The organism is Glaciibacter kafniensis (assembly GCF_039538945.1).
Classification (GTDB): domain Bacteria; phylum Actinomycetota; class Actinomycetes; order Actinomycetales; family Microbacteriaceae; genus Cryobacterium; species Cryobacterium kafniensis.
The window spans coordinates 311,361-365,255 of the sequence record NZ_BAABCN010000007.1 but is presented as its reverse complement, the minus strand read 5'-3'; the positions used below and the strand labels follow the sequence as shown (position 1 = coordinate 365,255).

Genomic DNA, 53,895 nt, shown 5'->3' with positions numbered 1-53,895 from the left:
AACCTCGGCTTCGACGTCACCCTCACACCATCGGAGGCAGCATAAGCCATTTCATTTACCTAATAGACGCTCGCTGGCGCTCGCTCCTCGACCAACGAAATGGTCGGCGCCGCCCGCCCAGCCGAGCGCGGCTACAGCCTCGCCCTGTCGGCGTCGACCTGGTTGATCACGCCGCGAGCGATCGCATCCCAGTCCGAACCCCAGAGGTCGACTTCGTCGTCGTGCGGCAGTTTGCCGCCGTATACCGCCTCATGCTCTGGCCCCTCTTTGGTGATCATCACGATCGTGCCGTAGTCACCTCCGGTCTCGTCGGAGATCTGCCAGAGTTGCGGCTCCAGCAGTTGCACAATGAACTGGCGATTCTTGTGGGCGATCTCGATCCGGTCCGGCAATACGTAGTCAAACATCAGGGTTCCTCTCTGCCTGTGACTGTGACTGTGCCCCGAAGCTGATTCGCACGCAATCAGTGAGCCCCAGAATTCGCCCGGCCGCGCTCCCAGCTTCTTGCCACAACACACTCAATATCCAGGGGATCGTCGCCGCCGCCCTGGAGGATTTATGAGGTGTCCCACCGACTCAGTAACCCTCGTCATGAGCGAACGGAGCGGCGTCGAGATCGACTACTGCCCCGAATGCCGTGGCGTCTGGCTCGACCGAGGCGAGCTCGCAGCGAGCTCTTCGACTAGGCAGTTCGCTGCGCGTCGCGCGTGCGTGTCTCACCGCGCGCGATCACCGAGAATCGCCGTTACTGCCCAGTTGACCCGGTAGAGCGGCGATTCTCGGCGTTAACGGCGATTCTCGACGGATGCCGGTGGTTCCACCTTCTGCGCCAAACGCAATCGAGCCAAACGCGACGCCCCGAATGATTAGCCGAACGCGGCCGCCGGCAAACCGACAAAGGTCGCGATCGCCCGTGCCACAACATGGCGGCCCCGAGCGATGCCGGCTGTGCCGTCTGTGTCTGTGCCATCTGCACCCGTGCCGTTTGCTCCACCGCTTGCTCCACCCGCACCACCCCAGCGCACGAGCGATTGCGCGGTGAAACCGTCGATCAGACCGAGCAGCAACCAGGCCGTCGCGGGCGGATCGTCGATCGTGAACTCCCGTGTGGCGACCCCCGACTCGAGAATCTCGAGCAAGACGCTCTGCCAGGCATCCATCTGCTCACGCACGCTCACGGCCAGCAACTCGTTGCGACGCCCAAGCGTCCAGGCCTCGACCCAGACCACCGTGACGTCGGATCTACTGCCGTCGAGCAGAGTGTCGAGCACCAACCGCAGTTGCTCCCGCGGCGGCATACCCGCCGTCAACTCCACGATCTCGCCGACCTCCGCTGACACGATCGCCGCGAAGGTACGCGCGACGAGCGCATCCATGCTCGGTTCGTAATGCGCGATCAGGGCCGGGGTCACCGCCGCTCGTGCGGCGACGGCGCGCAGAGTGACAGCGGCCAAACCTTCGTCGATCGCCACGGCACGCGCGGCCTCGGTGATCTCGGCACTGCGCTCGGCGGGCGGCTTGCGCGAGCCGCGTGTTCCCTGAGGTCTTGACATGATCCCCACAGTCTAAGTAGCCTCGCTTACATTATTGATCAATTGATCAACAAAAAACGTGGATGCCTCGCGAGGCACGGCACAAAGGAACCCCATGAGCTGGCGCATGCCCCCCGAATCGGCACCCCACGAGCGCACCTGGATGGCGTTTCCGCGCGCCGGCGTCACACTCGGTGACGATGTGGCCTCTGCCGAAGAGGCCTACGCGACCTGGACGGCCGTGGCCCACGCCGTGGCCGAATTCGAGCCGGTGACGATGCTCGTTGACCCGTCGGAGCGCGAGCGTGCCGCGCGGATGCTCGGTGACCAGATCGCCCAGGTCGAGGTGCCGCTCGACGATTTCTGGGTGCGCGACTTCGGTCCCACCTTCGTCGTCGACGACGAGCGCCCCGGCGCACTGGGTGCCGTCGACTGGATCTTCAACGGTTGGGGCGCCCCCGCCTGGTCGACGTGGCAACACGACCGCGAGATCGCACATTTCGTCTCGGCCCAGGTGGGTGCCGAACTGATCAGCTCCGTTCTCGTCAACGAGGGTGGCGCCATCCACGTCGACGGTGCGGGAACCGTTCTCGTGACCGAAACCGTGCAGCTCGACCCGGGCCGCAACCCCTACGCCGACAAGGCACGCGTCGAGGCAGAGCTCGCGCGCACCCTCGGCACCGAGCATGTGGTCTGGCTGCCGCGCGGGCTCACCCGCGACTACGAAGACTTCGGCACTCGCGGGCACGTTGACATGGTCGCCACGATCCCGTCGCCCGGTCGCCTGCTCCTCCACATGCAGCTCAACTCCGCGCATCCCGATTTCGAGGTCACCCGCGACCTCAAGGCGTTTTTGCACACGCAGACGGATGCCGCCGGCCGGCCCTTCGAGATCATCGAACTCCCCGCCCCCGACACGCTGCGCGATGAGGAGGGCTTCGTCGACTGGAGCTACGTGAACCACCTCGTGGTGAACGGCGGCGTCATTGCGTGTGGATACGGCGAGGAGAAGGCCGACGCCCGGGCCGCGGCGATCCTCGCCGAGGCATACCCGGGGCGCAGAATCGTCACGATCGACGCGCGGCCGATCCTCGCTCGCGGTGGCGGCATCCACTGCATCACCCAGCAGCAGCCGGCCGTGGGCGCGTAGCCGTGCACCACGCAACACAGTTCAACGTCGTCGAAGCGTCAATCGCCGACCTCCGCGGCGCTCTTGAGACGGGTCAGGTCACCAGCGAGCAGCTGCTCGCCGCCTACCTCGATCGCATCGCGGCCTATGACCAGGGCGGAATCCGGCTCAACGCGCTCGTCGTGATGAACCCCAACGCGGCGGCCGACGCCCGGACATCAGACGCGCGCCGGGCACGCGGCGAGACGCTCGGCCCGCTCGACGGCATCCCGTACACCGCGAAGGACAGCTATCTGGCGAAGGGCCTCCCCGCCGCCGCCGGGTCGCCGGCCTTCGTCAACCTTGTCGCGCAGCGCGACGCGTTCACGATCGAGCGCCTGCGCGCGGCCGGCGCCGTGCTCATCGGCCTGACCAACATGCCGCCGATGGCCAACGGCGGCATGCAGCGTGGCGTCTATGGCCGGGCCGAAAGTCCGTACAACGCTGAGTATCTGACCAGCGCATTCGGCTCGGGCTCCTCGAATGGATCGGGCACCGCGACCGCGGCCAGCTTCGGAGCGTTCGGCCTCGGCGAGGAAACCTGGTCGAGCGGTCGCGCCCCCGCGTCGAACAACGCGCTCTGCGCCTACACGCCGTCGCGTGGAGTGATTTCGGTGCGCGGCAACTGGCCGCTGGTTCCCACGATGGATGTCGTTGTGCCTCACACTCGCACGATGGCCGACCTGTTCGAGGTGCTTGATGTGGTGGTCGCTGACGACCCCGAAACGCGTGGCGACTTCTGGCGAGCGCAGCCGTGGATCGAGATTCCCGCCGCGTCTGACGTGCGGCCTTCCTCGTATCTCTCGCTCGCCGCATCCGCTGTCGCTGTCACTGCCGGTACCGGTACCGGTACCGATGCCGGTGCCGGTGCCGGTGCCGCTGCCGCCTCGGCACTCAGCGGCAAGCGTCTCGGCCTCCCCCGCATGTATGTGAACGCCGACCCCCTCGCCGGAACCGGCGAGCACCCGGGCATCGGCGGGTCCACCGGCCAGCCCATCGAGACGAGAGCGTCAATCATCGCGCTGTGGGATGCCGCCCGGCGCGACCTCGAGGCCGCCGGCGCCGAGGTCGTGCTCGTCGACTTTCCGGTCGTCTCGAACTATGAGGGCGACCGCCCCGGCGCACCGACCATCTTCACGCGCGGGCTGGTCAGCCCGGAGTACCTGCATCATGAGATCGTCGACCTCTCGGCCTGGGCTTGGGAGGACTTTCTGCAGGCGAACGGCGACCCGGCGCTGCACACGCTTGTCGACGTCGTTGGGGCGACGATCTTTCCGCAACCGGAGGGCGCCCTGCACGACCGCTACAACGGCTTCGAAGACGACATCGCCGACTATCCCACGCAGGTGCGCGAGCACGGCTATGCGCATTTCACCCAGATTCCCGAGTTGGAGGGCGGGCTGCGTGGCCTCGAGGAGACCCGCCGCATCGACCTCGAAGAGTGGATGACTGAGCTCGGTCTCGATGCCGTCATCTTTCCGGCCGTGGCGGATGTCGGCCCCGCCGACATGGACGTCAACGAGGGATCCGCCGCCCGGGGCTGGCGCAACGGCGTCTGGGTGGCGAACGGCAATCTGGTACCGCGGCATCTCGGTATCCCGACGGTCACGGTGCCCATGGGCACGATGGCAGACATCGGGATGCCAGTGGGCCTGACGTTCGCCGGCTGTGCGTACGATGACACAGAGTTGCTCACTCTCGCCGCGGCGTTCGAGGCGACTGGTTCGCGCCGCACCACTCCGCCGCGAACACCGCCGCTCGCGTAGCGCTTCGTCTCCATCTCGTTGATTGAGGAGCGCGCGAGCGTGCGAGCACGCTCTCGAAATCTCGTGAGCTGATCCTCAGACGCACCCCGCGTTCAGAGATCGGCTCGCGTGTTCTCGAGCTTCCGGGCCGCGGCGCGGCATGGTGGTGGACGAATCTGACCATTTCGTTGGTCGAGGAGCGAGCGCCAGCGAGTGTCTCGAGACCTCGCGAGCCGACGTTCAAACGCAACCCGAGTTCAAGGATCGGCTCGCGAGATCTCGAGACGCGTGCTCGCAAGCTCGCGCGCTCCTCGATCAACGAAATGGCCCATATACCTCATAGACGCGGCCGACTCCGTCGGGCGCTCCTCGACCAACGATGGGGCCAGGCAGGGCGAGGGTCTCGCGACGAGCCGACGTGTCATTTCGACCTCGAAACGGCGATCTGAAATACTGGGAATCCCCTGACACCCCTGCGAGGAGCCCCATGAGCACCGAATCTGCAACGACCGCCACACCGATCCGTTCACTCACGGAGAAGGATCGCTTCGGCCGCGCCATCGAACGCCGCGATGGCCTTGATTTCCCGTTTTACAACGGCACTCCGATTGAACTTTCGGCGGGCAAGTGGATCATCGTGTGGGCATCCGTCGCTGTGGGGTTCTTGGCGCTCATTTTCATCCCGCAGCCGAACAACTTCGTTGCGATTCTGCCCCGTGCGCTCTTCGTCGCGATTCCGCTCGCTGTGTTGGCGCTCGTCGCCGGCCGCTGGTGGACCGCGCTGTTTCGCAAGGTGCGTGGCGTCGATGTGCTGAACATGTTCTTCTTCGCCGCGCTCAACATCGTCATCACGTTCGCCGTCGGCGGGCTCGTCGCCGCGCTCTTCACTGTGAGCCCGAACGCCACCATCGCCGACGCCGGCTCGGCCGGTGTCGCCGACACCGTTGCCCTCTACGTCGGAAGCGGCATCCAGCTCGTTGGTGAAGAAGTCTTCACCATCCTGCCGTTTCTCGCCGTGATGTACTTCCTATTTGCGAAGGCCGGTCTGTCACGCAAGACGGCGATCATTCTCGCCTGGGTCGTCTCCTCCCTCTGGTTCGGCGCCGCGCACCTGCCGACCTACGACTGGAACTTCGCGCAGGCATTTCTGATCATCGGCTCGGCCCGCATCGCGCTGACCCTCGCCTTCATCCGCACCAAGAACCTCTGGGTCGCGGCCGGTGCTCACATCATCAACGACTGGGTTTTCATCACTTTCGCGGTGGTGGGCAGCGTCGCTGCCGCCGTCTAACCGGAACCGGTCACTCCCCCGGTCAGGGCTGGCGTTTGCGTGCCGCTCCGGCCTGGCGAGAGACCAGAACACTCGCAACCGAGCCGCCGATTGCGATCACGAGGGCGACGGCCGCGACCGCCAGGTAGCGCATTTCGGATGCGGTGCTGTAGGGAAATGTGTCGGCCCAGTCGAGTCCGAGGCGCACGACAACTGCGCCGATCAGCCACGCCGCCACAATTCCCAGCACAGCGACAATCCGGATGCGGGTGGTGCGAGAGGTCATGCCCTCATTCTGCATCCGTCAAGCCTGTCGATTCGCCGATTCACCGTTGATCGAGCCTGTCGAGACCGCGAGCTGGCCAGCGAGTAACGCCTCTCTACAGAATTCGATCGGCCCGGAGTACCGTCGCTGACACACTCATCGACGACAAGTTCGGAGCACCCATGCCACAGGAAAAGACTCCACAGCTAAAGGATCCGGAGCTCTACGAGACGTTGCGCAAGGATGGCGCATCGAAAGAGAAGGCCGCGAGAATCTCAAACGCCGCAGCGAAAGTGGGGCGTTCAGAGATCGGGCGTCGAGGCGGTACATCGGGTGACTACGAGGACTGGACCGTCGCCGATCTGAAGAAACGAGCCAAAGAACTCGGTCTGAGCGGCTACTCCCGCCTGCGAAAGGGCGAGCTCATCGAGCTGCTTCGCACCCACTGATTCTCGGTCGACGACTCGCGCGGTCTCGCTCGACCACCGAGATGGTCGAGTCTCGAGATTACTCACGCGTCGACAAGCTCGCCCAACGAGACGGGCAGGCCACGGAGGCTGGGCGCGGGGTATCCCGCTGGGCGCGCTCTCTACCCCGCGCCCAGCGGGATACCCCGCGCCGAGACTGAGTCGGGGACGAGCTCGACCACCGGCATCCAAAGAATTTTCAGTCACATGTCGATTTTTCGTGGCGCCGTTCGACCTAGGAGTGAGAAAGTCGAGGAGCGACTTTCCCCAACAAAGGAGAACGAAATGCCAAAGTACATGTTGATCATGCGCGCGACCGATGAATCGTACGCGAAGTTCGCCAACATCGACTTCGCGAAGATGCTAGACGCCATGGGCCAGTTCAACGACGAGCTGATTCGTGCCGGAGTGCTGCTGGCGGCCGAAGGCCTGGATGACGCGAACGAGAGTGTTGTCGTCGATTTCACCGGCGAGACTCCGGTCGTCACCGACGGCCCCTATGGGGAGACGAAGGAGCTGTTCAACGGCTACTACATCCTCGATGTCGCCTCGAAGGAGGAAGCCGTCGAATGGGCGAAACGGGCGCCGTACACGGAGGGCAGCAAGACCGAGATTCGCCGCGTGCCGTCGATCGACGAGTTTCCGCAAGACAATGAGTGGATTCAGAAGGAACGCGCCTGGCGCGAGCAGACCGGGCAGCTCTAGCCAGACGGTGAGCAAAACTGCGGCGAGGGGCGCCGTCGAGGCGGTGTGGCGCATGGAGTCTGCCCGCATCGTCGGCGCCCTCGCCCGCTACACGGGTGACTTCTCGCTGGCTGAAGATCTCGCCCAAGAGGCACTCGCCGAGGCGCTCGTGTCGTGGTCGATCGATGGTGTGCCGGCGCAGCCCACCGGTTGGCTGCTCACCACAGGTCGCCGCCGGGCGATCGACGCCTTTCGGCGGCGGTCCGCACTCGACGAACGCTACGCCCTGCTCGCCCGCGATCTCGACGATCTGCAACCGGGGGCCGACGCCCTGTTCGACCCTCACGCGATCGACGATGACGTGTTGGCGCTCATGTTTATCTCGTGCCATCCGGTGTTGTCGCGGGAGGCCCGAATCGCGTTGACGTTGCGGGTCGTCGGCGGCCTGACCAGCGAGGAGATCGCCAAGGCTTTTCTGGTTCCGGTGCCCACGATCCAGGCCCGCATCACGCGGGCCAAGAAGACGCTGGCTGCCGCGCACGTGCCGTTCGGCGTTCCCGAGTCGCACGAACTGGCCGAGCGCCTCGGCTCGGTGCTTCAGGTCGTTTACCTGATCTTCGCTGAGGGCTCATCCGCCTCAAGCGGTGACGAGTGGATGCGTACGGATCTGGCCGGCGAGGCGCGCCGCCTGGCTCGCGTGCTGGTGCGTCTCAAGCCCGATGCCGAGGTCTTCGGGCTGCTCGCACTGCTGGAACTCACCGCAGCCCGCTTTCCTGCACGACTCGACGCGGCGGGACATCCGGTGCTACTTGAAGACCAGGATCGACGGTTGTGGGACCAGACAGCGATCCGGCGCGGACGCGCAGCTCTGGCCCGAGCCGTCGGCGCCGGCCGTGGGCTGGGATCCTACGGACTGCAGGCATCCATTGCCGAGTGTCACGCCGTCGCACGCTCGGTTGCCGAAACCGACTGGCCGCGAATCGTCATTCTCTACGAAGCCCTCGGGCGCTTGGCTCCGTCGCCCATCATCGACCTCAACCGAGCGGTCGCGGTCGCCATGGCCTCCGGCGCGGCCGACGGCCTCGCCCTGGTCGACTCCATCGCTGCACGCGGCGAACTCACCGGCTCGCACCTTCTCCCGGCGGTGCGCGGCGAGATGCTCATCCGGCTCGACCGACGCGGCGAGGCCCGGTCGGCTTTGCAGCAGGCCGTTGCCCTGTGCGCAAATTCAGCAGAGCGCGCCGAGCTCGAGCGCAAGATCGCCACCCTCGGTGATGAAGTTCGAGACTCCCACTAGTCAGTCGGACGTCACGGTTGCGAGGCCCCGTTGGTTTGCGACGCCCCCGCCGTTGGATGGCCTGCTCAGTTGGCTGCTCCGCGCGCCAGCTGTTCAGCACACCAGGAAGTGATGTCAACGCTCTCGGTGGCGGGAAGGTCGATTGCCGCCGGGTCAATGCCAGAATTCGATGCCATTGTGTGTCCTTTGTTTCAGAGGGATCGTGTGATTCTCTTTTCAACTGAGTGCGTTGCCGGTCGTGAACCAGTGCCCGCCGCTCGCTATCCCCCAGTTGGCTGAGCGGCAGGCACCGTCTATATCCGCACGTACTAGTCGTGCGGAGTCGTGAGGCCGAGGCTCATGCACAATTCCTCGGGCGGTCGTTGGGACGGGAAGACGGCCAGACGTTTGTCTGGGAGCTGACAGGTCACGAGATCGGGCACGGCATAGACGCCGTCGACGCTCTCCCCGTCGGCGAAGGTTCCGACGCTCCAGGAGGCCCCGCACATGTCTTCAGCCAGGCGCACGCGTTCGGCGAGCGGTGTCGGCGTGGTTTCTTTCAGATCGCCGGGCAGGTAGACCGAGGTGCCGTGCACCGAGTTCAGATCTGCCGCACCGTAACAGTCAGTCAGATAGTTGATCTGGCCCTGGGGGGCGGCGGCGATCATGATCGCGCCGGCCGTCATCGCGACGGCGAGAGCACCGGCGACGCCGATTGCAGTGATGCGATGACGCCGTTTTCGCTGCTTATCGGTCACCTCGACTCGAATCAGAAGGTTCTGCTTCATCCGTTCAAATTCGGCGAGGTCCGGCATAACGCTGCGACTCATGGTGTCCTCCTCAGGATGCCAAGTTCACTGCGTAGCCGTGCGCGCAGTCGGAAAAGCCTGTTTCGTACGGCCGCCGAGCTGATCCCCGCCGCAGCCGCGGCCTCGTCGTAGCTGCGTCCTTCTTGCACGCAGAGTTCGAACACCATTCGGTCTGCCGGGGGCAGCGCTGAAACGGCCAGGGCGACGAAGTCACGAAGTTCGGCATTCTCAGCCGCTTGCTCAGGACCGATATGTGTCGCGGGAAGCGAATCATGATCGCCGATGAAGCTGCGCCGCCGTTCGTGTCGGTCGACGGCGCGCTGGCGGTTGCGGATCGTGAACTTGCAGGTGACCAGCAGCCACGGCAGCATCGAATCGCCTTCGATGACCAGCGACGTGCGCCGACGCCAGAGCACCAGAAAGACGTCTTGGCTGACCTCCTCGGCATCCTCGCGCTGCTCAAGGTGCGAAGCCGCGTAGGCGTAGACGACTCGACCGTGACGGTCGTAGATCTCGGCGAAGGCGGATGTGCTCCCTGTCGCCAGGTCGCGAAGAAGAGCACGGTCGATCGACGCGGGCTCGCGGGTGGTGGGTACCACCGAACCATCCGCGATGTTGCTCATACTTAGGTAATGTCCCCTCCGCCGCAATCCTCTCAAGATTGCGCACAGAACTTTGCCTTGACTCCCTTCAGGACCGCCGCCAAGATGAGCGAGTCCGGCAGATGCCGGGCTACATCTATTTCTGGGGGAATGAATGACTACCACGAGCAGCACGAGAGCACGACGATTTGCCGCTTCAGCATTGAGCGTCGCGGCGCTCTCAATCGGGCTCGTCTCTGTTGGCGGGGCAGCGAACGCGACGACATCCGAGCCAACAATCGTCGAGGAGCAGTCGTGCTCATTCGACCTCGGCACGCGGAGCCTTGTCTGCGTCGCGGTCGGCGACGACCTGAACCAGGCAGTGCTCGAGCAGCAGAATCTCGTCGTGGTTACACCGACCGGTGCACTCGGCACGACGGCGACGGCAGCGGCAACTGACACTGCGACAACTGAGACTGCCGCTGTCGCGGTCCCCGTCGGCGCGTTGGCCACGTCCATCCAGGCCCAGCTCTATAGCGACGCGAACTACGGCGGAGCGTACTTTCAGATCACGAATTCCGCCGCCTGCAACGGCAGCACCACCTGGTACTTCGGGCCGTTGTCGAACGTGGGCTGGTCAAGCAAAGTGAGCTCCTTCAAGAGCTTCTCGAACTGCTCGACGAAGGTCTGGCAAGGAAGCAACTACTCCGGGGCGGCCTACGGTTACGCCGTGAATGCATCGAGCCTGGGGGCGATGAACGACCTGGCCAACTCGGTGACAATGAAGTAGCGCCGACTACCTCTACGCGGCATCAGCTGAATCTGGGCGCGGGGTATCCCCGCTGGCGCGAGCTCTAACCCGCGCCAGCCGGGATACACCGCGCCCAGCTGAAATCACAACGGTCAGAAACCGAGGAGACCGCGAGGCCCGCCGTTGTGGCAGCACGGGCATCGCCGCGTAGTCGTTGGCCAAGAAGGCCGCCGACGAGTCGTCGAGAATGCTCAGCCAGTCGTCGTGAAGCGGCGGCGCGCGGGTTCCGGTCATCGTGGAGACGTAGCTCCGATTGCGGTAGCCGATGATGTCGTGCTTCTTGTCCTGCTCCCAGTCCTTGAACAACTCCCCCTGCTTCTCCACATCGAATTCCGGGTAGTCGGTCTCGTCGAGCAGGTCGCGAATGTACGCGGCCTGAAAGTCGATCTCCTCGTACGCCGTCTGCAGCGTTTCTTCTCGGCCGCGCCACTCGTCGATGTCCCGACCACGAGCATATGGTGCCCGTTTCGTTTCTATCCTCTCTGCCGATCACGCCCCTTGTGAGGTGGGCCAATCGGGTGTACGTGTGCATGCGGCCAACTGCTGGCATCGTGACGGACCAGAAATGGGGCAGTACTCCGGGTCGGTACCCGTGCTAGCGTCCGAGTTTGTGAGAGCAATTCTTGAGGACACCGCCAGCAAGCGACTGATCTGGGCCGAGACGGATGATCCGTCGCCGGCTCCCGACGAAGTGGTCATCGACATCGCCGCCACCGCCGTGAATCGCGCCGACCTTGCACAGCGCCAGGGCGTCTATCCGCCGCCGCCCGGCGAATCACCGATTCTCGGGTTGGAGTGCGCCGGGGTCATCAGCGAAATCGGCTCAGGGGTGACCGGCTGGACGGTCGGCGAGCGGGTGTGCGCACTACTCAGCGGCGGCGGCTATGCCGAGCGTGTGGCGGTGCCGGCCACCCAGCTGCTCCCGGTTCCCACCGGAATGTCCTTCGTCGAGGCGGCGGCCTTACCCGAGTCGGTCTGTACTGTCTGGTCGAATCTGGCGATCGGCTTTCACGATCCGCTGCCCGGCGACGTTGCCCTCATCCACGGCGGCGCCAGCGGCCTCGGCACGATGGCCGTGCAGTTGGCCGCTCTCTCCGGCTACATGGTGATCGCGACGGCCGGCTCGGCCGAGCGCGCCCGTGCCACCGAGCAGTGGGGAGCCGTGCGCGGCATCGACTATCGCAGCGACGACTTCGTCGCCGTTGTCGCCGACCTGACCGGCGGCTTCGGCGCAAACGTCATCCTCGATGTGGTCGGCGGCAGCTATCTGCAGCGCAACCTCGACACCCTCGCCGACGACGGCCGTCTCATGATCGTGTCGACGCTGGGTGGGCGTCGGGCCGAACTCGACATCGTGTCGATGATGAGGCGCCGGCTGAGCATCCACGCGACAACGCTGCGCGCTCGGCCCCGCCTCGGTCCGTCATCGAAGGCCGAGGTGGTGGCCAGGGTGAGAGCGGATGTCTGGCCCTGGTTCGAATCCGGCGACGCGCTTGCGATCGTCGGGACGGTGCTGCCGATCACGAGTGTCGAGCAGGCTCACGGGGAGATCGCCGACGGCACGGCCGCGCCGGGCAAGACGGTGCTCGAACTACCATCGCGCTGAGCGTGCATCAGTCCGGCAGACTGCCGGGGCCGATCGAGGCGCCCTCGTCGAGCCGCCGGCCGCCGAGGGCCGTTCCCGCCCACGACAGCACGGTCCAGCCCACGGCGGGACTGCCCTCGAGGGTCACCACTCCGGTGTTTCTGAGCACGTTCCGGGAGGCCATGGCGGCATCCACATTCGAGGAACGTGCAGCCGTCCATGCCCGAATAATCAGCCCGTGCGCAACACAGGCGACCGTTCCGTTCCCGCTCGCGGCAGCCTCGTCGATCACTCGATCGAAGCGCCCGAAGGTCTCGACACCGGTCTCGCCGCCGGGCATACGCCGCTCACCATCCCCCGCCGCCCAGCTGAACGCGACGTCGTGGTACATCTCAATTGAGGCGGCATCCGATTTCATGTCGAGGTCACCGGCGATGACTTCTCGGAGCCCCTCCCTCACGTGAACCGGCAGACCGAGCGATGCGGCGAGCGGGCCGGCCGTGAGCTGAGCGCGAGCCTGCACCGACGCGAACAACGCGCCAATGCCCTCGCCGGCCACGGCCGCCGGGATGGCGGCGGCCTGTTCCAGGCCGAGTTCGGTGAGCCCGGGGCCGGGCACGAGCGTGTCCAGTACTCCGCGAACGTTGGACGGGGTCTGCCCATGTCGAATCAACAGCAAACGCATTCGATGCTCCTTCGCGTCACGAGAGAGGAAATAGAGAGGTGTTCGGGGCTTTTACCGTGGCGCACCGAGGCGGAGGGGAGCCATCACAGTCTCGGCGCGGTTTATCCCCGCTGGCGTGCGCTCTACCCCGCGCCCACCGGGATACACCGCGCCAGCCTCACGCGCCGGGCGCGTCAGCGAAGTGCCGGGCACGTCAGAGCCCCAGCTCGTCGAGCAAAGGCAGCCGCGCGCGCACCGCGGCACGGGCATCGTCAGCGCTCGGCGCGGCCAAGGCCAGCTGCGCGAGTGCCCGGGCTTCGGCCAGCGTGACACTGGAGAGCACTGCGGCGACGGCAGCCAGCGCACGCGCCGTCATCGACAGCGAGGCGACACCGAGGCCGACGAGCACCACGGCGAGCGCCGGATCGGCAGCAGCCTCGCCGCACACACCGACGGGCTTGCCGACCGATTTGCCGCGACCTTCAGCCTGCGCGCCGGCAACGGTCAGACGCACCAACTGCAGCACCGCGGGCTGCCAGGGCGTGTTCAGCCCGGAGAGCGGGCCGAGCTGGCGGTCGGCGGCCATCGCATACTGGGTGAGATCGTTCGTGCCCAGGCTGACGAACTCGACATGACTGAGGATGGCTTCGGCGGTCAGTGCGGCCGACGGAACCTCCACCATCACTCCAGGAGTCTTCAGGCCTGCGGCGGCAGCGAGTGCGGCGAACTGCCCCGCTTCTTCAGCCGTGGAGATCATCGGGGCCATCACCCAGACGTCGGCCGTCGAATCGGCAGCGGCTGCGGCGATGGCGCTGAGCTGGCGTTCCAGCACGCCGCGGGAGGTGCCCACGATGCGGTAGCCGCGCACGCCGAGCGCCGGGTTGGGCTCGGTGGCGTCTGTCACAAACGGCAACGGTTTGTCGGCGCCCGCGTCGAGCGTGCGCACGACGACCTTTTTGCCAGGGAAGGCGTCGAGCACGCCACGGTAGGCGGCGATTTGCTCGGCGACGGTTGGCTCGGTGTCACGCCCGAGAAAGCAGAATTCGGTGCGCAGCAGTCCAACGCCCTGCGCGCCGGCGCCCGCGGCTGCCAGAGCGTCCGCGCTGCCGCCGACGTTGGCCAGCAGCGGAATGCGGTGGCCATCGGCAGTGCGACCATCGCCGTCGAAGACAGCGAGAGTGGCATTGGCGCGCGCCCAGGCATCTGCGGCGGCGATCTCATCCGGCCCGAGATCGACAGTGATGGCTCCGCTCGCCCCGTCGAGGTAGATCAGTGTGCCCCCGGGAAGCTCATCGACACCGGCTGCGGCGACCACGGCCGGCAGCCCCAGGGCGCGGGCGATAATCGCGGTGTGCGACTGCGGGCCTCCCCCGGCGGTCAGCAGCGCGAGAACTTTCGCCGGGTCAAGCGTCGCGGTGTCGGCCGGAGCCAGATCGTCGGCGACGAGAATGAACGGAGTCGCCGATTCCGGAACCCCGGGGGCGGCCACCCCGCGCAACTCGGCGACGATGCGCGCACGCACGTCGAGAACATCCGTCGCCCGCTCGGCCAGATAGCCACCGAGGTTCACCAGCATCTGGGCAACGGATGCCCCCGCCTCCCAGATCGCCCGCTCTGCAGAACGGCCTTGGCTGAGCACGTCCACGGCCGCATCGTGCAGCATCGGGTCGACGGCCATTTGCGCCGTCGCCTCCAGCACCTCACGGGCTTCGCCGTGTGCAGCCAGTGCGCGCGTCGTCAGGTCGGCCTCGACCGCGGCCGCCGCGAGGCGGAGCGCCGAGGCGGCCTGGTCGAGCGTTGTGGAGTCGGCCCGCAATTCGCCGTCGGCCGGCTCTATGAGCGGCTTCGGCATCTGTCGAATCTGCCCGATGATGCGTCCGGGGCTGACGCCTACTCCGCTGAAGTTCTGCATGAAAGGCCTTTGATCTGGTTGCCGGTGATACGTGGTCTGGCTGGGAGTTCAATCGCTGACGCTGAGAATTTCGGCCGCCCGTTCGAGCACGGCGTCGCTTCCTTCACCGGTTGCGGAGAGCAGCACTTCTGCTCCCTGTACGAAGCCCTGCGACATCACCGCGAGCAGGCTCCCGGCGTTGACCGCCGGCATGCCGGGGCTGGCGATGGTGACGCTGAGGCCGGATGCCTTCACCGCGTTGACCAGCTCGAGTGCGGGCCGCGCGTGCAGGCCCTGCTCCCGGTTGATCGTGACGAGGCGTTCGACGCTTACAGCAGTCATGTCGTGCAGACCGCTCACGCCGTCACCGCCGTGGCGCGGAGTGAGTCCACGAGCGCGCGACTCGCCTCGGCGATGTTCGGGCGTGCGAACAGGTCGCTGCCGATGCTGACAGCTGCTGCTCCGGCGGCGAGCCAGTCGCCGGCGTTGTCGAGAGAGATGCCGCCGGTCGCGGTGATTCGAGCGCCGGGCATCACCGAGAGCAACGATTTGAGGTATCCGATGCCACCGATGTTGGCGGGAAAGAGCTTGGCGACGCCGTGCGTCGCAGCGGATCGAATCTCGTTCGGCGTGAAGCCGCCCTCGATGAAGAGCACTCCGGCGCGGTCGGCGACAGCACGCGCTTCAGGCACCGCGAACGGGCTGACCAGGAAGGCCGCCCCAGCGTCGATGGCGCGTTCCGCCGTCTCGCCGTCGGTGACCGTGCCGAGCCCCACCGTAGCGGTGGGTTCAGTGGCAGTCCAATGCCGAAGCACCTCTTCCCAACCCGGAATGGTGGCGGTGAATTCGAAGGTGTGGATACCGCCTTCACCGATCTCTCGAGCCCAGGAATCGGCCTGGTCAACGTTCGCAGCGCGTACCGTCGGCGTCACTTTGCCGGCAACGATACGGGCGATGGTCTCGTCGATCGTGAGAACGCTCATGCGTGTGCCGCCTCAGTCAGAATCTCGTCAAGTCGGTCAAGCAAAATGCTTTCCTCTTTCGTTGTCAGTGGGCGCGGATCGAGGGCGAGTTGCCCGGCCGCTGCCTTGTTGTCGCGGAGATACATCGGCGGGCGGCTCGCGGCGAGTGCCCGAGCGATGAGCGGTGCCGTCGTTCCGGACTCGGCACGCACAGTGAAGACGGCGCGGTAGATTTCGCGCCCGGCGTCGTCTTGCTCCACAATTGCGTCGATCCCCGGGTGAAGCGAGAGACGGGTGGCGATCGCCTGCATCCGTGCGCGTTGCGCTTGGCCCTCCGCCGCAGCATCCGCGTCACTCCCGATGAAGGCGGTGAGGGCCGCGATGAGGCCCATCACCTGTTCCTTGCCGACTTTCATCGGCCGAGCGATCCCGGCGTACTGAGCGCGTGCGGCCGTCATGAGTTCGCGGCTGCCGCAGACAATGCCGGAGGTCGGTCCGCCGATGGCCTTGCCACCGCTGAAGATGACGATGTCGGCGCCCGACTTCGCCCAGCGCTGAAGGTCGTCTTCGGCTGCGGCGTCCAGGATCACCGGGATGCCCCGCTCGTGCGCGACGCGGATCGTCTCGGCGAGCGAGACCATGCCCTTGTGCACGGTGTGGTGCGACTGCACGAACATCACGGCTGCGGTGTCGGGGCCGATCGCGCCCTCAATGTCGGAGACATCCACGCGATTGACCGAGCCGACCTCGACGGCCTGCCCACCCCCGAGCGCGATCATCTGCGTGATCGGTGCTCCGAAGTCCACCGAATGGCCCTTCTGGATGACCACTTCAAACGGCTTGCCGACGCGACCGGGCAACCCCTGAATGAGAGGTTTGCTGGTGCCCGCGATGACGGATGCGACGGCGATGGCCACGCCCGACGACGCGCCGCTTGACACGCAGGCGTCTTCGGTGCCGACGACGTCGGCGATCCAGCGACCGGCTTCAACCATGAGGTCGGCGATCACGACGTGCTCGCGACCGGCGGCTGCCATCGCATCCGTCACCTCACGGGACAGTACGCTGCCGCCGAGCGCGGTCATCTTTCCGCTCGAGTTGATCGCCGGCTCGAGGCCAAGGGTGCCGTAAATGCTCATTGCTGCTGTTCCGTTCTCGGTCATGCGGCGATCACGATGGGGAAGAAGGCGCCAGCGGCCATGGCGCCGAGGATGGCGCCACCCGCGAGCGGCTTTTTCCACCAGTAGAACAGGGCTGCTCCGAGAAGCGAGCCAAGGCCAACGGGGAGCGATGCGCTGCCGGCGGCGAGGATGATGAGTGGGCCGAGATAGCGCCCTGCGGCGTTACCGGCGCCCATCATGACGTCGGCGCCGAAGGTGCTCTGGGCCCCGGTGGAGGCGACTGTCGCTCGGCGGATGGCGAGGATGAGGAAGCCCATCGCGAGACCGATGACCGCTCCTACCGTCAGCGACAGCCAGAAGTTCTCCAGCGGTGCGGTGATGCCGACCGACATCAGCATCGCGGGGATGCCGATCCCGACGCCGGTTTGAATGGACCCACCGATATCCAGGATGCCGACCATCGGACCCTCGATGATGCGGGCCAGCATGAAGCCAGCGCCGAAAGCGGCGGCAGCCCCGTAGCCGTTGCCTTCGAAGCCCTGCTGGAGCAGCGCGCCGATGGCGATGTCGTTGAACAGGCCGGTTCCGTAGACGTAGTACAAGTGCGTACCGGCGAAAACTCCGGCGCAGAGCGCGGCGATGAAGATGGGGAATGCCAGCTCAGAGAGCCAGAATCCACCCTGCCACGGCTGAAGCTTCTGTTTGGGGGTGATTCTCGTGTCGATTGCCATGTTCTATCCCTACTTCGACGTGCCGGTGAGCTGGTGCAGTTCGGCCAACCACCCGGGAACAGTGAGGTTCAGTTGCGTGAGGAACGTGACGTCCACTCCGCGCAGGAAGCCGCTGACGATGAAGAGCAAAGCCACGGCCGCGGTGATCGTTCTGGTGACCTTGGTCCAGCCGAGGTCGTCGACGCCCTTGGCGATGATGATGCCGAGCACGATGCCCGGTACCGCATTGCCGAAGACCATGTGAGCGAGTCCACCGAGCACAGTTCCCCAGGCGCCGGCGCGGCGGCCGGCGTCAATCGCAGCGAGCCAGAAGATCGCGGGCATCACGGGGTTGATCAGCCACGCAGATGCCGGGCCGAGTACTGCACTCGCCACCGACTTGAGTCCCTCGGGAACAGCGGTCGCTGTGGAGTTGAGGAACGTGACAAGCACGGCGCCCACGATCGCGCCCATCCAGGCCATGCGCCGCGGGTTGTGCAGGGTCTCGTCGAGGTTCTTGTTGCGCCAGAGCGAGAGGGCTGCCGCCCAGTGCGGGATGATGCGATGGTCGACATCGCCGGTGAGCGCGCCGGAGCCGACAGCCGTTGCCCAGGCATTGAAGAAGAACCCGAGTCCGAACGAGGCGTGTGCGATGGGGTCGTTCTCGCAGGCGTTGAGTTCCCCCATCGTGCGGAATGCTCCAGCGCCCTGCACCTTGGGTGCGTGGAACATCCGGGCGACGCCCGCTCCCGCGCCGAAGCCGCAGAGGGCTCCGATGATGATGGAGCTGAACGCGATCACAAGCCATTCGTTCATGAGAGTTCCACCTTTCTGTTGTTGTGGGTCATCGCAGCTGGAGGAGGTGTTGGGTGATGCTCAACGACTCCTGCTTGAGGGTGAAATCGACTTCCTCGACGTCGACGGAGCTGACCTCGACAACGACCTGGGCGGTGACTCTGAATTCGATGCGCGTGCGCGGAAAGAGGAAGCCGAGAAACTTCTCCTTCTTGCGAAACTCGACGGCGTTCGACAGGGTGACGTCGATGGGCTGGATGCGAAAGCAGGTGCCAGACACCTTTTCGCGCACGCTCTGGGGAACCTGACGAAACACGTCGCCGATGGCGCGCTCTTTCGTGTCGCCCTTGCCGACGATGCTCGTCGCTATCGTCTCGGTCTTCATGCGCTCGCCTCGTGCTTCTTGATCAGCGCGGTCGCGACCCGAAAGCCGAGGTCCTCGGTGTCGAGAAAGCCGAAGCCGAGAACACGTTTGCCGGTCTGAACGGCCGTCACACCGGCATCCGCCGACCGCATGTTGAACTCGATCTCGTAGCCGTACTTGGACTTCGCGGTGACCGCGCCGGCGCCGCCGCTGCCGCAGAAGCTAATACCGAGGTCGGCACCCTCCGCGTCCATGACATCGCCGACACGCATATCGCCCGCCGGGCCGGGAATCAGGATCGCGGTGACGCCCGCGGCCTCGACGCCCTTGGCAACCTGCTGGCCTTTGCCCAGGCGGTGGCCGATGACGATGGTGAGAGTAGCTGGCCCTGCGGGGCCCTGAGACTGCAGATCTGACATGAGAACTCCTCTGGGTGGATGGTCACGATTGTTCGATGAGTGCAGCGATGTTGCTGGAGTGTGCGTTTTTTAGGGTGCGATTCGAGCGACTTCAAAGTGCATGGCGAAGAGCAGTACCTCTTCATCATGAAATTCGCTGTCATGACGTGCGCAGTACGGAGTCAGCGCGTTGCGCAGCCCCGCCACTGTTTCTTCGGGTATCTCCGGGAAATCGTTCAGATCGATTTCAGGAAGTTTTTCGTGCGCCCGAATCCGCTGCGAGAACGCGAGCGAGTGGGCGGCAAGGGCGAGCCTGCGGTCGTCACTGAGGGAATAGCCAGACTCGATGAGCAGCGACTCGACCGCTACGACGATCTGCGACACGTCTGCACGGTCGGCATCCGTCACCGGCATGCTCGTCGCGAGGGCGTCGAGGGCGGCGTCAGTTGCACTGACTGCGGAGGCAGCGGTGCCTGCGGCGCTCACGAGTGCGCTCCGACCGAGCGAAAGTCTACGCCGGCCCGGATGGCTCCGGCTGGCGAGAGGATGCGAGACCCGGTGCGGGTCGCCCCCTCAGAGTCGGTGAATTCGACGGAACTGGTGTCGATGCGCAGGAGGCTGAGGTCGGCGATACTGCCGACACGCAGCGTGCCGAGCGTTGTGCTCTCACCGAGAACAGCGGCCGCGTTCGCCGTTGCGTAGCCCAGCACTGCGGGGAGGGAAAGCCCGATGGCGAGCAGTTTGCTCAATGTCGTGGCGAGGCTGTGCACCGGGCCGTCGACGTTTCCGTTGTGCAGGTCGGTGCTGGAGAGGTCGGGAGCGAAGCCCGCTTCCAGCGCCCGTTCCAGCGTCTCAAACGAGAAACTCGCACTGCCATGGCCGACGTCGAACAGCACACCGCGGTCGCGAGCCCGGAGGGCGGCCTCTCTGATGCTGGTGCTTCCGCCAAACAGACCGCCGTGCTTTCCGTGGAAGGCGTGGCTGACGACATCTCCTTCGACGAGCAAGTCGATGACGTCGGAGTAGGCGGGCGGCTCGTTTCCGACGTGCACCATCACCGGCAGCGAGAACTCGCTGGCCAGTCGTCGAGCGATGATGAGGGGCTGCACCCCGTTGGCTCCAACCACCGAGGAGCTCATCCGCGCCTTGATGCCGCGAATGGAGCGGTGAGCTTCGTTCTTCAGTAGCCGGTGCAATGCCGGCGTGCCGACATCCGCCAGGCGCATCAGCTCGGTGCGACCGGCGGTGAGGCCGATGTCGGAGACATTGACGAAAGAGAAAACCCGTGTCGCGGCGGGTTCGATGACGTTCGCTCTGAAGTCGTCGAAATCGAGGGCGCCCGTGCTGCCGGCGTCGACGAGGGTGCAGACGGCCTGATCGACACCGATGCGGTCGGCGTCGACGGCCAGGTCGGTGGAACGGCTGAAAATATGGGTGTGCAAGTCGATCAGACCGGGGGTGACGAGCAGCCCGGTGGCATCCACCACGGTGGCCGCCTCGATCGGTTGACCGGCAGCGAAGATACCCGCGATGAGACCGTCGCGAACCGCAATGGTCGCCGCCGTTGGTTCGCCAGTTGCTGCGTGGAGAATCGTGCCTCCCACGATTGACATGTCAAACAGCGGCGCTGTCGGCGGCATCATTCAGGACCTTTCGAAAAAGAGAGCCTCGGCGGCGATCGCCAAAAACTCCATTGAATAAGACGTGCATCTTGTGAAAAGACGTGCATTTTCTCTTGCGTTCCGCAATACTGAATGCCGTTCCACTTGAGATTCCTGAAAACCTATCACACACTTTGAGCGACGAGGACGCACACAAATGAAGACAGTTGATGCATCGCAAAATGCCGTTTCCAAGGCGTTGCGGATGTTGTCCCTGCTGGCCCAGTCGCACGATCCGATGCGTCTCGGCGACATTGCGGACGCCGTTGGCATGCCGAAGTCGAGCGTGCACCGAATCCTCACGATCCTCGTTGAAGAGGGTTACGTGGAGCCGACCGGCGAGGGCTATTACCGGCCGGGCAATGGGCTTCGAGTGCTCGCCGCAGGCATGGAGGGACACAGCGGATCGGGCATCGAGGCCACACTGGGCGGGTTGCAGCGCGCCCTGGAGCACACGGTTTTTCTCGCCGTTCTCAATGGCGACAGCATCATCTACACCCATCGGGTCGATCCCAAGCTCTCGTACCGTCTCGCCCCCGACGTGGGATCGCAGCTCCCGCTCACCCGCTCGGCCGCTGGCAAGGCGATCCTCGCCTACCTGCCAGACAACGAACGCGACGAACTGATCGGCGACGACGAAAACTACGCCGACCTTGTCAGCGAATTGGCCGTGATTCGCGAAAAATCATTCGCCATCGACTATGGCGAGGCCGATTCTTCGCTATGTTCGGTGGCCGCCGCCGTTCTGGACAACAACAGCTACCCCGTCGCAGCGGTCTGCGTCAGCTCCCTCGTGTACGTTCTCGACCCCGCTGGCCTCGCCTCCATGGGTGGGGCCATCATCGAGGCAGCCGACGAAATCTCGCGCCGACTGTGACGGCTCTTCACCCGATCAAGGAGATCTCCATCAACACTCAAGAATCCGGATCCGAATCCACGGGCCTTCTCCTGGCGACGTCCTGCCCCGTGATTCCGATCATCACGATCGACGATGCGAGTCAGGCAGACGCTCTGGCCGACGCCCTCCTCGCCGGAGGAATCGGCTGCGCTGAAATCACACTCCGCACGGATGCCGGCATCCGTGCCATCGAGCGTCTCACCGGCCGCGCCGACATACTCGTCGGGGCTGGCACCGTGGTCAGCGCCGAAGACGTCGACCGAGCTGCGGATGCCGGCGCATCGTTCGTGGTGAGTCCCGGCCTCGGCCTGGATGTTCTCGAGCGGTCACAGGAGCGCGGCCTCGCCGTCATCCCCGGAATCGCAACGGCGAGCGAACTGCAGACCGCGGTGCTACACGGCCTGCGTTTCGTCAAGCTGTTCCCCGCCGCAGCCATCGGGGGCCTCGCCCTGATCGACGCCTTCGGCGGGCCGTTTCCTCAGGTCCGTTTCATGCCGAGCGGCGGCGTGTCGATGGACAACCTCGGTGGTTACCTCGCACACCCCGCCGTATTCGCGGCCGGCTGCAGCTGGGTTGCGACCAGATCTGACATCGCGAACGGCAGGTTCGACCACATCAGTGCGCAGGCATCCGCCGCATCGCGCATCGCCGGTCGTCTGGCGGCAATCCCGGGGTGAGCATGAACCCAGTGAGTCGGTTGAAGAGAGAATCGCAGTCGCTCGCTTCAGACGGCGGCGGCCCCGGATATTTCTAGCGCCCCGCAGCTACCGCCTGGCGAGCGCCACCAGCTCCGACCGCGTCGAGGCTCCCACCTTGCGCAGCAGATTCGACACGTGAAATTTCACCGTGTTCTCGCTGATGCTCAGGCGTTCGGCAATTGACTTGTTGCGCGCCCCCGACACGACGAGCCGAAGCACCTCGCGCTCCCGCGGACTCAACTGCACGGTGTCCTCAAGAAACTCCGACTCCACCGGTGCATCGAGCGGAATCTTGACCGAGAGCGACGACCCCCAGCCGGGCGTCGCCGACACACTGAACTCTCCGTTCAGGGCCGAGACCCGCTCCACGATCGGCCGCAACGAATCGTCGTGAGCCGTCATCTCCCCCGTGCCATCGTCGCGGATGCCGATCAGAAGGTTGAGCCCGTCGCAGTCCCACTGGATGCGCACCCGCCGCGACTCCCCCGCATCGACGATCGCCAGCACCGCACTCCGCACGATCGCCCGCGCCACGTGGGCGACCTCTCCGGGCAGCGCACGGCCGGTCGTGGGCGGCTCCACAAACTGCACATCAAGAGCACCGAAACGCACGAGGGGGCGCAGATCGCTCTGCAGCCGGGCGAATGCTCCGACCACCGGCTCGATCATGCTGCTGCGCTGAACATCTGTCTCCATCCGCAACTCGACCAACGCCGTCGTCGCCGTCTCGATGGCGATTGTGCGCGCAGCCCGGTCATCGACTCGGCCAGAACGCAGGATGGCCAGAATCGACTCCAGGGTCACCGCGTGCCGATCGGCGAGTTCGGCCACCGTGCGGGCGTGATCGAGAAGCATCTTGCGTGAGGCCGGCGACGGGATAGCGCTCGTGGTGTCCATGCAGGCACCCTACCCGACCGTGCAGTCCTACTCGTTCGGGTAGGTCTCCTCGCCCACTGGGCGGGTGCGGAACCGGGCCAAAAGTTCGACGATGGACTCATGACCACACACACGGGTTCGGTAGCGGATGCCCTCGCTCTCGTCGAACTGGAGCTCGGCTCTGCGGTTGCGCGCCTCGCCAGCGACAGCGGCCGAAGCTTGCAGGAGCTCGCCGACGCCATCGCGGGCGCCGACCGCGTTTTCGTCGTCGGGGCCGGTCGATCGGGGCTCGCCCTCAGAATGACCGCCATGCGGCTGATGCATCTCGGCCTCATCGTGCACGTCGTCGGCGACGTCACCACCCCGGCCATCCGCTCCGGCGACCTTCTGCTCGCCGCCAGCGGGTCGGGCACAACCGGGAGCATCGTGCGTGCGGGCCAGTCCGCGGTGGATGTGGGCGCGGTCGTCGCGGCCCTCACCACTGCCGAGTCGTCGCCGCTCGCCGCCCTGGCATCGACCCTCGTCGTCGTGCCGGCCGCCGGAAAGCTCGATCGCTCGGGCACCGCGTCGACGCAATACTCCGGAAGCCTGTTCGAACAGCTCGTCATTGTTATCGGCGATGCCCTATTCCACGCGCTGTGGCAGCGCGGCGGAGCGAGCGCCGACGAGCTCTGGGCCCGGCACGCAAATCTTGAATAACTTTTCACTCACCTGACTTCTCACCCAACTTTTCACCCAACGCACGACGAAGGAACACAATGAAACTGCAGTTCGCCATGGACACCCTGACCACCGAGCATGCGCTCACGCTCGCCGCCGCCGCTGCGCCGTACGTCGACATCCTCGAGCTGGGAACACCGCTCATCAAAAGCGCCGGCCTCTCGGCCGTGACGGCGATCAAGGCCGCCCACCCCGACAAGATCGTGCTCGCAGACCTGAAGACGATGGATGCGGGCGAGCTCGAAGCCGACATCGCATTCACGGCAGGCGCCGATCTGGTCACGGTTCTCGGCTCGGCCGGCAACAGCACCATCGTCGGGGCGGTCAAAGCGGCCACAAAGCACGGCAAGGGCATTGTCGTCGACCTGATCGGCGTTGCCGACAAGGCGACTCGTGCCCAGGAGGTCGTCGCACTCGGTGTCGACTTCGTCGAGATGCATGCCGGTCTCGACGAGCAGGCCGAGGAAGGATTCACCTTCGGAACACTTCTGCGCGATGGCGAGGCGTCCGGCGTGAAGTTCTCGGTCGCCGGTGGCGTCAACGCATCGACAATTGCCTTGGTGCAGCAATCTGGCGCGGCCGTTGCCGTCGCTGGAGGCTCCATCTATGGTGCGCCCGACGTAGGGGCTGCGGCGGCAGAGCTGCGCGCCGCGATCGTCTGAGTTAGCCCGATGTCAACGCGGGAGCGGCCGGTTCGTCTCGGATCGCTCCCGCATTGCCCGTTTCCCCGACCGCGCGACGCCGCGGTGCGAGCTTGAGTTCGCTGATCGCCACGCTGATCACAATCAGCGCGGCGCCCGCGACGGCCAGGCCGGGGAGGCGATCACCGGCGAGGCGCCCGATGATTCCGCCCCAGACCGGCTCGCCCGCATAGATGATCGTGGCGCGCGACGGTGATACTGATTTCTGCGCCCAGTTCATCGTCGCCTGAATCACGCAGCTCGCTGCCCCCATACCGATCGCCGCGGCCAGCCAGACCCAGGAGAAACTGGGGATGGTTTCACCCACGACGGGCATCGCACTGAATCCGAGCACTCCACAGACCAGCAGTTGCACGACGGTGACTCGTCCGAGGTTCACCTTTCCGGCGAACAGGCTGATCAGGATGACCTCTCCGGCGATCGGCAGGGTGCTGACCAACGTTGCGATCTCCCCCGCGCCCAATCCGACCCGCCAAGCGTCGGGGCCCGCGAGAATGATGAGCCCCACGAAGGCAAGGGCAACCCCGACAAACGTCATGATCCCTGGCCTCTTTCGAAAGACCACCCACTGCATCAGTGGCACCAGGGGCACGTAGAGCGCGGTCAGAAAAGCGGATGTGCTGCTGCTGATCGTCTGCAGGCCAAAGGTCTGCAGGCCGTAACCGAAGAAGATCATCACGCCGATTGCGGCGCCGGCGCCGACATCCGCCCAGGTCATCCCTCTCAATGAACGACGGAAGACGACGCACCCGATGAGCCCGGCCACCACGAACCGAAGGCCCACAAAGAACATCGGCCCACTGTGCTGCATGGCGATATGCACCAGAAGAAACGTTCCGCCCCAGATGGCGGTGACCACGACGAGGGCGAGTTCTTGCCTGCTCAGGGAGAAAGAGCGTATTCGGCTCAAGAAGTGCACCATTCTGCACATTCTAGGGTGCAGAATAGTGCACATGAAAAAAGGCGACGAGGCCAGCGTTCTAGAAAACGTGGGAGACAATCTTCGTCGATTGCGTCGCGATACCGGAATGAGCCAGACGACCTTGGCGGAACGGTCGGGGGTGAGTCGCCGAACCATCATCAACCTCGAAGCCGGCGAGGCGAACATCAGCCTGTCGGGGCTTGATCGTCTGGCCACCGCTCTCGACACCACGTTCGTTTCTCTCGTGGCCGCACCGTCGGCCACGCCGACGGCTATTGACGCGGTCGCCTGGCGGGGGCGCACGGCCGAGAGCATCGCGACCCTGTTGGGTTCCGCTCCCGCGTCGCGTGAGGCGCAGCTCTGGTCCTGGTCACTGGCCGCAGGTGATCGGTACGACGCAGAACCCGATGCGGACGGCTGGCACGAGATGATTCTCGTGATCTCGGGGCAACTGCTCATCCAGTTCGAAAACAACGAGCTAGTCCTGAACCCCGGCGACCACTCGACGTACTCCAGCGCGCAGCCCTATGCCTACGCCAATCCCGGAAAGAGCACGACCCGCTTCGCTCGCGCAGTCATCTCGTGACCCACGGTCAGGCGCCGATCGCATGCGCCCCTCCGCCCACACGACGAAGGGGCGCCGACGGTTCAGCGGGCGAGTAGTTCGCGGATTGCGGTGATGATCTCGGTCGGTGCTTCCTCGGCCATGAAATGGCCGGCGGTCAGAGTGCGGTGGTCGAGGTTCGGTGCCCATGCGCGCCACAGGCCTGCGGCGTCGAAGCCGAGCTCGACGCCCCAGTCCTGCTGAATCACAGTGACCGGCATCCCAAGCGTGCGACCACTCGCACGGTCATCCCGATCATGGCTGAGGTCGATGCCGGCGGATGCGCGATAGTCGGCGACGATCGACGGAACGGCTTCACGCGACGCCCGAAGATACTCGGCGCGGTACTCCGCCGGGATCGCGTCGGGGTTCGAGAGCCAATCGTCGATGAAGGAGGCGAAGAAGGTGTCAGCGGTCGCCTGGATCATGGGCTCCGCGACTCCTCGGGGCTGCGCCATGAGATACAGGTGCCAGGCGACCTTCGCGTCGACGCCGTGGAGGATGTCCCACATGTCGAGCGTGGGCAGAACGTCAAGTGAGAGCAGGTGAGTGACCGTGCCGGGGTGATCGAGACCGGCACGAATCGCGACCAATGCCCCCCGGTCGTGACCGGCGAGCGCGAACGATTCGTGGCCCAGCGAACGGGCAACCTCGACGATGTCGGCCGCCATGGTGCGCTTCGAATAGGTGTTTTCTCCGGATTCCTCCGGCTTGTCGCTCGCTCCGTAACCGCGAAGGTCCGGGCAGATCACGGTGTAGTCGTTCACGAGATCTGCCGCGACGTGCCGCCACATCAGGTGCGTCTCGGGAAAGCCGTGCAGCAGCACGATCGCAGGGCCAGAACCGGCGACCGCCACGTTCAACGCAACGCCGTCAGCGACGGGGATCTGATGGTAGTCAAAGCCGGGAAGAGTGAGTGTCATGCGGACTCCTTGAAGTCGAGGTCGGTGAGGTCTCTACGATGCCCCGCGTCGATCAGCGCCCGATCAGCAGCCCGACCGCCGAACTAGAATTGGCAGGTGAGCGAGCCACGGATTCGGGTTCTCGGCCCGGTCGAAGGGGCGATTGAGGCGGTTCCCCTGCGCCTCTCGAAATCGCGGCATCGAGAGTTGCTCGCTCTCCTCACCCTCGCTCACGGCCGGGCAGTATCAACTTCCGAGCTGATCGACGAGCTCTGGGACGAGCCGGCACCCGGTGCCGTCGGCGCAGTACGAACCTTCATCGGCGAGCTGCGCCGCATCCTTGAACCGCATCGCCCGGCACACGCTCCCCCCACTGTGCTCGTCACGGTCGGCGACGGTTATGCCCTGCGCTTGGCGCCGGATGGCGTCGATCTGTGGCGCGCGGAGAGGTCGTTGCGGGAGGCGACCGGTGCATCGCCGGAGACGGCTGCACCACTGATCGCGGCGGCACTCGCGGAGTGGCGAGGGAGCGCTGTGGAGGAGTTCGCCACTCGACCCTGGGCGCAATCGGAACGCACCCGGCTCGCCACGTTGCGCGCAGACGCCGTGGAGCAACTGGCCGACGCCCTCCTCGCGCTCGACCGGGCGAGCGAAGTCATCCCCCTCCTCGAACAGCAGGTCGTCGCATATCCCTGGCGCGAAGGAGGCTGGCGTGTGCTTGCCCTCGCGCTGTACCGCGAGGAGCGGCAAAGCGAGGCTCTCATCGTTCTCGGCCGGGCGCGAAAGTACTTGGCCGACGACCTCGGTCTCGATCCCGGACGGCGGCTGGCCGATTTGGAACGCGGCATCCTCCGGTCAGATTCGGCACTCGACCCACCTCGTCGAAGCAGTTCATTACTGATCGGCACCGCTACCGCGCATTCGCAGACCGGGGCTCGCACCCAGCTCGAGAGCGCAAGCACTTTGCTGCCCAGACTTGCTGTTTCAGGCGGGCTCGAGTTCGCCACGGAGCAGCGCCGTGCAACGATCGCAGCGGCAGAGGAACTCAGCGATCCGGAGCTCACCGCCCGCATCATCGGCAGCTTCGACGTTCCCGGCATCTGGACTCGCTCCGACGATCCGGTGCACTCGGCCGCCATCGTCAGCGCCGCGCTCCGAACCCTGGCCGCTCTCCCCTCGACCGCCTCCGATCGAGCGCGTGCCCGATTGCTCGCGACTCTGGCGATGGAGTCCCGTGGCACAGCGAGCCACAGCGCCGAAGCCCACGAGGCGGAACGGATCGCACGTTCACTCGGCGACCCGCAGCTGCTCTGCTTCGCCCTCAGCGCCCGGTACATGCAGAACTTCGAGACGACCGGTCTCGCCCGCGACAGGGAAAGGCTCGCCTCCGAACTGATCGCGATCGCCCAGGCGGCTGAACTGCCAACATTCGAAATTCACGGGCACCTCATCCGGATGCAGGCACTCTGCGCCCTCGATGACATCAACGCGGCCGCCGCAGAAGCCGACGTTGTTGACGCGCTCGCCGCTCAACACGAACGTCCACTGGTGACTGTCTTCACGTCCTGGTTCCGATGGACCTTCACCGACGCGGCCGAAACACCCCCGACGGGCCGAGAGATGCCCGGATTCAGTCGCGGGATCGTTGCCCTCGCCCATCTGACGCACGCGCTCCGCGCCGACGCCGACCTCCCCGACGGCGACTTCGGACCATACGAACCATGGGCGCGCCCACTCCTTCTCGCACGGGCAGGACGGCGCGAAGAGGCAGCGGCGGCGCTCGAAGCCCTCCCTGCTCCTCCTCTTGACTTGATGCTCGAAGTTTCATGGTTCTTAGTCGGTCAAGCGGCGCTTGAGATCCGAGAACTCTCGGCAGCTCGGCGTGCCAGGGACGCCCTTCTCCCGGCTGCTGCTGAGCGGGCCGCCGGGAGCGCCGTCGTCGATCTCGGCCCGCTCGCAGCGCTGCTCGGGGAGCTCGATGCACTCCTCAATCAATCAGACTCCGACTGATCGTTAGGACCACGCAGAAGGAGCGGACGAGTGACTACGGCGTCCACCACGGCCGCAACGGCAGCTCGCCGGCGGAGCCCCGAGCATCGGACCGGGCGTCGGACCGAGCGTCGGACCGGGCGTCGGACCGAGCGTCGGACCGGGCGAGCAGAACCTGATGCAACTGGATCCCGTTATTCTCGAAGCCGAGCCGCGAGCCTGCCATGTAGAGACCCCACACTTTCGCCGTTGGAAGCCCGACCTCTGCAACGGCCTCATCCCAGTGCTCGACGAGGTTGGCGCACCAGTCGCGCAGCGTCAGCGCGTAGTGCTGCCGCAGATTCTCCTCGTGCAGCACCTCCAGGCCGACATCCTGCGCTTCGCTGATGATGCGGCCCGAGCCGGTGAGTTCCCCGTCGGGAAAGACATAGCGATCGATGAATCCGCCAGCCGCTGGTTTGGTGCGGTTCTCCGGCCGGGTGATGCAGTGATTGAGCAGAAGCCCGCCAGGGCGCAGCCGGGACTGCAGAAATGCGAAATAGGACGCAAAGTTGCGCACCCCGATGTGCTCGAGCAGCCCGATCGACGACACCGCGTCGAAGCCCGTTTCGGTGATGTCGCGGTAGTCGCCGTAGTGCACCTCGGCCAGATCGCTCAGCCCCTCCTCGGCGATGGCCCGTTGCGCCCACGCGGTCTGCTCCCTCGACAGCGTCACTCCGATGCTCCGCACGCCACGGCGCGCGGCGTAACGCACCATGCCGCCCCAACCGCATCCGACGTCGAGCAATCGGTCGCCCGGCTTCAGCCGTAGCTTCTCGAAGACGAGCCGGTACTTGTTCTCCTGCGCTTCATCGAGGGAGGCGTCGGCGCGGGGATAGCACGCACAGGTGTAGGTCATCGACGGCCCGAGCACCCATTCGTAGAAGGTGTTTGAGACGTCGTAGTGATGGTGGATCGCTTCGGCGTCTCGGCCCTTGCTGTGCCGGAATCCCCCGGCCACACGGCGCCACCGGGGTTGCGCTTCCTCGGGCGGCGGCGCGATCGGGCGCAGCTGACGGATGCCGATGGATCGGATGATGTCAACCATCGTCCGCGCCGGTGGGCGCGTGAAGACCAGGCTGTCGGCCAGCGCTTTGAGCAACGGATAGGGGTCACCGGGGTGCACGCCGGAGATCTCGAGGTCACCGGCAATGTAGGCGCGAGCCAGCCCGAGGTCGCCGCGACTGGTGGCGAGATAGGTCGTGCCGCGCGCCGATCTCAGGTTCAGACCGAGCGGTGCGTCGGGCGGTCCCGCCGAGCTCCCGTCGTAGGCGGTGAATCGTAGCGGGAGTCGACCGCCGGCCAGGAGTTCGAGCACCTCGGCGAGGGTGTACTTGCCCGCCGCACCGGTGCTCTCCGTCGCATCCGTCGCCGTCGCATCCGTCGCCGTCGCCGGGTTCGTCGCCCGATCCTTGAATGTGGTCATGCTCGCAGTACCGCCTTCGCATAGAGGTCGAGGAGACGTGAATCGGGGTCGTACCGTTCTTTGACGGCGCGATAGGCCGCTCCGCCGTAGAGCTCGTCGAACTGCGCCCGGGAGTAGAAGGAATCGGAGTACAACGACTTGTGCCCGTGCAACTCGCCGACCCTCCGTTCGATCAGCCGGTTCGTCTGCCCGTCGACGGAGCCGACCGGTACCGTCGACCAGAATCCGACGTTGACGTAGCTGCGCCCCGGCTGCAACGGGTAAAGCGGCCAGGCCTCGCCACTGGTGCCGCTGATGCGGTTTCGGCCGCCATCGCGCAACCGCAGCGGGCACAGCCAGATCGGCTCGATCGGCACCGTGGCCAGAAACCAGTCCAGAAATTCTGCGCACCGTTCGATGGGCAACTCGACGTCTTGCACGACGCGTTCGCGGGGCGGGCGACCGTTCAGTTTCTCGATGCGATCACCGATCTGAAACCGCCGTTCGAGCTTCATCAGCTTTGCGTAGACGCTGCTGCGTCGGTATCGCCTGGGCCAGATCCGGCGGATCCCCGGAACCTGCGCACCGAACGCCTCCGAGCACCAGAACCAGTCGGTGTCCCAGCGCCAGAGGTAGTCGCGGAACGTGAGGCGATCAGCTGTCACGCCCTGATCGTGCTGAATGGAACGGTAGTAGATCTGTTGGCCGGTGTAGTCGCTGACAACTCCGGGGGTGCTCGTCTGTGTGCCGAGGCAGAGGTAGCTTTCGTCTGCGCTGAACACCACGCCGTCGAGATAGTCGACCCGAACGCCGTCGAAGGTGCCGGTTTCGATGATGTCGTTCATCGTCGCGAGCAGCTGACCGAGCGCACGGAACCGCAGGTGTCGCAGCGCGACGAACGGCTGCACGGGCTCCAGTTCGATGCGCAGCCGCACCGCGTAGCCGAGCGTCCCGTAGGAGTTCGGAAAGGCGCGGAACAGGTCGGTGTGCTCATGGGGCGAGGCGGTGAGCACCTCCCCCGCGCCGGTGAGGATGTCCATCTCCAGCACCGACTCGTGCGGAAGCCCGTTGCGGAACGAGGTCGATTCGATGCCGAGGCCCGTGACCGCGCCGCCGAGGGTGATGGTCTTCAGCTGCGGCACCACTAGCGGTGTCAACCCGTGGCGCAGGGTCGCGGCAACGAGGTGTTCGTAGGTGCACATGCCGGCCACGTCGGCTGTCTGCGCCTCGACATCGATCGCGATGACGCCGGTTAGACCGGAGGTGTCCAAGCCCGTGGCAGTGGTCTTGGCCCGAGTGCGAAACAGGTTCGAGGTTGGTTTGGCCAGCCGAACAGCGGATGTTGATGGCAACGCCCGAAAGCTCGCCAGAAGGCGCTGCACGCCTGCGGCGTGAGCGCTCTGCGCGTCAACGATCAGAGCGGGCACGCTTTCACGGTAGCCCGAGGCTGGATTTGACGCGACCCGCCGACCTTCACGATCTCTCCACGTCGTGGGCGAGTCCGGCACGTCCGACCAAGAGCACCCTCGATCGGATGCTCATCCCGTCATTGCGGGGCGGAGGCGACGAGGCCAGTCGCAAGATAGCCGGCGTATCCGCCGGGAGTTCGGCCGACGCCCCGCCCCGAGGTGAGAACCCAACACTCATCGGTCGCCACTTCAACGAGGCCCGGCAGTGCGCGCAGTGCGGAGACAAGCTGCACATCCTCGTGCTCGGGCAGTGCCAAAAACCCGCCTGCCTGAAGATAGGAGTGCGCTCGAAAACCGAGATTGGCACCGTGGACGTGGCCGTTTGCGTGGCCCGGAGTGTGAGTTCGGGTCCACGCATCTCGCTGAGGTTCGTCGAGATCGGCAAAATCCGGCCGCACTGTTCCAACCATGAGATCTACGCCGCGCTGAGCGAGCTCAATCTGAGCGCTGATCCAGTTCGGTGGCACGGTCGAGTCAGCGTCGGTATTGGCGATCCACACCGATCGGGGCTCCGCCGCTGCGCACCTCCTGATTCCCCGTTGCACGCCGAGCGCCCTGGCCTGGCCCACGTTGGTGAAGTCGACGCCGATCGAATCGTACGGAAAAGCACTCGCAATCAGCTCGGAGTCGTCTGTGCACGCATCGAGCACCACCTGTACGGTGATCTCCGGCGCAGTTCCATTGAGTGATCGAGCCGATGATATTGCTTGCTCCATCGCGCTCAGGCAGCGCGCCAACAACGCTTCCTCGTTGTGAACAGGAATGACGACGACAATGGCCTCAAGCGGCGAATTATTCATGAGATGAGTCCGGTTCGACGTGCGACAGATTGCGCCGGCGATGTGGCAAACACCTCCAGGATGAAGTCCTCCTCAACGTGCGACACGAGACGCTCCAGGCCCAGAAGCGCGTTCACCTCTCGATGAACGTCATCGCCGGTCAAAGGATATTCGGCGACGTCGTGTCGCCAATGACAGCACATCAGCACACCATTGGGGCGCAGCGCCGCCAGAGTGCGGTCGAGGGCACGCGACAGATCGGCACGGCTCCAGTAGTAGCCGACTTCCGACAGCACGATGAGGTCGAAAGTTCCCTCTGGCCATTCATCGGGAATCTGGAGGCGCCGCAAATCAACGTTTCCTCTCTCCCGGAGTCGTTCTCTGGCCACATCCAATGGCTGTTGCGCGATGTCAACGGCGACGAGACGGTCACACCGGGCCGCGAGGAGCTCGGACAGCTTGCCTGTCGAGCAGCCAATTTCGAGCGCATTCTCGTATCTCGGGTCGGGGAGCGCCGCGATCGTGATTGCCCGCTTGCGGCTCTCGTACCATCGCGATTCAAAGCCCCACGGATCAGACTTGCCCCTGTAGAAGTCGTCGAAGAACGATTCACCCAGCGATTCCTGCTGTGGCTCGCCCTGTGGCTCATTCAGCGGCTCACGCATAGCCTGTGTTGCCGCGGCCGCGGAGCGCTCGTGCCGCTCCGGGTCAAAAAAGACCTCGAAATCTCGCGAGAAGTAGTCGAGGGTGTGCGCCGAGAGCAGGGCCTCATCCCCGATCGCATCGGACAGCGCCTCACCCTGGCTGACGTGAGAAGACAGTGCCTTCTGCTTGAGCGCGCGCTCCGCTGGGCCGAGCAGCAATCGCGTTGCGGCACCCCACGGCAGGGAGTCAGGATTACTCCAATGCCAGAGCCAGATCGGATACTCAAGCAGCCGCACGCTCGTCTCGGCCGAGATCTGTCGAGCCGCGCTGCTCACGGCGACGTGATCTCTGTGGCCGTCTTCACCCCACGGAACAACGAGGAGGGCTCCGGCGACCCCCAGAGCGCCGAGCGCCGCGCTGAGATGTTTGTACACCTCGTCGATGTGCTCCCGTATCGTCCCATCCGCAATTCCGAGGAAACTGACCGAGGCGCCGGGCGCAAGAGTCTCGACTGCCTGGAGGAGCTCTCGCCGACGCATCGGTGCGAGCTGGCTGGGAGTGTGGGTCGGTGAATCCGGATGGGAGCCTTCGCCATCTGTCACGACGATGACGCACACCTTGACTCCCCGCGCGTGGCTGCGCGCGATGAGCCCTCCAGCTCCCAGGCTTTCATCGTCGGGATGCGCTGCCACGACGACGAGTTGTGTGAAGTCTTCGGCCAGGGTCGGGACTGCTGCCCAGCGAGAATCAGCCGTCCAGAGCGCTTCGTGCGTGCCGCGCTCTCGGTGGTCGAACGTCACCATGGCATCTCCGCGCCCTCGCGAATGAGCCGACCGAGAGATGCGCTGTCCCGCTCTGCATGATGCTGGCGGATGTAGAGGTCGAGGTCGGCCACGCGCCGTGCATGGTCATCGTCACTCACGAGAGGCGTGGGTCCGAGCGCATGTGCCGCGTGCATCAGGCTGGCCTCGGCCGAATCGAAGACCTGCGTGCGCACCCGTTTGGCGAGAATCGCGAGTTCCGGTGGTGCTGCCACACCCTGATCGATCTGACGCGCGGCATCCGCCAGAACGGCGCGAGACGATGCCAAACTCGCGTCGACAGCTCCGGCATGCATCTCCAGAATCGGATCGCTCGGGCTCTCCCGGAGTTGTCTGAACAGCTTTCGACTCACGCCAATGGCTCCGCCCCACCAGCAGGCGGCAACTCCCATTCCACCCCAATGAAATCCGGGGCGCTCCAGATACCAATTGCTCCCACCGATCGCCACCGCGCGCACTCGATCGAGCGTGATCGGTGTACTTCTGACTTGCTGGAGTCCGCGGGCCGTCCACGGACCTTCGTGCACGCTGACGCCGTCGTCATGGAGGTTGATCGCAAAGAGCCGACGCTCTGAGTCTGAGACAGAGGCGGTGACCAGCGCGTGGGACAAATCACCGGCGAGAGAACACCACACTTTCGTTCCGTCGAGTGTCCACTCCGTCGCGTGCGCTGTGGTGTGCTCTGTGGTGTGCTCTGTGGCATCAAGTCTCGACTCGCGGCTTTCGGCGGCGAAGACTCCCCAGCTGCTCTTTTCTGTCACGCCCAGCACGGAGAGGTCAGGATGCCCCGCTTGGTCGAGAATGCTCAAGGCATCCAGATGTGGCTCCAACATTCGGGCGACTCCGACATCGGCAGCCGCGACCGTCGCTAAAATCTCCCACAACTCGGCCGTGGCTCCCGCGCCGGGCAGAGGCGCCTCCCGTCCCACCGAAACACACCAGGTGAGCGCACGGGCAACGTCCAGTGCGGCGAATGCCAACGGCTCCGCGAGGAGGGCAGTGGCGGCAGTGTTCGCGGTGCGCGGCGCTGTGTTCCCGAGGGACACGAATGGTGGCGCGACCGCGGGCCGGGAAATGAACTCCACGGGCGAGACTCAGTCGACCGGTTCGCTTTGAGTCTGGATGAAGGATTGCGCTTCGCGGCTCAGTTGCAGATGCGATTCGCTCAGCTCGATGTTCGCGATCCGCTCAATTTCTTCTCGTACTGCAGCGCTGAGCGGCGCGCTCACGTCCTGTTGAATCTCGTGTTTCTGCTCGATTGTCAGGTGAGGCCACCATACTTCTACGGCGGGGAGTTCGGATTGAAGTGTCATCGTGTCTCCGTTTCTAACCTGCGGCTTGTGTTCTGCTTCGAAGGAAACCAAGCGTCTCCATCGAACCTATCGGTGGGACCGCGATATGCGGAAATAGCAAGGCCATGAGCCGACAATCAGCGCCGCTCTGTCCCGGCCCCCATGCGGGCGCCTATTCTGAGCTCGCGCCGTCGCCATCCGCCGCGGGGATCTCCTCGTCGCGTTCAGTAGAAGGTTCCGAGAGAATGCCCTGATCCTCCTCGTCAGGATTGTCTGCAGCTGCAGATTCATCCGTCGCTTGGCTGGTCGGTTTCTCGAAGCGTTCTGGTTTCTCGTCTGCCGGCACTCCCTCGGGATAGTCGTCGGTGGAGTTGTCGCTGGCCTTCTCGCTCATCAGACACCCTTCTTTCCTGCGTGAACACTGACGATATTTCCAACCTAGGGCGTGATCTAGCCATCTTCAAGACTGTGGAAAGCAGGACTTTCGGCACGTTCTGGCAGACTCGTGCCATGACGACGATCGGCACGCCGGGCGGCACACCAGAGCGGCCGGCGATCTTCTTCGCCTCGCCCGAGGAGTTTCGCGCCTGGCTCGAGGCGAACCACGCCACCGCGACCGAACTGTGGATGGGCCTGTACAAGAAGCACGTGCCCGACGGCGGCCTCACCTGGGAGCAGGCCGTTCCCGAGGCTCTGTGCTTCGGCTGGATCGACTCGGTCTCCCAGCGCATCGACGAGGATGCGCGGCGCCAGCGCTGGACGCCACGCAAGACCTCCAGCATCTGGTCGAGCGTCAACATCGCACTGGTCGAGAAACTCACCGCAGAGGGGCGGATGCGCGAGCCCGGCCTCGCCGCGTTCGAGCGTCGGCGTGAAGACAGATCGGGGGTGTACTCCCACGAGAGTCCCGACCGGGAGTTGCCGCCAGAGGCCGCGGCGCTGCTGGCCGCGAATCCCGCTGCGACTGCCTTCTGGGAGGCAGCCACGGCGAGCTACCGTCGACAGGTCATCCACTGGGCACTCACGGCGAAGCAGGAGGCCACCCGCGAGCGACGATTGGCCCAGCTCATCGACGACAGTGCGGCCGGTCGGCTGGTTGCGTTTCAGCGCTATGGCGACGTGCCGAAGTGGGCCGAGCGCGCCGCCGAGGCGGCGCGAGCGGCGGCATCCGCTTCACCGCCCGATCAGGCCTGAGCGCGGGCGCCCGCCACACCCACGAGAGCGTCAATCGCGGAGATGACCACAGATGCCGACTGCGTCGCCGCGTCATCCACTTGATCCCGGAAGTCGTCGTGGGCGGCTGGTCCGCAGAGGTCTGAAATGCCGCGCACGGAGATGAACGGAACCCCGTAGACGTGGCAGGTCTGAGCGATGGCGGATGACTCCATGTCGGTCGCCAGCGCTCCCTGAAAATCGCGGGTGATGACCTCCGCTCGGGCCGGCGTCACAAAGCTGTAGCTGGAGACGATGAGGCCCTGGTGCACGGCACCGGCCCGGAGCTTTTGAGACGTGAGGATCGCCTCTGCCACATGTTCCGCCGCGAGATAGTTCGCCGGCATTCCCGGAACCTGGCCGAGCTTGTAGCCGAAGGCGCGAGCATCCGCATCGACGTTGATGTAGTCGGTTCCGACGACCACGTCTCCGACACGAACCTCTGCACCCAACCCGCCGGCACTGCCAGCACTGATGACCAGCGGAAGGCTCTGCCCTCCTTCGCGCTGCGCGTGGAGGATTGCGGTGGTTGCCGCTCCTGCCGCGTTGACGAGGCCGATTCCGGTTCGCACGAGCACGACGGGGTGACCGCCGAGAACCACGTTGCGGTGAACCGCGTTTCCGACCTTCCTGGCGGGGCCGACATTTTCGGCGCGGGCGAGGAAGGGCTCAAGTTCGTCGTCCATCGCAACAAGGATGGCGAGTGCAGGCGTGGTCACGCGAAGACCACGTTCCACTTCTCGCGACCGGCGAGAAAGCCGGCGGCCACAGCTTGGGCGTCTTCGAGGGAGTGGTTGGCGCCCCAGCCGCATTGCACTTCATTCGCAGCCGGCACCGAGTCCGCACGCAGAATGTCGTTGAGCGTCACCTCGATCAGCGCGGCGACCTCGTCGAAATCGGGGGCGCCCTGCATGATCAGATAGAAACCCGTCTGGCAGCCCATCGGCGAGAAGTCGATGACCTTCTCGGAATGGTTGCGTGAGTGCTCGGCGAAGAGGTGCTCAAGCGAGTGCACGGCCTTCATCTCGAGGTGGTCGACATTGGGCTGGGTGAACCGCACGTCGAACTTGGTGATCACGTCACCACCCGGAAGCCGTTTCGTGTCAGCGACCCGCACGTAGGGGGCAGCAACGAGACGGTGGTCGAGGTTGAAGGATTCGACGTTCATGCGCTCTGGGTTCATTTTCATCATTCTGTTCGAGTTCGGGGCTGTCGCGCTCGTGCAACCGACATGTCAGGTCACATCTGCTGCCCGCCCAGGGACCGTCCGGCGAGAGTGCTCAGTCGCACGAGGTCGTCAATCTAGACCCTCACGAGGATAGCTGGCGTGACTTGTGGTCAGCTGCACACACGCGCAGTCAGCGCGGGGTGAGACGGATGATGGGAATCACCCGGTCGGTGGTCGTCTCGTACTTGGCGTAATTCGGGGACTGCGTTGTGATCATCCGCCAGGCCTCATCCCGTTCTGCGCCGTGCAGTTGTGCGGCGGTAACGTTGATGCGCTGCCCCGCAAACTCGATGCGAACCGCGGCGGGATTCGCTGCGAGGTTGAAATACCACGAGGGATTGCGTGCAGCGCCCGCTGCCGACGCCACAATGAGCTTGCTGTCGCCCCCACCGGGAAACCAGCCCACGGGAGTCAACCGCTCCGCTCCGGACTTTCTCCCTTTCGTCACCAGCACCAGAACCTGCGCATGCCCGAGCGAGCCGGTGCGACGGATGTGGCCGAGCATCCGCTGGTTCGCCCAGCGCTCGATTCGGTTGCTGCCGGGCTGGCGGGCCCCGCGCGTTCCGTTCGGAGTGTCGAATGCCATGATTTCGTCTCCTCTACTCCTCTACTCCTCGTCTTCTCGTTGTCTTCTCGTCGTCTTCTCGTTGTCCTTCTGCAGGAAGGCCAGCACTCGTGACCACGCACGACGGGCGGTACGTCGGCGCGGCCGGCGTCAGCCTTGAAAGTCCTCCGGGTCGACGTGTTCGATAAATTCCTTGAACTCGTCGAGGGTTTGCTCTCCGTCAGGCTCCTCCTCTTCGGTGCGCGCGGATTCCACCAACGCGGCGGGAATTCCCTCTTCCTCCAACACGTCGTCGGCGACAAAGATCGGTGCTTCGGCGCGCAGGGCGAGTGCGATGGAATCCGAGGGCCGGGCATCGAGCACGAGTGAGCCGGCTGCGATGCCGAGAGTGATCTCGGCGTAGAAGGTGCCTTGCTCGATGCGGGTGACGTCCACCCGTTCGACGTGGGCACCAACGGTGTCGAGCAGCGTCTTCATGAGATCGTGCGACTGCGGCCGCGGCGGCGTTTCGCCGCTGAGGGCGATCAGGGTGGACGTCGCTTCCTGCTCGCCCACCGCGATCGGCAGCAGGTTGCCAACGGCCGGCGCCTCTGCGACCGGTTTCAGCAGGATGATGTGTTCGCCCTCGTTGTCGAGCGCAATCCCGAAAACGCGTACTTGAACCATGGCGACTCCCGTCGGATCATCGGGTGTGACACCGCCATCGTACGTCCGGTCTCCGGTCGCGGACCATGAGACTGCCGTGGGACCTTCCGAGAGACCGGGGAGCGGGCCGCGGTCGGAGCCGTTCAGGCTCGCGTTCTGTTGTTTGCGATTCCCCACAGCCACAAGAAGGACGGATGCCGAAGCATCCGCCCTTCACCGAACTCGACGACTCGCCACGCCTCTGTGCCTATGCGCGCAGTGCGTTTGCTTTCAACGTTTCGAACTCGGCGGGTGTAATGGCGCCGCTGTCGAGGAGTCGTTTTGCGGACTCGATCTCGTTCGCCGCCGAGTTTTGGCTCGCGACCGAGCGGATGTAATCGTCAGTCTGCCCTCTCGCCTCGCGCGACGATGCGGCGGCACGCTGGCCCATGCTTTGGCCGCGCACGATCAAGTAGATGAAGGCGCCAAGGAAGGGCAGGAAAACCAAGAACAGCACCCAGAGCGCCTTCGCCCAGCCACTGAGGTCTGGAGCTCGGAACACGTCAATGATGACCCTGACGAATATCGCGATGCACGAGATGAAGATGTAGAACCAGAAGAACCAGACGAAGAAATCCCAGATGCTCATGTCAAACTCCGATCCGGCGAGGTGCCACTCACTCTCGCTCCGGCACGAAGATATTGCTCGGCGCAAGCAGATGCATCACCCGAACCGGGTGGCACGACCGCGAAAATCGAGCCCGTCGTTGGCGCCAACGGCTTGCGGTTCATCTGAATTCGACGGCCCGACTATCAGAGGTCCCTCTGCTCATTTGCGGGAGACGTTGCCGCCTCCAGCCGTGCGATCCTGGCCCTGGCGTTCTGTTCACTCGGCGACACCGGGCCGAGCATGCGTACCCCGCCGACAAGTAGCGCGCGGGTCAGCGTCACCGCCGGCCACCACGGGCGCCGCAGGCCGAGCAGTTCGCGCTGGTGCCGGTCAAGGGACGCCACCGCCCCGCCGAACAGGACCGGATACAGCCGACCCGTCATGCCTGGCAGCCGAGGCTTCCGCAGAAAACGAACTGCCTCTGCAACGCGCGCGTCAGGTTTGGCCTCAACGAGAAAGGCGTCCATCTCGGCGTGGAGTTCTGCGACGGTCGTCGGCGGCTGGGCCACTCCCATCAGCGAACCGGCCTGTGCCCATTCGCGCACGTAGGCATCCGGCCCGCCAGGGATCGGTCCGCCCCAGAGCGCATGGGCACCGAGGAAGGCTTCGGTGAAAGCGTCATGCACCCAGCGCAGCAGCTCCTCGTCGTTCGCTGCATACGCGCGTTCGGCGCCGCGGGCGTCGACGTAGGTTCCCGTCACGTGCTCGTGCAGTCGCGACACGAAAGCGGATGCCGCCGTCGCGCTGGCCCGGTCGCCGAACGTCGTCGTAGCCACCCACCGCACGGTGCCGTCGAGGCGTCCGAGCGGATCCTCGCGGTAGCGCGACCAGTCGTGCACGCCGGCCATCGCTCCGGGATGCAGGGTCTGCAGTAGCAACGCGCGGATGCCGGCGACCAGCGTCGGCAGCGCCCCATTGACCGCCCAGACGGCGCTGCCGGGCCCGAAGAATCCGGCGTCCGTTCCGTCGGCGAGTGCGTGGGTCCAGGCCGGAGGTTCGCGGCGCCCTGCGCGCCCGGGCCGCCAGCGTGTGGCGTTGGCTTGCGGGGAGGTGGCCGTGCGGCGATCACTCATGTCTCGAGGCTAGTCCGGGTCGACTCCGCACGACTGCAGATCTGCCGGGAACGCGGTGCTCTGCCGTGGACCGGCAGCTCGGTGACGACCGCCAGGAGCGCCTCGGGCCGTCAGTCAGGCATCCATTCCGCGGCACGTGCGACCTCGAAGATGGGAGCATGAGATCGACGCAAAACTGCCCGCCCCCACCGAGACGGAAGACTCAATGATCACGATCCACCTTCGCTATGAGATCGACGCCGACAAGCTCGACGATTTTCGCGCATACGGCCAAGAGTGGATTCGGCTCGTCAACAAGCTCGGCGGCACACATCACGGGTACTTCCTGCCCAGCGAAGGCGACAGTGATGAAGCATTTGCGCTTTTCACCTTCGATTCGCTCGCTGCCTACGAGCAGTACCGCGCGGCGGCAGCCACCGACCCGGAGTGCATCGCTGCCTTCGAGTTCGCCAAGCGCACGCAGTGCATCCGCCGCTACGAACGCCGCTTTCTCTCGCCCGTATTCGAGTAGCTGGGATGTTGTGATGGCGGATGCCGCGGCATCCGCCGACCTGAGGCCCCGGCGCCGGTCGTCGGCCTCACCAGACAGAACCGACAGGATCGCCGGTTCACGTCGGTGACGCTCTTCGGGAACATCGGATCGTAGCCCAGGTTTATCAGCGCCCCACGATCCAGGTAGTCGGAACCTACGCTTCAGGCTAGAGGGGATCGTTTCTCAGTATCGTCGGGAGGAATCCGAGTGCATCAAGCTGGTGAACGATGTGAACGGTGAGATCGTTCGGTGCAAACGCGAGTCGATAAGATCGCGGGGAGTTCTCGAGTGGAATCAAAAGCCCTCGATCAACGATCTTCCGTATCGCTTGGCTCCGAGTCGATGGTGATCCAGGCAGAGCCGAGGCCAGATCCCCAGCCTTGACCACAGTTTTCTGGGCGACAACCCGGAGCGCAGCCGCTTCGCTCGCGGTAAGTCGACCGGAATCCCGCAATCGTTCAATCGCGGGATGGAGAAGTCTTGTCACAACAAAATCCCCATCAGTGAGACTGGTCAATCTCAAGAGATCAGTCTTCAGCCCTGTGAGCACGTAGGTGCACCACGCGACGATTCCATCATTGTCCAGCGCGTCGGCCCGTTCGAGATTGTCATAGTACGCAGCGCGGTCGGCCCCGAAGACCGCTGTCGGATTCAACGCACGGTAGCCGGAAGTAGCCGTGAAGCCCTGCTTGACGAGCATGGCATACGTGAGCAGTCGGGACACCCGACCATTTCCATTTCCGAATGGGTGAATCCAGAGGAACCGATGGTGAACGATAGCTGACTGCAAGAGCTGCTTGTGCGGCTCCACTTCAACATTTGCAAAGGCGATAAGCGCACTCATGCTGTCAAGTACATCGGAGGGGAACGGCGGCTGATGTTTCGCGCCGCCGATGGCCACCTCACCCAGTCGGTACGCACCGGGGGTCAGATCTCCTTCGCGCCTCAAGCCCGACACGACGAGCCGATGCAGCTCTCGAATATAGATGTGGGTAATCGGGCCGGCGTGAACCGTCTCGTCGATGAAATCAATGGCCTTTTGAATATTGAGAATTTCCTCGACGCCATCGTTTGCGTTTTCTTCGCCTCCGCTACTCCCCTTCGAGCGGGCGGCGCCCAGCACAGCGTCCAAGAGAGAAGTTCGGTTTCCTTCGATTCGAGCCGACATGATGCTCGTCAGCAGCTGGAAAAGTTCTTTCAATTGAAAGAAAACAATTGGTGGTGTTGAACCACTTCCCAATTCGGCACGAGCTCGCTCAAGTCCAATTACAGCGCGACTCAATTCGCTGTCGAAATCGAAGTGCGGATACTCAATCGGCTTCACACCACTATTTTATACGTGCTCACGCACTAATTAATTGAAACCGACAGAGATACCCTTATTTCACACGAACAAATGCAAATCGCCCCGCTGAACTATTTAATTCAGTGCCAGGATTAGTTCTCAACCGACCCTGTATTGGAACGACAAAGGTGTGTGTTTCAAAGCGAATGATTTGATTTAGAAGCCCAGTCCGCGTCTTCAGCGTTGACAGCTCGACCGACGACCGACGACCGACGACCGACGACCGACGACCGACGTTGGCACGGGCGTTGGACTCCTAACTATTGAGGCCGGTTAGAGCCTCCGCGATCAGATCGGGCACGGCGTCTACAGCAGCGTCCAGAACATGCTCAATCTTTGAAGCAATTGGACTGGATGAAATCGACAAGGCCGCCGTCCAGTCGCTTGGTGAGTATCGCGCCACCATCGACAAAGCGTAGAGGACCAACCACCACGACATGAGGGGTTGAAGACTCTTTTCGCTTGACCCAACCGACGGCAGGATCAGATCGTGGCGACGATAAACGGACGAGGACGTTGGCCGAAAGTATCCGCTCTTTATCTCAAGATCATCCATAGAAGGAACGAGCAAATGGACCTTCTCCTGAGATCTCACGACCTTGCCATCTGGATCTACCCCGATGTCGAATCCGCGCAGCGCCGGGTATCGATCGATGACAGACCGAACGTCAGCCACAGCGGCTCCGCCCTCGCGGCCGAGAAACGGCACGCCCACATCCCACCCATATGGCGGGTCTCCCATCGGACCGGAACCGGCGTAGATTCCAGAGTCATGGAGTTCTGGCAGCCAATCGTCGACCGTCCCAAACTCCAAACGAAACTCTGGAATTTGGCTTAGCAGCTCACCAATCACCGCTTCTCCCACATCGAGAGGGGAATTGAGCGCGATGGACACTCGCGAGAACAAGTCAACATTGCTCGGCTCAAGTTTCACTGGCGCCCCCAGCAACCCAATACGTTTGTCGAGTTGGGACACGAACTTAAGTCCATGACCTGAAGCCTTCCAGACCTCGGCTTCCCGCGTCGAAGCACGCGGGCCTAATGCAGCGCTCGCTGCAGCAATCGCTCTCCCGGCTTGCGAAGCCCCTTAGAACAGGTTTAGTGGTCGGCTCTCGTAACCGATAGCGGCAGCCGCAGTAAATTGCTGTTGCGCCTGCTCCAAAGCCATTTGAAACTCGTTCGCGCGGTCACCTCTCAGAACGGACTTCAGCCGAACGGGCGGATCTGCTCGAAATCGAACGAATGGTCCGCCAAGACTCAGCTGCGCTGTTGACTTCCATCATGAAATAGGTCTTCGGCAATTCTCATGCCCTTCGAAATCGTTGGCTCGCGCGTTGTCTCTCGCGAGACTACGGTGCATCCTGTTCAATCGTTGCGTCGACGTCCTTTTTCGAGGGGTTCAAAGCCGTCGCGGCGATGTGCCCTGAGCACCAATCAGTAGACGAAGGGCACGATGAACGTGGATCCGCGGTGGCTGCACGCCTCGGAGCAGGAGCTTGCCGCCGCAATGGCGACGGTGCATCGCGATTCGCGACCGAGCTGGGTGCCGACGAAGCGGCAGGTGCTCGTGCACGTGAACTTCTGTCTGATTCTCTGGTATCTCTTCTTCGTGTTGATGTTCTTCGGCATCCGCGTCGACTCCTACCAAGACGGCCAGGTCAGCGCGGCAGACATCGGCGGGCTGATGATTGGGGCGGCTGTGCTCGCCGTCTGGCTCTTCGGCACGTACTGGCTGCGCCGGTGGGCGGCCCAGCCACCATCGCCGCGAGCGCGCATGAAGGAATGGCGGCAGACACTCACCGCCCTCGCCAACGGTTTTGAACCGAAGCCGAGCCCCCGCGCGACGTTCGCTTCAGTCATCACGGTGGAGGGCAGCGGCATCCGCGAGTACCCTCGCTTTGTCGCGCCCGGCCTCGAAATTGGCAACCTGAGTCGCCGTTCAGGTCGCGCCGGAGAGTGGAACTACATCGCCATCACATTGTCCGACCCGCTGCCGCACCTCGTCCTGGCTGCCACCTCGAACGGCCGTATCAGCGCCAAGCTGCCCATCGGAATCGACCGGGAGCAGCGCCTGTCTCTGGAGGGCAATTTTGACCGGTGGTTCCAGGCCTACTCGACGCCCACGTACCGCATGGAGGCACTCTACGTTCTGACTCCGGATGTCATGGCGGCTCTCATCGATCACGCCAGCAGCTTCAACGTCGAGATCGTCGATGACATGCTGGTCTTCTTCACGCCCCAAGGCGCCGACTTCTCGGCAGCCGACACGTGGGATTCGGTGCACGCCATCCTCACACACGTGGCCCCTCGCGTCCTCGCGAAGGCGGGTCGCTACTTCGATGAACGGGTGCCCGGTCAGGAGATTCCTCGGGTTCTCGCGAAAATCACCGCTGAACTCGAGCACCCGCACACGCGCTGGGTCGAGCCGCAAGCGCTCATCGGCCCCGACGGGCGTCGCCTGAACATCCGTGATCGCAGAACCGGCGCGTGGTCGGTGCTCGGCGCCATCGGCTGGTTCGCGCTGCTCACGTTCCTCTACGCTGTGCCGGGAATCTTCGCCTTCGCAGGGTTCATGTCGATCGTTGACGGGCGGTAGCTCCGCCCTGGACACAGCTCTGGGGCAGGTCAGCACCGGGCAGGGAGCTGCTCCACGCGAATTGCGGTCGCCCCCGGCCGTCCGGGCGCGGTGTATCCCGCTGGGCGTGGTGAACACCCCGCGCCCAGCGGGATACACCGCGCCGAGGACCAGCACCGACTGACGTGAGGGCAGAAAGGGCCATACAACGCAAAAGTGCGGAGCCTCACCCTACCGAGGTATTTGCCACCTATTTGAGACCTGGTTTCTCGGGCTTCTCGCCCAGCAACGGAACCGGTTTCTTTCATCGGACTTAGGAATTCTCCGCGGAACTCTCGGAGGACCTGTCTCTTCCCTTGGGCCAGCGCCCCACCGATTGCATGTACTCGGTCGCGTCGGCGTGTTCTCGGAACTCGAGGAGGTTGCCGACCTTTTCCATCAGCACGTCCCGTACCTCTGCTGGGGATGCGAAGAAGAACTCTTTTCTGAAGTTGGCTTTGTTCAGTGCGCGTTCGGCGAAGTGTTTGTGGAGTTCGTTTTCGAGTGTGACAGCGTCTTCTGAGAAGTAGAGCGTGTGAATGTCGAACCGAAATGGAACGGATGCGCCGCTGAGTTCAGCGACTCGCTCGGTGGGTTCGAGCCGTCGAGTGAGACCGATTTTGACCACGTCTTGACCGAACGCACCACGGTTGGAAATCACGTAGATGTAGCCTGCTCGGATGTTCGCCGCCCGAAAGTCGTTGTCCGCTATCGCGGTGTCGACGTCTGCGAGTCGTCGCGCCAGGTCGAGGTCGTCGCCTCCTGATGCGCGGAGGGCGTTCAGCGTGTTGAGGAGGTGCTGGCGCTCCTTGTCGAGTCGCGCGCGTTCTTCAGCGAGTTCCTTTTCGACTCGGCGTTCTTCGCGGAGCTTTGCGCGTTCTTCACGTTCGGCTTCGCGCTCTTCTTGCTTTTTCATCAGCCAGTCGGCGGTCAGTTCTATCTCTTCGACTCTGAGATTGTGGAACTCGTCGCTGATGCGCATCTCCATCAACGAGCCGAGCTTCGCGATGGCGGTGCGGGAGGCGTCCAAACGCTTCCTCGCGGTCTGTACATTGCCGACTTTCAACGAACGGATGCTATTGTCCGCTTCCGCGTTGTACGCGCGGAGCATGAGCCGGGACAGGTCTCCGGTCATCCGGCGACCTTTCGCGAGCGAGTTGTCGAACGTGAAGAGGTTCGACTTGACGATGGCTAGGTCGGCTTTTACAACTTCGGCGATTCGCGCCTCGATGGCGTCGAGGCGTTCCCGGTAGAGCGCTGCGTCTTCCAACGGGTGGTGGTACCGGTAGATGCCGACCTCTTGCAAGACCCGCGCATCGTCCAGTTCGACGTAGTCGCTTTCGCCGGAGCGTGCGGCCGCGAGCTGCGCTCTCAGTTCCGCGTTCTCGGATTCGAGAAAGGACTCTCGGGCAGAGGCGTGAACGGTCGCCGATGTCGGCTCATCTACCGGTGCCGTCAGCTCAGACTCAGGCTGCGGCAGTGTTAAGCCGGCGTCGCCCGAAACCCACAGCTGCCAGCCGGCTGGGGCCGCCGGCCACGCGGGGTCAGGGGTCCAGCTCGCTGGTGGGCGCCATGCTGCCGGGGGCTTCGGCCACCCTGGGGGCGGGTTGAAGACGAGCCCGTCGGCTACGTCGGTCATGAGCGACGAACTCCGGAGCCGTTGGCTGGGACGAGGCCGAGTGGGTTCTTCGACAGTGCGGCGCCGAGGTGTTCGAGGGTCGCCACGGGCACTACCCCGGAAAGCTCAATCGCGTCAAATGTGGGGCGCGCGACACCGACGGCAACGAACGGTACGTAGGTTTCGGTTCCTGTAGCCGGGCTAATTGTCTGAGTTCCTACTTCGAGGGAGATGGATTGAATCAGCCCTCGCCGGTCGGCTTCAAAGACTTCGTGGAGGCTGCGCAACGCTACTTGGTGGACAATTCCGGCGTACCGGTCTTTCGAGTCTTTCTGTGATTGCTCTGTTGCAGCAATCTCGTCGCTGGCTTTGACATACCGGTACGACTTGACGGTCGGGATGAGGTCGGGCCCGGGCACGAGCACCCGCAGTCGAAGCTCCGCCGACGATGAGTCGAATTCTGACTCGTGATCGATTTCGAAGCTGTCTGGGTAGACCGAGTTCGCGATGACGATTCCGATGTACTCGTGGATTGCTGCGGCGTCCCCGTAGCCGAGGTTCGCGATGAGCTGGTCAACCGACGCGTTGTGCTCGGCAACTTCCGACTCACGGTTTGCGCACTCTGCCTCGTATCGGGCGCGTTCGATTGCAAGTTCGTCGATGCGTGCTTTCTCTGCAATCGCGTGCGCAGCAACTTGCTGGGCTTGGCGGCTTGGGAGGCTCGACGTCGATAGCTCCCAGGTTTGTCGTGCCGCGTTCAGTTCAGCGTCTGCTTGCGCTTCGGACTCAGCAAGCTTCTTCTTGCGCCCGAAGAGGCCGGTGGGTCGTTCTACGACCCGGCGGACGGGCTCTGCCGGTGCGACGAGTGCTGGGGGTGCCGGAATCGGCTTTTCGAGGTTTGGTCGCACAAACGGTGGGTGTTCCGCTTGCTTGCGCAGAGCTTCCAAGTCAACGTAGTCGTCAACGTCAAGTGTCGCGGTGAGCAAGTTGTCCAGCTGGTCGTAGCCGGCGAGAAGTGTGGCGTTGAGCTGTTCAGCTTCTGCTTGCATCGCGGTAATGTACGCGGCCGCCGCTTCCTTTTCCATCCGTTTGCGGTCAGCCTCGGACGCTCTCGCTGCTGCCAGCTGTGCTCGCTGCGCGGCGTTCTGCGCGCTCACGGCACGCTTGTAGGCCGCTTCCTGCTCACGTACAGCTGCCCGCTGGCGCTGCTCCGCAAGCCGGTTCTGGTGCTGAATCTCGGCCAGGAATCCTCGTCGACGTCCCATTTTGTTCCCCCTATAGACCAAATCCCAATGCTAGTGGTTGGTCCATTCCTTCGTAGTTGGCGCGAATGCCCTGCATTCCCCGATTCACCGAACGAGACCCCCAGACTGAGGGCCTCCAGCTTTCGCTCGGGCGTACTGGATCTCGTTCTCGTAGAACTCGTACATGAGATTGAAGGTGTAGTCCTTAATCTCATCGCGACGCTCCTGGGTCTCCTTCTCGAGACCCTTCTGGAACTTGTAACCGATGTAGCACCCGTGCACAGCCTCATCGCTAGTGATCAGACGAATGAGGTCGGCCGTGTTCGTGAGCTTAGCTCGCGACGACCAGTACATCGGCAAGAGAATTTGCAAGCTTCCGCCGACATCTTGCGCTTAGGATCCGCGCAAGTCTTGGGTGAGCAGATATCTTCATGATTGTGAACATATGGAACGGCTTCTGGGCGTTGGCCAACGAAAACCAGCTCGCAGCTACTGTCGTCGGCGGCATCATCCTGTGGCTGCTCCTTCGACTCGTTTCGTTGATCCCGAAGGTGGGCACGCCCTTTCGACGAGTACTAGCATGGCTCTGGTCGTGGCGACCAGTCAGTACGCGCCGCCATATGAGAGACATTTCGATGGCGAGGGCTGAGATGACAGCCGACATGGAACAAGTAGCGAAAACTGCAGCGCGTGCCCACGAAGAGAGCGAGCGTATCCTCGCGGCGTCCATCAAGGACTATTCAAAGATCCTGGCAGACGCCAAGCAACAGCAAAATAGTCCCGAGAATCCGTTGAGCGGGTGGGAGCCGGACCCTATCTTCTCTCCTATCGTGCCGTTGCCGGAACCACGATGGAGTGTCCGCATGGTTCACGAAACCACTGAGAGGTTCGAGTTGGTAAACGCGGTCCCGCGCAGCGTTGCGAAGGAAGTGCGGATAGAGGGAGACCAGGACATCAGGATCCTCGATGCCGGCCACTGGAATGACCTGTCGGGCGAGGCGGTGGGCCCCTTTCGAGGCTCACTTGCCGAGAAGGCATACCGCATGGGGGCGTATTTCACAGTCACGTGGTTCGATGAAAACAATCAGCCGAAGGAAAAGAGCGTCAACCTCGCGCGCGAAGTGATCTCAGCGCACATACCGTTCTGACGTTCCCAGGCCGGAGGCTAGCCAATGGTTCCGTCGTCCAACTAAGCTCCAGCAATCGCGGAGGCAGTGGGCTTCGGCAGAGCTACTTGATCTCTCTTGATAGCGATCTGCGCGCGCTGACGCTTCCTCTCCAGCTCTCGTGCCTGGGGGAGCTGGCGTAAGAGGAGCGCGTTGTGTCGCCGACGCTCCGCATCGTCCTTGTATTTAGTCCCTCTTGCGACGATGTCAACACACATACGGAGAATCGTGTCGTCCTCGGCGCCCGACGAGTTCTCCATGTACTTGTAGAGCAAAAGCATCAGGATCCAATTGCGCATGACCCACAGATTCCCCACGCCGCTGAGAACCGTTCGGGCCTTTTCGGCCCAGCCGGGCTCGGCCACTGCGACTAGGAAGTACACCGCAGATACGCGCTTTTCCACCGAGGTATCTGAGTCAAAGTCAGCGATGATGCGCTCAAGCGGGATCAAGAGCCGACGCGAGGCAAGGAACTCAGAGACTCCCGCAAAAGCGAATACCGCAGGAAGAAGCGTCTGCATGCTCCGCATGGCATCCGTGTGGAGATCTGCCGAATCCACAGGTTTCTCTTGAAGGGATGAGATCTCCTGAAATAGTTTCCGGTAATCCTGATCCCCTTCCATCGCCGAGGAAGTTGCGCCCCACTTGTTCAACAGAGAGTCAAGTACTCGTTGCTTCTGGACAACCTCGCCAGCCTGGTCTGCGTCACGTACGACTCTAGATGCCAGTTCGAGCGTCTGTAGTGCGCGCCAGAGAGGCGGGACATCTTCCTCTTTTGCGACTGGGAACGCTGGCGGATCATCATCGTTCGAGGCATCATCCATTGCGAGCTCCGCGCCAACGGCATCACCGAGTTCCTCAGCATCGGGAGGAATCTCCTCGAAGCTTGGGGTCATGAGTTCAAGTTCGGCGAACGCCGCCCCAGCGGATTCTTCCCAACGAATTGAATCGACCCACCGCTCTGCGCGCTCGAGCAAAACCGGGTCATGGCGTTGAATGGCGGCGTAATCAGATATCGCCGAAGCATAGTAGAGCGGGCGATCAAGTAGATGGTCTCTAAAATTCATCGACTTCTGGGCACGCTTCGCCGCGAAGAGATGAAGAAAGCTGCCGCGAGCGAAAACAACGAAGCCATTCCTCCGGATCAAGATTTGTCGCTCAAGGAAGTTGGTGAGAATGTCGATTGGGGATTCGGGCCACCCTAGGTCTTCAAGCGCAGAACTGAGTGCAGCCACGGTGGCCGACTCCACAGCGCCCAGTTCATCGTCTATGACGAATCCTTCAGCGAGACGCTCAAGCAATGTCATTTTCTGCTCGTGATCCAAATTGAAGCGCGCGTCCTCATGGGGGTCACCACGCCCCAGAAGCAACGCAACGAACTCCTCCAGGATCGATGTGGAGGAGGCATTTCCTCCCAACTCTCCATTTCGCTGATAGATATAGATAAGTTGCGCAACGTTGAATGGCGTCCTCGGCAGGTGTTCCGAACAGAGCAGTCCCCACACTTGCTCAGCGATTGCACCAAACGTCATGGGCGCGGCCATCTGTGCCATCTTCTCGATGTCACCTCGCTCCAGTCGCCCGAGATACCTCACTCGGCAACGGATGCCCGCCGCTTCCAGTTGCGACTGAACCGCTTCCTCTGTGCCCTGTCGGCAGGTCATCACAGTGAAACCGCGCGCCAACGAGGAAAGGTCGCGGACTGCTAGCTCTGAAAATGCAACGTAAGGACTGAAATCATCGATGACCAAAGCGACGGCTGGAATCTGCGTCTTTTTCCCCAGATGAAGTCCCGCCATCCGCCCCTCGCGGCGGATGAGATCTTCAAGCGGACGAAGTGATTTCTTGCATTGAGTAAAGTTTGTGTAAATGGGTGGCAACCCGTCGGCAACGTTTGACGCCTTCAGCGCAAGCCATCTCGCGGCAAAGCTAAGCCCAGATTTCTCATCCCCGACAAGTAGTATCACTTCGCCAGCTGCAAGATCCGCCTCCGGATCGATGCGCTTCAGGTCATCATTCCCTGATTTCAAGGACTTTTGAGATACATACTGTGCGTGGGGAATCGGCAGCAAGACAGGTTCGAGCGCAAGGTTCTCGATCGAAAGCTCCAGCTCTGCCCCCTCGGGGCGACCGATAACTTCCTCAATGAGTGACTGTTCAAACAGCTCACGGATCTCCGCGCCCCCGACAGCGACCATTCCTGACCCGGATGGAACAATATCGCTGAGCTCCGACGCCAGGGTGGTCAGAAACGGAGCCAGCTCATGATGCTCATCGCCATAGGTCACCAGCACCATATTGTCCGTGGCATGGAATCTGGTCAACATTTCAACTTCGGACTTGAGACAAAGGCGATAGTGGCTCAGTCCCGGGTTGGGGAACGTTTCTCTTTGCCATTCAAGAAAACGGGAGAAATTCGGGTCTGATAGCCCGCCGCCTACCCCGATGTAAACGATGCTCTTGCTGCTGGCGAAAGCGGACTGAATCGATTGGGCAGCGGGGCTGTCGAGCAACTTCCGATAGTCAGCCGAAGTAAATATGACCGAATCCGGATCGTTCCAAATTCCATGCAAATGTCCAACATCTGAAGATCTATGAGCGAGAACTCTCTGCATCGATTTGGCGTCATTCCAACTAGAGCTTCCTCGTTGCCCACACTGTTCGATCAACGTGTCGTAGTTCGTCGTGAGGATGGGGGCCGGCAATCCCAGAATCGCGTTCCCTAGCTCCTCTTCCCCCTTCTGAAGGGAACCAACTGTGCCTTTCAGCCAGTTCCGGTACCCAAGCCCATCAGTCGCTTTGAGCGCGTCCCCTACTTGAGTCGCGGCCTGAAGGAGAAACGAGCTGTCGTCGTCACTCGCGGCATCTATCATGCCGACAACAGCTTGTTTCCAACGGTCGTCCTTCACACCGATCTTGACTAGGTGATCGATACCATCTCGCACGAGTCCGATCCACCCGCTCAATTCGTGCTGGCGCGAAATTGCTTGGGACGCGCCCGTCCCGACCACAAGTACTGCGGAACGTGAGCGAAATGCCTCTATGAGCTCGAGATCCACGGACACCCTTTCAACGCAACAGATCGCTTCCGACGGTCACCTTCCGCAATACAGTGACTGCAAAACTCAGTAGGGCTGAGAAAACGACAGAGACTGTCGTTTCGCAAATTAGTTGACAGTATTCGCAAGTATTTGTCAGTGGAATACCTCCATTTGGGACAGTTTTCTTCGCATTCAACTTGGCACAACCTTGCAAGTGAAGCGCGTTGGTTCTGACTAGCGGTTTCCGTTAGCGCAAGATGGAGAAGTCACCGACGAGAATTGATTGGGCGCCGAGAGTTCCCCTCAGCGATTCCGGCCCATCCGCAACAAACCGTCCCAGCCCCTAAAGTCGCTGAATGCCCCCTCGGGGAGGCCTGGGAAGTCTTCGACCTCGGCGGTTGTCATAAGAGTGCCGTCTGCTTCGACCGAGAGGACCAGGACAATGGGACTGAGGCTAGCCGGGCGAAGTAGCTCGCGGGGCCAACGCCATTATCGGTCGCTCGGGGTATGCCGATTCCCGCGAACAACTGCGATCATCGTACTCGCGACGACGACGCCCGTCTCGTCGTACTTGTGCGCAACCCACATCGACTTGTCGAGCCGCTCAGTTTCGGGATCATTCCGCTTTGTCAGGTCCAGAACGAGCAGCTGCCCGAAAGGCACGTTCGCAGCCTGGTAAGCCACAGTTTGTGGCAGATACATCGCTTCGAGGGAGTCCTTATTCGACTTCTTGAGCTCTCGCTTCACCTCTGTAATGTAACGAATTCCGTCGTTGAAGTAGAGCTAGGGTGCAGCACTGACGCTCTCTTGCTCGGCTACCGCGTGCCAGCGCAAGTAGTCGGTGTATTCCCTGCAGTACCGGTCGGCACGCATCATCCGAATCTCGGTGAGGTAGGGCTTCCCGCATAGGCAGGTGAACCAGGCCCGTCGCGCGGAGCCAGGGTGCACATCCGCGGCAGTGAGCGCCCCATTGAGAGTCGGGTGCCAACGCTCGGCAATCTCCGGGCGCACGCTGGCGAGGTCCGTTTCGCCTTCGACAATGCGCCTGCCTGTGCATTTCGTGCATCCGATTCCCAACTTGGTTCTCACAGCGACGACACATTCGTAGTTGTGCCCGATGGGGCAGAGCCACCACATCTTCTTCTGTGATTGAGGAAGTACTTGATCTGCACGAAGCACTCCGTTCAAAGTTGGATGGAGCTCGGCGGCAATGTTGGGAAAAATGGTCGCTAAGTCAGTGAACCCTGGAAGAACGCGCCGTGAGGTGCACACCGGGCAGTTACCTCCACGTCGTACGCGGTCCACTACCGTTGATTTGAATGGGTGTCTCCGGCCGCAAATCCACCAGACAACGTCATACCGCTCGAGTAGAGCTAGTGGAGGCTCAACCGTTGCATTTCGCTCAGGATCCCATTGCACCGCATAGTACGGATACTTCTTGCCG

General features: G+C 63.6%; 58 protein-coding genes and 2 pseudogenes. 19 read left to right on the top strand and 41 right to left on the bottom strand.

Annotated elements, in window-relative coordinates; genetic code table 11:
- Positions 1 to 131: 131 nt before the first annotated feature.
- The gene (locus ABD791_RS13305; protein WP_345067470.1) at positions 132 to 407 is read right to left on the bottom strand and encodes a hypothetical protein; all 276 of its coding nucleotides are present in this window, start codon (positions 405 to 407) and stop codon (positions 132 to 134) included.
- A 151-nt stretch (positions 408 to 558) separates the two neighbouring features.
- Between ABD791_RS13305 and ABD791_RS13300 the strand changes: the two are divergent.
- A pseudogene (locus ABD791_RS13300) lies at positions 559 to 666 on the top strand (TFIIB-type zinc ribbon-containing protein); the annotation flags it as partial.
- Positions 667 to 866: 200 nt separating this feature from the next.
- Here ABD791_RS13300 and ABD791_RS13295 read toward each other — a convergent pair.
- Positions 867 to 1,553, bottom strand: a complete 687-nt coding sequence (locus tag ABD791_RS13295) for a TetR/AcrR family transcriptional regulator (protein ID WP_345067467.1) — start codon at positions 1,551 to 1,553, stop codon at positions 867 to 869.
- A gap of 94 nt (positions 1,554 to 1,647) precedes the next feature.
- Between ABD791_RS13295 and ABD791_RS13290 the strand changes: the two genes are divergently transcribed.
- The 3 genes from ABD791_RS13290 to ABD791_RS13280 all read left to right on the top strand — a co-directional run bounded on the left by ABD791_RS13290 (position 1,648) and on the right by ABD791_RS13280 (position 5,736).
- Positions 1,648 to 2,682 (top strand): agmatine deiminase family protein, encoded by a 1,035-nt coding sequence (locus ABD791_RS13290; protein ID WP_345067464.1) that lies wholly within the window; start codon positions 1,648 to 1,650, stop codon positions 2,680 to 2,682.
- A gap of 2 nt (positions 2,683 to 2,684) precedes the next feature.
- Positions 2,685 to 4,466 (top strand): amidase, encoded by a 1,782-nt coding sequence (locus ABD791_RS13285; protein WP_345067461.1) that lies wholly within the window; start codon positions 2,685 to 2,687, stop codon positions 4,464 to 4,466.
- 466 nt (positions 4,467 to 4,932) lie between these two features.
- Positions 4,933 to 5,736, top strand: coding sequence for a CPBP family intramembrane glutamic endopeptidase (locus tag ABD791_RS13280; protein ID WP_345067458.1), 804 nt, complete (start codon positions 4,933 to 4,935; stop codon positions 5,734 to 5,736).
- A gap of 22 nt (positions 5,737 to 5,758) precedes the next feature.
- Here the strand turns inward: ABD791_RS13280 and ABD791_RS13275 are convergent, their stop codons facing one another.
- Complete coding sequence (locus ABD791_RS13275; RefSeq protein ID WP_345067455.1) at positions 5,759 to 6,001, bottom strand: hypothetical protein; 243 nt, start codon at positions 5,999 to 6,001, stop codon at positions 5,759 to 5,761.
- 161 nt (positions 6,002 to 6,162) lie between these two features.
- Here ABD791_RS13275 and ABD791_RS13270 point away from each other — a divergent pair, with 161 nt between their 5' ends.
- The 3 genes from ABD791_RS13270 to ABD791_RS13260 all read left to right on the top strand — a co-directional run bounded on the left by ABD791_RS13270 (position 6,163) and on the right by ABD791_RS13260 (position 8,428).
- On the top strand, positions 6,163 to 6,429 hold the full coding sequence (locus tag ABD791_RS13270; RefSeq protein WP_345067452.1) for a DUF7218 family protein: 267 nt from the start codon (positions 6,163 to 6,165) through the stop codon (positions 6,427 to 6,429).
- A gap of 303 nt (positions 6,430 to 6,732) precedes the next feature.
- Positions 6,733 to 7,152, top strand: coding sequence for a YciI family protein (locus tag ABD791_RS13265; protein ID WP_345067449.1), 420 nt, complete (start codon positions 6,733 to 6,735; stop codon positions 7,150 to 7,152).
- A gap of 52 nt (positions 7,153 to 7,204) precedes the next feature.
- Positions 7,205 to 8,428, top strand: coding sequence for an RNA polymerase sigma factor (locus ABD791_RS13260; protein ID WP_425562252.1), 1,224 nt, complete (start codon positions 7,205 to 7,207; stop codon positions 8,426 to 8,428).
- Between the two features lie 308 nt (positions 8,429 to 8,736).
- On the opposite strand, the gene ABD791_RS13255 is transcribed toward ABD791_RS13260, so the two are convergent.
- Entirely contained in the window at positions 8,737 to 9,237 is a 501-nt protein-coding gene (locus tag ABD791_RS13255; protein ID WP_345067443.1) for a hypothetical protein, read from the bottom strand.
- Entirely contained in the window at positions 9,234 to 9,839 is a 606-nt protein-coding gene (locus tag ABD791_RS13250) for an RNA polymerase sigma factor (protein ID WP_345067440.1), read from the bottom strand. The genes ABD791_RS13255 and ABD791_RS13250 overlap by 4 nt, the downstream gene beginning before the upstream one ends.
- Before the next feature lie 133 nt (positions 9,840 to 9,972).
- Between ABD791_RS13250 and ABD791_RS13245 the strand changes: the two genes are divergently transcribed.
- Positions 9,973 to 10,587, top strand: coding sequence for a hypothetical protein (locus ABD791_RS13245; RefSeq protein WP_345067437.1), 615 nt, complete (start codon positions 9,973 to 9,975; stop codon positions 10,585 to 10,587).
- Between the two features lie 12 nt (positions 10,588 to 10,599).
- On the opposite strand, the gene ABD791_RS13240 is transcribed toward ABD791_RS13245, so the two are convergent.
- A complete protein-coding gene (locus ABD791_RS13240; protein WP_345067434.1) occupies positions 10,600 to 10,932 on the bottom strand; it encodes a hypothetical protein in 333 nt (110 codons plus the stop codon).
- Positions 10,933 to 11,218: 286 nt separating this feature from the next.
- On the opposite strand from ABD791_RS13240, the gene ABD791_RS13235 reads away from it, so the two are divergent.
- Positions 11,219 to 12,214, top strand: a complete 996-nt coding sequence (locus tag ABD791_RS13235) for an NAD(P)H-quinone oxidoreductase (protein WP_345067431.1) — start codon at positions 11,219 to 11,221, stop codon at positions 12,212 to 12,214.
- A 7-nt stretch (positions 12,215 to 12,221) separates the two neighbouring features.
- On the opposite strand, the gene ABD791_RS13230 is transcribed toward ABD791_RS13235, so the two are convergent.
- From ABD791_RS13230 to ABD791_RS13180, 11 genes are all read right to left on the bottom strand, one after another.
- Entirely contained in the window at positions 12,222 to 12,878 is a 657-nt protein-coding gene (locus ABD791_RS13230) for a histidine phosphatase family protein (RefSeq protein ID WP_345067428.1), read from the bottom strand.
- Between the two features lie 193 nt (positions 12,879 to 13,071).
- The gene (gene ptsP / locus ABD791_RS13225) at positions 13,072 to 14,769 is read right to left on the bottom strand and encodes a phosphoenolpyruvate--protein phosphotransferase (protein WP_345067425.1); all 1,698 of its coding nucleotides are present in this window, start codon (positions 14,767 to 14,769) and stop codon (positions 13,072 to 13,074) included.
- A gap of 48 nt (positions 14,770 to 14,817) precedes the next feature.
- Positions 14,818 to 15,090, bottom strand: a complete 273-nt coding sequence (locus ABD791_RS13220) for an HPr family phosphocarrier protein (protein ID WP_345067422.1) — start codon at positions 15,088 to 15,090, stop codon at positions 14,818 to 14,820.
- Positions 15,091 to 15,104: 14 nt separating this feature from the next.
- The gene (locus ABD791_RS13215) at positions 15,105 to 15,731 is read right to left on the bottom strand and encodes a bifunctional 4-hydroxy-2-oxoglutarate aldolase/2-dehydro-3-deoxy-phosphogluconate aldolase (RefSeq protein ID WP_345067420.1); all 627 of its coding nucleotides are present in this window, start codon (positions 15,729 to 15,731) and stop codon (positions 15,105 to 15,107) included.
- Positions 15,728 to 16,849, bottom strand: a complete 1,122-nt coding sequence (locus ABD791_RS13210; RefSeq protein ID WP_345067417.1) for a DgaE family pyridoxal phosphate-dependent ammonia lyase — start codon at positions 16,847 to 16,849, stop codon at positions 15,728 to 15,730. The genes ABD791_RS13215 and ABD791_RS13210 overlap by 4 nt, the downstream gene beginning before the upstream one ends.
- Positions 16,850 to 16,869: 20 nt before the next feature.
- The gene (locus ABD791_RS13205; RefSeq protein WP_345067414.1) at positions 16,870 to 17,562 is read right to left on the bottom strand and encodes a DUF4310 family protein; all 693 of its coding nucleotides are present in this window, start codon (positions 17,560 to 17,562) and stop codon (positions 16,870 to 16,872) included.
- Between the two features lie 9 nt (positions 17,563 to 17,571).
- Positions 17,572 to 18,357 carry a DUF4311 domain-containing protein gene (locus ABD791_RS13200; protein ID WP_345067411.1) on the bottom strand — a complete coding sequence of 262 codons (786 nt, stop codon included), beginning with the start codon at positions 18,355 to 18,357 and terminating at the stop codon, positions 17,572 to 17,574.
- Between the two features lie 28 nt (positions 18,358 to 18,385).
- Entirely contained in the window at positions 18,386 to 18,721 is a 336-nt protein-coding gene (locus ABD791_RS13195) for a DUF4312 family protein (RefSeq protein WP_345067408.1), read from the bottom strand.
- Complete coding sequence (locus ABD791_RS13190) at positions 18,718 to 19,119, bottom strand: SFCGS family glycine-rich protein (protein WP_345067405.1); 402 nt, start codon at positions 19,117 to 19,119, stop codon at positions 18,718 to 18,720. Before ABD791_RS13190 ends, ABD791_RS13195 begins: the two co-directional genes overlap by 4 nt.
- A 69-nt stretch (positions 19,120 to 19,188) precedes the next feature.
- Positions 19,189 to 19,506, bottom strand: a complete 318-nt coding sequence (locus tag ABD791_RS13185) for a hypothetical protein (RefSeq protein WP_345067402.1) — start codon at positions 19,504 to 19,506, stop codon at positions 19,189 to 19,191.
- Positions 19,507 to 19,580: 74 nt separating this feature from the next.
- Positions 19,581 to 20,711: an amidohydrolase/deacetylase family metallohydrolase gene (locus ABD791_RS13180; RefSeq protein ID WP_345067399.1), complete on the bottom strand. Its 1,131-nt coding sequence runs from the start codon at positions 20,709 to 20,711 to the stop codon at positions 19,581 to 19,583.
- 205 nt (positions 20,712 to 20,916) lie between these two features.
- Between ABD791_RS13180 and ABD791_RS13175 the strand changes: the two genes are divergently transcribed.
- Both ABD791_RS13175 and ABD791_RS13170 read left to right on the top strand, forming a co-directional pair.
- A complete protein-coding gene (locus ABD791_RS13175; protein ID WP_345067397.1) occupies positions 20,917 to 21,636 on the top strand; it encodes an IclR family transcriptional regulator in 720 nt (239 codons plus the stop codon).
- Positions 21,633 to 22,334, top strand: coding sequence for a bifunctional 4-hydroxy-2-oxoglutarate aldolase/2-dehydro-3-deoxy-phosphogluconate aldolase (locus ABD791_RS13170; RefSeq protein WP_345067396.1), 702 nt, complete (start codon positions 21,633 to 21,635; stop codon positions 22,332 to 22,334). Before ABD791_RS13175 ends, ABD791_RS13170 begins: the two co-directional genes overlap by 4 nt.
- Before the next feature lie 87 nt (positions 22,335 to 22,421).
- On the opposite strand, the gene ABD791_RS13165 is transcribed toward ABD791_RS13170, so the two are convergent.
- Positions 22,422 to 23,252, bottom strand: coding sequence for a helix-turn-helix transcriptional regulator (locus ABD791_RS13165; protein WP_345067394.1), 831 nt, complete (start codon positions 23,250 to 23,252; stop codon positions 22,422 to 22,424).
- 99 nt (positions 23,253 to 23,351) lie between these two features.
- Between ABD791_RS13165 and hxlB the strand changes: the two genes are divergently transcribed.
- Positions 23,352 to 23,930, top strand: coding sequence for a 6-phospho-3-hexuloisomerase (hxlB, locus tag ABD791_RS13160; RefSeq protein WP_345067392.1), 579 nt, complete (start codon positions 23,352 to 23,354; stop codon positions 23,928 to 23,930).
- 59 nt (positions 23,931 to 23,989) lie between these two features.
- The gene (hxlA, locus tag ABD791_RS13155; RefSeq protein ID WP_345067389.1) at positions 23,990 to 24,613 is read left to right on the top strand and encodes a 3-hexulose-6-phosphate synthase; all 624 of its coding nucleotides are present in this window, start codon (positions 23,990 to 23,992) and stop codon (positions 24,611 to 24,613) included.
- A 1-nt stretch (position 24,614) separates the two neighbouring features.
- Here the strand turns inward: hxlA and ABD791_RS13150 are convergent, their stop codons facing one another.
- Positions 24,615 to 25,574, bottom strand: coding sequence for a DMT family transporter (locus ABD791_RS13150; RefSeq protein ID WP_345067386.1), 960 nt, complete (start codon positions 25,572 to 25,574; stop codon positions 24,615 to 24,617).
- Positions 25,575 to 25,605: 31 nt separating this feature from the next.
- Between ABD791_RS13150 and ABD791_RS13145 the strand changes: the two genes are divergently transcribed.
- Complete coding sequence (locus ABD791_RS13145) at positions 25,606 to 26,160, top strand: helix-turn-helix domain-containing protein (RefSeq protein ID WP_345067383.1); 555 nt, start codon at positions 25,606 to 25,608, stop codon at positions 26,158 to 26,160.
- Between the two features lie 62 nt (positions 26,161 to 26,222).
- On the opposite strand, the gene ABD791_RS13140 is transcribed toward ABD791_RS13145, so the two are convergent.
- A complete protein-coding gene (locus tag ABD791_RS13140; protein ID WP_345067382.1) occupies positions 26,223 to 27,101 on the bottom strand; it encodes an alpha/beta fold hydrolase in 879 nt (292 codons plus the stop codon).
- 96 nt (positions 27,102 to 27,197) lie between these two features.
- Here ABD791_RS13140 and ABD791_RS13135 point away from each other — a divergent pair, with 96 nt between their 5' ends.
- Positions 27,198 to 29,090, top strand: a complete 1,893-nt coding sequence (locus ABD791_RS13135; RefSeq protein WP_345067378.1) for an AfsR/SARP family transcriptional regulator — start codon at positions 27,198 to 27,200, stop codon at positions 29,088 to 29,090.
- A gap of 34 nt (positions 29,091 to 29,124) precedes the next feature.
- On the opposite strand, the gene ABD791_RS13130 is transcribed toward ABD791_RS13135, so the two are convergent.
- From ABD791_RS13130 to ABD791_RS13100, 7 genes are all read right to left on the bottom strand, one after another.
- Positions 29,125 to 30,534 (bottom strand): class I SAM-dependent methyltransferase, encoded by a 1,410-nt coding sequence (locus ABD791_RS13130; protein ID WP_345067375.1) that lies wholly within the window; start codon positions 30,532 to 30,534, stop codon positions 29,125 to 29,127.
- Entirely contained in the window at positions 30,531 to 31,940 is a 1,410-nt protein-coding gene (locus ABD791_RS13125; protein ID WP_345067372.1) for an FAD-binding oxidoreductase, read from the bottom strand. The genes ABD791_RS13130 and ABD791_RS13125 overlap by 4 nt, the downstream gene beginning before the upstream one ends.
- A 119-nt stretch (positions 31,941 to 32,059) precedes the next feature.
- Positions 32,060 to 32,782: a glycosyltransferase family 2 protein gene (locus ABD791_RS13120; protein ID WP_345067369.1), complete on the bottom strand. Its 723-nt coding sequence runs from the start codon at positions 32,780 to 32,782 to the stop codon at positions 32,060 to 32,062.
- Positions 32,779 to 34,209 (bottom strand): PIG-L family deacetylase, encoded by a 1,431-nt coding sequence (locus ABD791_RS13115; RefSeq protein WP_345067367.1) that lies wholly within the window; start codon positions 34,207 to 34,209, stop codon positions 32,779 to 32,781. Before ABD791_RS13115 ends, ABD791_RS13120 begins: the two co-directional genes overlap by 4 nt.
- Positions 34,203 to 35,060, bottom strand: coding sequence for an acyl-CoA dehydrogenase family protein (locus ABD791_RS13110; protein ID WP_345067364.1), 858 nt, complete (start codon positions 35,058 to 35,060; stop codon positions 34,203 to 34,205). Before ABD791_RS13110 ends, ABD791_RS13115 begins: the two co-directional genes overlap by 7 nt.
- A gap of 261 nt (positions 35,061 to 35,321) precedes the next feature.
- Positions 35,322 to 35,540 (bottom strand): hypothetical protein, encoded by a 219-nt coding sequence (locus ABD791_RS13105; protein WP_345067361.1) that lies wholly within the window; start codon positions 35,538 to 35,540, stop codon positions 35,322 to 35,324.
- Between the two features lie 151 nt (positions 35,541 to 35,691).
- Complete coding sequence (locus ABD791_RS13100; RefSeq protein ID WP_345067358.1) at positions 35,692 to 35,913, bottom strand: hypothetical protein; 222 nt, start codon at positions 35,911 to 35,913, stop codon at positions 35,692 to 35,694.
- A 116-nt stretch (positions 35,914 to 36,029) separates the two neighbouring features.
- Here ABD791_RS13100 and ABD791_RS13095 point away from each other — a divergent pair, with 116 nt between their 5' ends.
- A complete protein-coding gene (locus ABD791_RS13095; RefSeq protein WP_345067356.1) occupies positions 36,030 to 36,713 on the top strand; it encodes a YdeI/OmpD-associated family protein in 684 nt (227 codons plus the stop codon).
- Here the strand turns inward: ABD791_RS13095 and mtnN are convergent.
- From mtnN to ABD791_RS13065, 6 genes are all read right to left on the bottom strand, one after another.
- Positions 36,704 to 37,450 carry a 5'-methylthioadenosine/S-adenosylhomocysteine nucleosidase gene (gene mtnN / locus ABD791_RS13090; RefSeq protein WP_345067353.1) on the bottom strand — a complete coding sequence of 249 codons (747 nt, stop codon included), beginning with the start codon at positions 37,448 to 37,450 and terminating at the stop codon, positions 36,704 to 36,706. The two genes, ABD791_RS13095 and mtnN, sit on opposite strands and share 10 nt — an antisense overlap.
- The gene (locus ABD791_RS13085; RefSeq protein ID WP_345067350.1) at positions 37,447 to 37,914 is read right to left on the bottom strand and encodes an S-ribosylhomocysteine lyase; all 468 of its coding nucleotides are present in this window, start codon (positions 37,912 to 37,914) and stop codon (positions 37,447 to 37,449) included. The genes mtnN and ABD791_RS13085 overlap by 4 nt, the downstream gene beginning before the upstream one ends.
- A 175-nt stretch (positions 37,915 to 38,089) precedes the next feature.
- Positions 38,090 to 38,545, bottom strand: a complete 456-nt coding sequence (locus ABD791_RS13080) for a nitroreductase/quinone reductase family protein (RefSeq protein WP_345067347.1) — start codon at positions 38,543 to 38,545, stop codon at positions 38,090 to 38,092.
- Positions 38,546 to 38,674: 129 nt separating this feature from the next.
- Entirely contained in the window at positions 38,675 to 39,190 is a 516-nt protein-coding gene (locus ABD791_RS13075; RefSeq protein ID WP_345067344.1) for a bifunctional nuclease family protein, read from the bottom strand.
- A gap of 226 nt (positions 39,191 to 39,416) precedes the next feature.
- Positions 39,417 to 39,797 carry an SHOCT domain-containing protein gene (locus tag ABD791_RS13070; protein ID WP_345067341.1) on the bottom strand — a complete coding sequence of 127 codons (381 nt, stop codon included), beginning with the start codon at positions 39,795 to 39,797 and terminating at the stop codon, positions 39,417 to 39,419.
- A gap of 164 nt (positions 39,798 to 39,961) precedes the next feature.
- Positions 39,962 to 40,891: an oxygenase MpaB family protein gene (locus tag ABD791_RS13065; RefSeq protein WP_345067339.1), complete on the bottom strand. Its 930-nt coding sequence runs from the start codon at positions 40,889 to 40,891 to the stop codon at positions 39,962 to 39,964.
- A gap of 205 nt (positions 40,892 to 41,096) precedes the next feature.
- Between ABD791_RS13065 and ABD791_RS13060 the strand changes: the two genes are divergently transcribed.
- Positions 41,097 to 41,402 carry an NIPSNAP family protein gene (locus tag ABD791_RS13060; protein ID WP_345067336.1) on the top strand — a complete coding sequence of 102 codons (306 nt, stop codon included), beginning with the start codon at positions 41,097 to 41,099 and terminating at the stop codon, positions 41,400 to 41,402.
- Between the two features lie 187 nt (positions 41,403 to 41,589).
- Here ABD791_RS13060 and ABD791_RS13055 read toward each other — a convergent pair whose 3' ends face one another.
- Positions 41,590 to 42,747, bottom strand: a complete 1,158-nt coding sequence (locus ABD791_RS13055; RefSeq protein WP_345067333.1) for a Fic family protein — start codon at positions 42,745 to 42,747, stop codon at positions 41,590 to 41,592.
- A gap of 277 nt (positions 42,748 to 43,024) precedes the next feature.
- The gene (locus ABD791_RS13050; RefSeq protein WP_345067330.1) at positions 43,025 to 43,744 is read right to left on the bottom strand and encodes a YaaC family protein; all 720 of its coding nucleotides are present in this window, start codon (positions 43,742 to 43,744) and stop codon (positions 43,025 to 43,027) included.
- 477 nt (positions 43,745 to 44,221) lie between these two features.
- Here ABD791_RS13050 and ABD791_RS13045 point away from each other — a divergent pair, with 477 nt between their 5' ends.
- On the top strand, positions 44,222 to 45,364 hold the full coding sequence (locus tag ABD791_RS13045; protein ID WP_345067327.1) for a hypothetical protein: 1,143 nt from the start codon (positions 44,222 to 44,224) through the stop codon (positions 45,362 to 45,364).
- Between the two features lie 292 nt (positions 45,365 to 45,656).
- Here ABD791_RS13045 and ABD791_RS13040 read toward each other — a convergent pair whose 3' ends face one another.
- From ABD791_RS13040 to ABD791_RS13030, 3 genes and pseudogenes are all read right to left on the bottom strand, one after another.
- Positions 45,657 to 47,021 (bottom strand): SNIPE associated domain-containing protein, encoded by a 1,365-nt coding sequence (locus ABD791_RS13040; protein WP_345067324.1) that lies wholly within the window; start codon positions 47,019 to 47,021, stop codon positions 45,657 to 45,659.
- The gene (locus ABD791_RS13035; RefSeq protein WP_345067322.1) at positions 47,018 to 48,265 is read right to left on the bottom strand and encodes a hypothetical protein; all 1,248 of its coding nucleotides are present in this window, start codon (positions 48,263 to 48,265) and stop codon (positions 47,018 to 47,020) included. The genes ABD791_RS13040 and ABD791_RS13035 overlap by 4 nt, the downstream gene beginning before the upstream one ends.
- Positions 48,266 to 48,397: 132 nt before the next feature.
- A pseudogene (locus ABD791_RS13030) lies at positions 48,398 to 48,604 on the bottom strand (ribonucleotide-diphosphate reductase subunit beta); the annotation flags it as partial.
- A 71-nt stretch (positions 48,605 to 48,675) separates the two neighbouring features.
- Here ABD791_RS13030 and ABD791_RS13025 point away from each other — a divergent pair.
- Complete coding sequence (locus tag ABD791_RS13025; protein WP_345067319.1) at positions 48,676 to 49,392, top strand: hypothetical protein; 717 nt, start codon at positions 48,676 to 48,678, stop codon at positions 49,390 to 49,392.
- A gap of 41 nt (positions 49,393 to 49,433) precedes the next feature.
- On the opposite strand, the gene ABD791_RS13020 is transcribed toward ABD791_RS13025, so the two are convergent.
- The 3 genes from ABD791_RS13020 to ABD791_RS21265 form a co-directional block, all read right to left on the bottom strand.
- Complete coding sequence (locus tag ABD791_RS13020; protein ID WP_345067316.1) at positions 49,434 to 52,469, bottom strand: SIR2 family protein; 3,036 nt, start codon at positions 52,467 to 52,469, stop codon at positions 49,434 to 49,436.
- Between the two features lie 471 nt (positions 52,470 to 52,940).
- Complete coding sequence (locus tag ABD791_RS13010; RefSeq protein ID WP_345067313.1) at positions 52,941 to 53,198, bottom strand: hypothetical protein; 258 nt, start codon at positions 53,196 to 53,198, stop codon at positions 52,941 to 52,943.
- A gap of 36 nt (positions 53,199 to 53,234) precedes the next feature.
- Positions 53,235 to 53,870: a zinc-ribbon domain-containing protein gene (locus ABD791_RS21265; protein ID WP_425562254.1), complete on the bottom strand. Its 636-nt coding sequence runs from the start codon at positions 53,868 to 53,870 to the stop codon at positions 53,235 to 53,237.
- Positions 53,871 to 53,895: the final 25 nt, after the last annotated feature.

Coding starts and splice junctions, on each gene's coding strand:
- ABD791_RS13200 (WP_345067411.1), bottom strand. CDS start 18,357: ATGAACGAATGGCTTGTGATCGCGTTCAGCTCCATCATCATCGGAGCC.
- ABD791_RS13140 (WP_345067382.1), bottom strand. CDS start 27,101: ATGACACTCACTCTTCCCGGCTTTGACTACCATCAGATCCCCGTCGCT.
- ABD791_RS13065 (WP_345067339.1), bottom strand. CDS start 40,891: ATGAGTGATCGCCGCACGGCCACCTCCCCGCAAGCCAACGCCACACGC.
- ABD791_RS13260 (WP_425562252.1), top strand. CDS start 7,205: ATGGAGTCTGCCCGCATCGTCGGCGCCCTCGCCCGCTACACGGGTGAC.
- ABD791_RS13265 (WP_345067449.1), top strand. CDS start 6,733: ATGCCAAAGTACATGTTGATCATGCGCGCGACCGATGAATCGTACGCG.
- ABD791_RS13180 (WP_345067399.1), bottom strand. CDS start 20,711: ATGTCAATCGTGGGAGGCACGATTCTCCACGCAGCAACTGGCGAACCA.
- ABD791_RS13025 (WP_345067319.1), top strand. CDS start 48,676: ATGATTGTGAACATATGGAACGGCTTCTGGGCGTTGGCCAACGAAAAC.
- ABD791_RS13175 (WP_345067397.1), top strand. CDS start 20,917: ATGAAGACAGTTGATGCATCGCAAAATGCCGTTTCCAAGGCGTTGCGG.
- ABD791_RS13165 (WP_345067394.1), bottom strand. CDS start 23,252: ATGGACACCACGAGCGCTATCCCGTCGCCGGCCTCACGCAAGATGCTT.
- ABD791_RS13145 (WP_345067383.1), top strand. CDS start 25,606: ATGAAAAAAGGCGACGAGGCCAGCGTTCTAGAAAACGTGGGAGACAAT.
- ABD791_RS13305 (WP_345067470.1), bottom strand. CDS start 407: ATGTTTGACTACGTATTGCCGGACCGGATCGAGATCGCCCACAAGAAT.
- ABD791_RS13035 (WP_345067322.1), bottom strand. CDS start 48,265: ATGGGACGTCGACGAGGATTCCTGGCCGAGATTCAGCACCAGAACCGG.
- ABD791_RS13045 (WP_345067327.1), top strand. CDS start 44,222: ATGAACGTGGATCCGCGGTGGCTGCACGCCTCGGAGCAGGAGCTTGCC.
- ABD791_RS13195 (WP_345067408.1), bottom strand. CDS start 18,721: ATGAAGACCGAGACGATAGCGACGAGCATCGTCGGCAAGGGCGACACG.
- ABD791_RS13280 (WP_345067458.1), top strand. CDS start 4,933: ATGAGCACCGAATCTGCAACGACCGCCACACCGATCCGTTCACTCACG.
- ABD791_RS13245 (WP_345067437.1), top strand. CDS start 9,973: ATGACTACCACGAGCAGCACGAGAGCACGACGATTTGCCGCTTCAGCA.
- ABD791_RS13250 (WP_345067440.1), bottom strand. CDS start 9,839: ATGAGCAACATCGCGGATGGTTCGGTGGTACCCACCACCCGCGAGCCC.
- ABD791_RS13075 (WP_345067344.1), bottom strand. CDS start 39,190: ATGGTTCAAGTACGCGTTTTCGGGATTGCGCTCGACAACGAGGGCGAA.
- ABD791_RS13295 (WP_345067467.1), bottom strand. CDS start 1,553: ATGTCAAGACCTCAGGGAACACGCGGCTCGCGCAAGCCGCCCGCCGAG.
- ABD791_RS13070 (WP_345067341.1), bottom strand. CDS start 39,797: ATGAGCATCTGGGATTTCTTCGTCTGGTTCTTCTGGTTCTACATCTTC.
- ABD791_RS13085 (WP_345067350.1), bottom strand. CDS start 37,914: ATGAACCCAGAGCGCATGAACGTCGAATCCTTCAACCTCGACCACCGT.
- ABD791_RS13275 (WP_345067455.1), bottom strand. CDS start 6,001: ATGACCTCTCGCACCACCCGCATCCGGATTGTCGCTGTGCTGGGAATT.
- ABD791_RS13190 (WP_345067405.1), bottom strand. CDS start 19,119: ATGTCAGATCTGCAGTCTCAGGGCCCCGCAGGGCCAGCTACTCTCACC.
- ABD791_RS13110 (WP_345067364.1), bottom strand. CDS start 35,060: ATGTTGGAGCCACATCTGGATGCCTTGAGCATTCTCGACCAAGCGGGG.
- ABD791_RS13100 (WP_345067358.1), bottom strand. CDS start 35,913: ATGAGCGAGAAGGCCAGCGACAACTCCACCGACGACTATCCCGAGGGA.
- ABD791_RS13270 (WP_345067452.1), top strand. CDS start 6,163: ATGCCACAGGAAAAGACTCCACAGCTAAAGGATCCGGAGCTCTACGAG.
- ABD791_RS13130 (WP_345067375.1), bottom strand. CDS start 30,534: ATGACCACATTCAAGGATCGGGCGACGAACCCGGCGACGGCGACGGAT.
- ABD791_RS13255 (WP_345067443.1), bottom strand. CDS start 9,237: ATGAGTCGCAGCGTTATGCCGGACCTCGCCGAATTTGAACGGATGAAG.
- hxlA (WP_345067389.1), top strand. CDS start 23,990: ATGAAACTGCAGTTCGCCATGGACACCCTGACCACCGAGCATGCGCTC.
- ptsP (WP_345067425.1), bottom strand. CDS start 14,769: ATGCAGAACTTCAGCGGAGTAGGCGTCAGCCCCGGACGCATCATCGGG.
- ABD791_RS13120 (WP_345067369.1), bottom strand. CDS start 32,782: ATGAATAATTCGCCGCTTGAGGCCATTGTCGTCGTCATTCCTGTTCAC.
- ABD791_RS13060 (WP_345067336.1), top strand. CDS start 41,097: ATGATCACGATCCACCTTCGCTATGAGATCGACGCCGACAAGCTCGAC.
- ABD791_RS13040 (WP_345067324.1), bottom strand. CDS start 47,021: ATGACCGACGTAGCCGACGGGCTCGTCTTCAACCCGCCCCCAGGGTGG.
- ABD791_RS13230 (WP_345067428.1), bottom strand. CDS start 12,878: ATGCGTTTGCTGTTGATTCGACATGGGCAGACCCCGTCCAACGTTCGC.
- ABD791_RS13210 (WP_345067417.1), bottom strand. CDS start 16,849: ATGAGCATTTACGGCACCCTTGGCCTCGAGCCGGCGATCAACTCGAGC.
- ABD791_RS13115 (WP_345067367.1), bottom strand. CDS start 34,209: ATGGTGACGTTCGACCACCGAGAGCGCGGCACGCACGAAGCGCTCTGG.
- ABD791_RS13205 (WP_345067414.1), bottom strand. CDS start 17,562: ATGGCAATCGACACGAGAATCACCCCCAAACAGAAGCTTCAGCCGTGG.
- ABD791_RS13105 (WP_345067361.1), bottom strand. CDS start 35,540: ATGACACTTCAATCCGAACTCCCCGCCGTAGAAGTATGGTGGCCTCAC.
- ABD791_RS13080 (WP_345067347.1), bottom strand. CDS start 38,545: ATGGCATTCGACACTCCGAACGGAACGCGCGGGGCCCGCCAGCCCGGC.
- ABD791_RS13220 (WP_345067422.1), bottom strand. CDS start 15,090: ATGACTGCTGTAAGCGTCGAACGCCTCGTCACGATCAACCGGGAGCAG.
- ABD791_RS13095 (WP_345067356.1), top strand. CDS start 36,030: ATGACGACGATCGGCACGCCGGGCGGCACACCAGAGCGGCCGGCGATC.
- ABD791_RS13290 (WP_345067464.1), top strand. CDS start 1,648: ATGAGCTGGCGCATGCCCCCCGAATCGGCACCCCACGAGCGCACCTGG.
- ABD791_RS13150 (WP_345067386.1), bottom strand. CDS start 25,574: ATGGTGCACTTCTTGAGCCGAATACGCTCTTTCTCCCTGAGCAGGCAA.
- ABD791_RS13215 (WP_345067420.1), bottom strand. CDS start 15,731: ATGAGCGTTCTCACGATCGACGAGACCATCGCCCGTATCGTTGCCGGC.
- hxlB (WP_345067392.1), top strand. CDS start 23,352: ATGACCACACACACGGGTTCGGTAGCGGATGCCCTCGCTCTCGTCGAA.